The organism is Pseudomonas sp. BIGb0176 (assembly GCF_024810175.1).
In the GTDB taxonomy this organism is placed as follows: domain Bacteria; phylum Pseudomonadota; class Gammaproteobacteria; order Pseudomonadales; family Pseudomonadaceae; genus Aquipseudomonas; species Aquipseudomonas protegens.
In genome coordinates this window covers 2,395,614-2,449,144 of sequence record NZ_JANUEC010000001.1, presented here as the reverse complement: position 1 = coordinate 2,449,144, position 53,531 = coordinate 2,395,614, and the positions used below count along the sequence as shown (strand labels likewise).

62 protein-coding genes and 5 tRNA genes (2 of these 67 cut by a window edge) are annotated in these 53,531 nt (G+C 58.9%); 44 read left to right on the top strand and 23 right to left on the bottom strand.

Annotated elements, in window-relative coordinates; all coding sequences use genetic code 11:
• From accD to M2395_RS10620, 10 genes are all read left to right on the top strand, one after another.
• Positions 1 to 300, top strand: the final stretch of a protein-coding gene (gene accD, locus M2395_RS10665; RefSeq protein WP_019094939.1) for an acetyl-CoA carboxylase, carboxyltransferase subunit beta. Its footprint begins 621 nt before the window's first position; only the last 300 of its 921 coding nucleotides appear in the window; its start codon lies off the left edge, out of view; its stop codon occupies positions 298 to 300.
• Positions 297 to 1,604 (top strand): bifunctional tetrahydrofolate synthase/dihydrofolate synthase, encoded by a 1,308-nt coding sequence (gene folC / locus M2395_RS10660; protein ID WP_053150239.1) that lies wholly within the window; start codon positions 297 to 299, stop codon positions 1,602 to 1,604. The genes accD and folC overlap by 4 nt, the downstream gene beginning before the upstream one ends.
• Positions 1,588 to 2,247, top strand: a complete 660-nt coding sequence (locus tag M2395_RS10655) for an SPOR domain-containing protein (RefSeq protein ID WP_015634906.1) — start codon at positions 1,588 to 1,590, stop codon at positions 2,245 to 2,247. Before folC ends, M2395_RS10655 begins: the two co-directional genes overlap by 17 nt.
• Positions 2,248 to 2,345: 98 nt before the next feature.
• Positions 2,346 to 2,903: a CvpA family protein gene (locus M2395_RS10650; protein WP_011060387.1), complete on the top strand. Its 558-nt coding sequence runs from the start codon at positions 2,346 to 2,348 to the stop codon at positions 2,901 to 2,903.
• Between the two features lie 41 nt (positions 2,904 to 2,944).
• On the top strand, positions 2,945 to 4,450 hold the full coding sequence (purF, locus tag M2395_RS10645; protein WP_011060388.1) for an amidophosphoribosyltransferase: 1,506 nt from the start codon (positions 2,945 to 2,947) through the stop codon (positions 4,448 to 4,450).
• Positions 4,451 to 4,486: 36 nt separating this feature from the next.
• Positions 4,487 to 5,698, top strand: a complete 1,212-nt coding sequence (locus M2395_RS10640; RefSeq protein ID WP_123430340.1) for an O-succinylhomoserine sulfhydrylase — start codon at positions 4,487 to 4,489, stop codon at positions 5,696 to 5,698.
• Positions 5,695 to 6,471 (top strand): SDR family oxidoreductase, encoded by a 777-nt coding sequence (locus M2395_RS10635; RefSeq protein ID WP_041117029.1) that lies wholly within the window; start codon positions 5,695 to 5,697, stop codon positions 6,469 to 6,471. The genes M2395_RS10640 and M2395_RS10635 overlap by 4 nt, the downstream gene beginning before the upstream one ends.
• Positions 6,472 to 6,625: 154 nt before the next feature.
• Positions 6,626 to 6,701 (top strand) — tRNA-Val (locus tag M2395_RS10630).
• Between the two features lie 59 nt (positions 6,702 to 6,760).
• A tRNA-Asp gene (locus tag M2395_RS10625) sits at positions 6,761 to 6,837 on the top strand.
• 102 nt (positions 6,838 to 6,939) lie between these two features.
• Positions 6,940 to 7,016 (top strand) — tRNA-Asp (locus M2395_RS10620).
• 207 nt (positions 7,017 to 7,223) lie between these two features.
• Here M2395_RS10620 and M2395_RS10615 read toward each other — a convergent pair.
• Complete coding sequence (locus M2395_RS10615) at positions 7,224 to 8,507, bottom strand: FAD-binding oxidoreductase (protein WP_011060391.1); 1,284 nt, start codon at positions 8,505 to 8,507, stop codon at positions 7,224 to 7,226.
• Positions 8,508 to 8,694: 187 nt separating this feature from the next.
• Between M2395_RS10615 and M2395_RS10610 the strand changes: the two genes are divergently transcribed.
• A tRNA-Val gene (locus M2395_RS10610) sits at positions 8,695 to 8,771 on the top strand.
• Positions 8,772 to 10,213: 1,442 nt separating this feature from the next.
• Here the strand turns inward: M2395_RS10610 and M2395_RS10605 are convergent.
• The 9 genes from M2395_RS10605 to M2395_RS10565 all read right to left on the bottom strand — a co-directional run bounded on the left by M2395_RS10605 (position 10,214) and on the right by M2395_RS10565 (position 17,746).
• On the bottom strand, positions 10,214 to 10,570 hold the full coding sequence (locus M2395_RS10605) for a hypothetical protein (RefSeq protein WP_123430341.1): 357 nt from the start codon (positions 10,568 to 10,570) through the stop codon (positions 10,214 to 10,216).
• A 615-nt stretch (positions 10,571 to 11,185) separates the two neighbouring features.
• Entirely contained in the window at positions 11,186 to 12,649 is a 1,464-nt protein-coding gene (locus tag M2395_RS10600; protein WP_123430342.1) for a DEAD/DEAH box helicase family protein, read from the bottom strand.
• Complete coding sequence (locus tag M2395_RS10595; RefSeq protein WP_123430343.1) at positions 12,636 to 12,926, bottom strand: hypothetical protein; 291 nt, start codon at positions 12,924 to 12,926, stop codon at positions 12,636 to 12,638. Before M2395_RS10595 ends, M2395_RS10600 begins: the two co-directional genes overlap by 14 nt.
• 2 nt (positions 12,927 to 12,928) lie before the next feature.
• Entirely contained in the window at positions 12,929 to 13,336 is a 408-nt protein-coding gene (locus M2395_RS10590) for a hypothetical protein (RefSeq protein ID WP_148071255.1), read from the bottom strand.
• Positions 13,333 to 13,614, bottom strand: coding sequence for a hypothetical protein (locus M2395_RS10585; RefSeq protein ID WP_148071256.1), 282 nt, complete (start codon positions 13,612 to 13,614; stop codon positions 13,333 to 13,335). Before M2395_RS10585 ends, M2395_RS10590 begins: the two co-directional genes overlap by 4 nt.
• Positions 13,615 to 13,991: 377 nt before the next feature.
• Positions 13,992 to 14,948 (bottom strand): site-specific integrase, encoded by a 957-nt coding sequence (locus tag M2395_RS10580; RefSeq protein ID WP_123430345.1) that lies wholly within the window; start codon positions 14,946 to 14,948, stop codon positions 13,992 to 13,994.
• A gap of 266 nt (positions 14,949 to 15,214) precedes the next feature.
• Positions 15,215 to 15,850, bottom strand: coding sequence for a type B chloramphenicol O-acetyltransferase (catB, locus tag M2395_RS10575; protein WP_123430346.1), 636 nt, complete (start codon positions 15,848 to 15,850; stop codon positions 15,215 to 15,217).
• Positions 15,851 to 15,992: 142 nt separating this feature from the next.
• On the bottom strand, positions 15,993 to 16,613 hold the full coding sequence (prfH, locus tag M2395_RS10570) for a peptide chain release factor H (protein WP_015634910.1): 621 nt from the start codon (positions 16,611 to 16,613) through the stop codon (positions 15,993 to 15,995).
• Positions 16,613 to 17,746: an RNA ligase RtcB family protein gene (locus M2395_RS10565; RefSeq protein WP_015634911.1), complete on the bottom strand. Its 1,134-nt coding sequence runs from the start codon at positions 17,744 to 17,746 to the stop codon at positions 16,613 to 16,615. Before M2395_RS10565 ends, prfH begins: the two co-directional genes overlap by 1 nt.
• Positions 17,747 to 18,020: 274 nt before the next feature.
• Here M2395_RS10565 and M2395_RS10560 point away from each other — a divergent pair, with 274 nt between their 5' ends.
• The 6 genes from M2395_RS10560 to M2395_RS10535 all read left to right on the top strand — a co-directional run bounded on the left by M2395_RS10560 (position 18,021) and on the right by M2395_RS10535 (position 22,412).
• A complete protein-coding gene (locus tag M2395_RS10560; protein WP_011060395.1) occupies positions 18,021 to 18,341 on the top strand; it encodes a helix-turn-helix domain-containing protein in 321 nt (106 codons plus the stop codon).
• Positions 18,342 to 18,432: 91 nt separating this feature from the next.
• Positions 18,433 to 18,783, top strand: coding sequence for a hypothetical protein (locus M2395_RS10555; protein ID WP_015634912.1), 351 nt, complete (start codon positions 18,433 to 18,435; stop codon positions 18,781 to 18,783).
• 343 nt (positions 18,784 to 19,126) lie between these two features.
• Positions 19,127 to 19,756: a lytic polysaccharide monooxygenase auxiliary activity family 9 protein gene (locus M2395_RS10550; RefSeq protein ID WP_011060397.1), complete on the top strand. Its 630-nt coding sequence runs from the start codon at positions 19,127 to 19,129 to the stop codon at positions 19,754 to 19,756.
• A gap of 45 nt (positions 19,757 to 19,801) precedes the next feature.
• Positions 19,802 to 21,268: a glycosyl hydrolase family 18 protein gene (locus M2395_RS10545; RefSeq protein WP_015634913.1), complete on the top strand. Its 1,467-nt coding sequence runs from the start codon at positions 19,802 to 19,804 to the stop codon at positions 21,266 to 21,268.
• A 162-nt stretch (positions 21,269 to 21,430) separates the two neighbouring features.
• Positions 21,431 to 21,892 carry a DUF2214 family protein gene (locus tag M2395_RS10540; protein WP_123430425.1) on the top strand — a complete coding sequence of 154 codons (462 nt, stop codon included), beginning with the start codon at positions 21,431 to 21,433 and terminating at the stop codon, positions 21,890 to 21,892.
• A 79-nt stretch (positions 21,893 to 21,971) separates the two neighbouring features.
• Positions 21,972 to 22,412, top strand: coding sequence for a VOC family protein (locus tag M2395_RS10535; RefSeq protein ID WP_053157365.1), 441 nt, complete (start codon positions 21,972 to 21,974; stop codon positions 22,410 to 22,412).
• A gap of 238 nt (positions 22,413 to 22,650) precedes the next feature.
• Here M2395_RS10535 and csrA read toward each other — a convergent pair whose 3' ends face one another.
• Positions 22,651 to 22,845 carry a carbon storage regulator CsrA gene (csrA, locus tag M2395_RS10530; RefSeq protein ID WP_007920550.1) on the bottom strand — a complete coding sequence of 65 codons (195 nt, stop codon included), beginning with the start codon at positions 22,843 to 22,845 and terminating at the stop codon, positions 22,651 to 22,653.
• A gap of 265 nt (positions 22,846 to 23,110) precedes the next feature.
• Here csrA and M2395_RS10525 point away from each other — a divergent pair, with 265 nt between their 5' ends.
• The gene (locus tag M2395_RS10525; RefSeq protein ID WP_011060401.1) at positions 23,111 to 23,461 is read left to right on the top strand and encodes a hypothetical protein; all 351 of its coding nucleotides are present in this window, start codon (positions 23,111 to 23,113) and stop codon (positions 23,459 to 23,461) included.
• Positions 23,462 to 23,512: 51 nt separating this feature from the next.
• Here the strand turns inward: M2395_RS10525 and M2395_RS10520 are convergent, their stop codons facing one another.
• From M2395_RS10520 to M2395_RS10510, 3 genes are all read right to left on the bottom strand, one after another.
• Positions 23,513 to 24,202 carry an endonuclease gene (locus tag M2395_RS10520; RefSeq protein WP_053157368.1) on the bottom strand — a complete coding sequence of 230 codons (690 nt, stop codon included), beginning with the start codon at positions 24,200 to 24,202 and terminating at the stop codon, positions 23,513 to 23,515.
• 4 nt (positions 24,203 to 24,206) lie between these two features.
• Positions 24,207 to 24,476, bottom strand: coding sequence for a DUF1654 domain-containing protein (locus tag M2395_RS10515; RefSeq protein ID WP_015634917.1), 270 nt, complete (start codon positions 24,474 to 24,476; stop codon positions 24,207 to 24,209).
• A 188-nt stretch (positions 24,477 to 24,664) separates the two neighbouring features.
• On the bottom strand, positions 24,665 to 25,753 hold the full coding sequence (locus M2395_RS10510) for an asparaginase (RefSeq protein WP_053157371.1): 1,089 nt from the start codon (positions 25,751 to 25,753) through the stop codon (positions 24,665 to 24,667).
• A 338-nt stretch (positions 25,754 to 26,091) separates the two neighbouring features.
• On the opposite strand from M2395_RS10510, the gene M2395_RS10505 reads away from it, so the two are divergent.
• From M2395_RS10505 to M2395_RS10470, 8 genes are all read left to right on the top strand, one after another.
• The gene (locus M2395_RS10505) at positions 26,092 to 26,541 is read left to right on the top strand and encodes a hypothetical protein (protein ID WP_011060405.1); all 450 of its coding nucleotides are present in this window, start codon (positions 26,092 to 26,094) and stop codon (positions 26,539 to 26,541) included.
• 272 nt (positions 26,542 to 26,813) lie between these two features.
• Positions 26,814 to 27,770 carry a sugar ABC transporter substrate-binding protein gene (locus tag M2395_RS10500; RefSeq protein ID WP_123430347.1) on the top strand — a complete coding sequence of 319 codons (957 nt, stop codon included), beginning with the start codon at positions 26,814 to 26,816 and terminating at the stop codon, positions 27,768 to 27,770.
• A 57-nt stretch (positions 27,771 to 27,827) separates the two neighbouring features.
• On the top strand, positions 27,828 to 29,381 hold the full coding sequence (locus M2395_RS10495; protein WP_053157377.1) for a sugar ABC transporter ATP-binding protein: 1,554 nt from the start codon (positions 27,828 to 27,830) through the stop codon (positions 29,379 to 29,381).
• Positions 29,378 to 30,352 carry an ABC transporter permease gene (locus M2395_RS10490; protein ID WP_011060408.1) on the top strand — a complete coding sequence of 325 codons (975 nt, stop codon included), beginning with the start codon at positions 29,378 to 29,380 and terminating at the stop codon, positions 30,350 to 30,352. Before M2395_RS10495 ends, M2395_RS10490 begins: the two co-directional genes overlap by 4 nt.
• A gap of 3 nt (positions 30,353 to 30,355) precedes the next feature.
• Positions 30,356 to 31,378, top strand: a complete 1,023-nt coding sequence (locus M2395_RS10485) for a LacI family DNA-binding transcriptional regulator (RefSeq protein WP_123430348.1) — start codon at positions 30,356 to 30,358, stop codon at positions 31,376 to 31,378.
• 24 nt (positions 31,379 to 31,402) lie between these two features.
• A complete protein-coding gene (rbsK, locus tag M2395_RS10480; protein ID WP_053157380.1) occupies positions 31,403 to 32,320 on the top strand; it encodes a ribokinase in 918 nt (305 codons plus the stop codon).
• A complete protein-coding gene (gene rbsD / locus M2395_RS10475) occupies positions 32,317 to 32,721 on the top strand; it encodes a D-ribose pyranase (RefSeq protein WP_011060411.1) in 405 nt (134 codons plus the stop codon). The genes rbsK and rbsD overlap by 4 nt, the downstream gene beginning before the upstream one ends.
• A 41-nt stretch (positions 32,722 to 32,762) precedes the next feature.
• Positions 32,763 to 33,791: a nucleoside hydrolase gene (locus tag M2395_RS10470; protein ID WP_011060412.1), complete on the top strand. Its 1,029-nt coding sequence runs from the start codon at positions 32,763 to 32,765 to the stop codon at positions 33,789 to 33,791.
• Positions 33,792 to 33,824: 33 nt separating this feature from the next.
• Here the strand turns inward: M2395_RS10470 and M2395_RS10465 are convergent, their stop codons facing one another.
• Positions 33,825 to 34,037 carry a hypothetical protein gene (locus tag M2395_RS10465; protein WP_011060413.1) on the bottom strand — a complete coding sequence of 71 codons (213 nt, stop codon included), beginning with the start codon at positions 34,035 to 34,037 and terminating at the stop codon, positions 33,825 to 33,827.
• A 165-nt stretch (positions 34,038 to 34,202) separates the two neighbouring features.
• Between M2395_RS10465 and M2395_RS10460 the strand changes: the two genes are divergently transcribed.
• Together M2395_RS10460 and M2395_RS10455 are read left to right on the top strand one after the other, a co-directional pair.
• The gene (locus M2395_RS10460; protein WP_011060414.1) at positions 34,203 to 34,508 is read left to right on the top strand and encodes a hypothetical protein; all 306 of its coding nucleotides are present in this window, start codon (positions 34,203 to 34,205) and stop codon (positions 34,506 to 34,508) included.
• 161 nt (positions 34,509 to 34,669) lie between these two features.
• Positions 34,670 to 34,981 carry an I78 family peptidase inhibitor gene (locus tag M2395_RS10455; RefSeq protein ID WP_015634923.1) on the top strand — a complete coding sequence of 104 codons (312 nt, stop codon included), beginning with the start codon at positions 34,670 to 34,672 and terminating at the stop codon, positions 34,979 to 34,981.
• Positions 34,982 to 35,052: 71 nt separating this feature from the next.
• Here the strand turns inward: M2395_RS10455 and M2395_RS10450 are convergent, their stop codons facing one another.
• Together M2395_RS10450 and M2395_RS10445 are read right to left on the bottom strand one after the other, a co-directional pair.
• Complete coding sequence (locus tag M2395_RS10450) at positions 35,053 to 35,265, bottom strand: cold-shock protein (protein ID WP_003179963.1); 213 nt, start codon at positions 35,263 to 35,265, stop codon at positions 35,053 to 35,055.
• A gap of 292 nt (positions 35,266 to 35,557) precedes the next feature.
• Positions 35,558 to 35,857, bottom strand: coding sequence for a hypothetical protein (locus tag M2395_RS10445; protein WP_011060416.1), 300 nt, complete (start codon positions 35,855 to 35,857; stop codon positions 35,558 to 35,560).
• Between the two features lie 384 nt (positions 35,858 to 36,241).
• On the opposite strand from M2395_RS10445, the gene thrS reads away from it, so the two are divergent.
• The 9 genes from thrS to M2395_RS10400 all read left to right on the top strand — a co-directional run bounded on the left by thrS (position 36,242) and on the right by M2395_RS10400 (position 43,706).
• Entirely contained in the window at positions 36,242 to 38,164 is a 1,923-nt protein-coding gene (thrS, locus tag M2395_RS10440) for a threonine--tRNA ligase (protein WP_011060417.1), read from the top strand.
• Positions 38,164 to 38,715 (top strand): translation initiation factor IF-3, encoded by a 552-nt coding sequence (gene infC, locus M2395_RS10435; RefSeq protein ID WP_169893379.1) that lies wholly within the window; start codon positions 38,164 to 38,166, stop codon positions 38,713 to 38,715. Before thrS ends, infC begins: the two co-directional genes overlap by 1 nt.
• A gap of 60 nt (positions 38,716 to 38,775) precedes the next feature.
• The gene (gene rpmI / locus M2395_RS10430; protein WP_002553160.1) at positions 38,776 to 38,970 is read left to right on the top strand and encodes a 50S ribosomal protein L35; all 195 of its coding nucleotides are present in this window, start codon (positions 38,776 to 38,778) and stop codon (positions 38,968 to 38,970) included.
• Between the two features lie 30 nt (positions 38,971 to 39,000).
• Positions 39,001 to 39,357 (top strand): 50S ribosomal protein L20, encoded by a 357-nt coding sequence (gene rplT, locus M2395_RS10425; RefSeq protein WP_011060418.1) that lies wholly within the window; start codon positions 39,001 to 39,003, stop codon positions 39,355 to 39,357.
• 110 nt (positions 39,358 to 39,467) lie between these two features.
• On the top strand, positions 39,468 to 40,484 hold the full coding sequence (gene pheS / locus M2395_RS10420) for a phenylalanine--tRNA ligase subunit alpha (RefSeq protein ID WP_011060419.1): 1,017 nt from the start codon (positions 39,468 to 39,470) through the stop codon (positions 40,482 to 40,484).
• A 35-nt stretch (positions 40,485 to 40,519) separates the two neighbouring features.
• Positions 40,520 to 42,898 (top strand): phenylalanine--tRNA ligase subunit beta, encoded by a 2,379-nt coding sequence (gene pheT, locus M2395_RS10415; RefSeq protein WP_015634924.1) that lies wholly within the window; start codon positions 40,520 to 40,522, stop codon positions 42,896 to 42,898.
• A 3-nt stretch (positions 42,899 to 42,901) separates the two neighbouring features.
• The gene (ihfA, locus tag M2395_RS10410; RefSeq protein WP_002553164.1) at positions 42,902 to 43,204 is read left to right on the top strand and encodes an integration host factor subunit alpha; all 303 of its coding nucleotides are present in this window, start codon (positions 42,902 to 42,904) and stop codon (positions 43,202 to 43,204) included.
• A complete protein-coding gene (locus M2395_RS10405; RefSeq protein ID WP_007920509.1) occupies positions 43,185 to 43,541 on the top strand; it encodes a MerR family transcriptional regulator in 357 nt (118 codons plus the stop codon). The genes ihfA and M2395_RS10405 overlap by 20 nt, the downstream gene beginning before the upstream one ends.
• 88 nt (positions 43,542 to 43,629) lie before the next feature.
• Positions 43,630 to 43,706, top strand: a tRNA-Pro gene (locus M2395_RS10400).
• 246 nt (positions 43,707 to 43,952) lie between these two features.
• On the opposite strand, the gene M2395_RS10395 is transcribed toward M2395_RS10400, so the two are convergent.
• The 4 genes from M2395_RS10395 to M2395_RS10380 all read right to left on the bottom strand — a co-directional run bounded on the left by M2395_RS10395 (position 43,953) and on the right by M2395_RS10380 (position 45,735).
• Entirely contained in the window at positions 43,953 to 44,087 is a 135-nt protein-coding gene (locus M2395_RS10395) for a hypothetical protein (RefSeq protein ID WP_259233886.1), read from the bottom strand.
• A 258-nt stretch (positions 44,088 to 44,345) separates the two neighbouring features.
• A complete protein-coding gene (locus tag M2395_RS10390) occupies positions 44,346 to 44,555 on the bottom strand; it encodes a hypothetical protein (protein ID WP_011060426.1) in 210 nt (69 codons plus the stop codon).
• 107 nt (positions 44,556 to 44,662) lie between these two features.
• Positions 44,663 to 44,947 (bottom strand): hypothetical protein, encoded by a 285-nt coding sequence (locus M2395_RS10385; RefSeq protein ID WP_019094684.1) that lies wholly within the window; start codon positions 44,945 to 44,947, stop codon positions 44,663 to 44,665.
• A 59-nt stretch (positions 44,948 to 45,006) separates the two neighbouring features.
• Entirely contained in the window at positions 45,007 to 45,735 is a 729-nt protein-coding gene (locus M2395_RS10380) for a helix-turn-helix transcriptional regulator (RefSeq protein ID WP_011060427.1), read from the bottom strand.
• A 109-nt stretch (positions 45,736 to 45,844) separates the two neighbouring features.
• Between M2395_RS10380 and M2395_RS10375 the strand changes: the two genes are divergently transcribed.
• Together M2395_RS10375 and M2395_RS10370 are read left to right on the top strand one after the other, a co-directional pair.
• Entirely contained in the window at positions 45,845 to 46,015 is a 171-nt protein-coding gene (locus M2395_RS10375; protein ID WP_072444854.1) for a Com family DNA-binding transcriptional regulator, read from the top strand.
• Positions 46,016 to 46,259: 244 nt separating this feature from the next.
• Complete coding sequence (locus M2395_RS10370; RefSeq protein WP_011060428.1) at positions 46,260 to 47,102, top strand: putidacin L1 family lectin-like bacteriocin; 843 nt, start codon at positions 46,260 to 46,262, stop codon at positions 47,100 to 47,102.
• Between the two features lie 110 nt (positions 47,103 to 47,212).
• Here the strand turns inward: M2395_RS10370 and M2395_RS10365 are convergent, their stop codons facing one another.
• Positions 47,213 to 47,764, bottom strand: coding sequence for a GNAT family N-acetyltransferase (locus tag M2395_RS10365; RefSeq protein ID WP_015634926.1), 552 nt, complete (start codon positions 47,762 to 47,764; stop codon positions 47,213 to 47,215).
• 254 nt (positions 47,765 to 48,018) lie between these two features.
• Between M2395_RS10365 and M2395_RS10360 the strand changes: the two genes are divergently transcribed.
• On the top strand, positions 48,019 to 48,939 hold the full coding sequence (locus M2395_RS10360) for a hypothetical protein (protein WP_233447056.1): 921 nt from the start codon (positions 48,019 to 48,021) through the stop codon (positions 48,937 to 48,939).
• A gap of 109 nt (positions 48,940 to 49,048) precedes the next feature.
• Entirely contained in the window at positions 49,049 to 49,732 is a 684-nt protein-coding gene (locus M2395_RS10355; RefSeq protein ID WP_233447057.1) for a pentapeptide repeat-containing protein, read from the top strand.
• Here the strand turns inward: M2395_RS10355 and M2395_RS10350 are convergent, their stop codons facing one another.
• Positions 49,733 to 50,650, bottom strand: coding sequence for a LysR family transcriptional regulator (locus M2395_RS10350; RefSeq protein ID WP_011060434.1), 918 nt, complete (start codon positions 50,648 to 50,650; stop codon positions 49,733 to 49,735).
• 95 nt (positions 50,651 to 50,745) lie between these two features.
• Here M2395_RS10350 and M2395_RS10345 point away from each other — a divergent pair, with 95 nt between their 5' ends.
• The 3 genes from M2395_RS10345 to M2395_RS10335 form a co-directional block, all read left to right on the top strand.
• Entirely contained in the window at positions 50,746 to 51,972 is a 1,227-nt protein-coding gene (locus M2395_RS10345; RefSeq protein WP_011060435.1) for an MFS transporter, read from the top strand.
• Positions 51,973 to 51,974: 2 nt separating this feature from the next.
• Positions 51,975 to 52,799: a hypothetical protein gene (locus M2395_RS10340; protein ID WP_011060436.1), complete on the top strand. Its 825-nt coding sequence runs from the start codon at positions 51,975 to 51,977 to the stop codon at positions 52,797 to 52,799.
• Between the two features lie 102 nt (positions 52,800 to 52,901).
• A protein-coding gene (locus tag M2395_RS10335) for an MFS transporter (protein WP_123430350.1) crosses the window boundary here: on the top strand, positions 52,902 to 53,531 show its 5' portion. The gene runs 606 nt beyond the window's last position; 630 of the gene's 1,236 nt are visible here — the first part of the coding sequence; its start codon is at positions 52,902 to 52,904; the stop codon falls past the right edge of the window.

The following is a 53,531-nucleotide window of genomic DNA, read 5'->3' as shown; positions in this document are numbered from 1 at the left end:
GGCGGCGTTTCCGCCAGCCTGGCGATGCTGGGCGACGTGATCGTCGCCGAGCCAAAAGCCCTGGTGGGCTTCGCCGGTCCTCGAGTGATCGAGCAGACCGTGCGGGAAAAACTGCCTGAAGGTTTCCAGCGCAGTGAGTTCCTGCTGGAGCATGGTGCGATCGACATGATCATCTCCCGCCAGGAGCTGCGTCCGCGCCTGGGCAACCTGCTGGCCCAGCTGATGGGCCTGCCGACGCCGGAATTCGTCGCGGCGCCGGTCGAGCCGATCGTGGTGCCGCCGGCTCCAGCAAACCTATGACCCAACGTACCCTGGGCGAATGGCTCGCCTACCTCGAGCAGTTGCACCCCTCGGCCATCGACATGGGGCTGGCGCGCTCGCAGCAGGTAGCGTCCCAGATGGGGCTGGGCAAGCCGGCGCCCCGGGTGGTCACGGTCACCGGTACCAATGGCAAGGGCTCTACCTGCGCTTTTGTCGCTTCCCTGCTGCGGGCCCAGGGCCTGCAGGTGGGGGTCTACAGTTCGCCGCACCTGTTGCGTTATAACGAGCGGGTGCAGATCAATGGCGTCGAGGCCACTGACGAGCAGTTGTGCGAAGCCTTTGCTGCGGTAGAGGCGGGGCGCGGCGAAGTCACCCTGACTTACTTCGAGATGGGCACTCTGGCAGCGTTCTGGCTGTTTCAGCAGGCGGCGCTGGATGCCGTGGTCCTGGAGGTGGGGTTGGGTGGCCGCCTGGATACGGTCAATCTGGTGGATGCCGACCTGGCGCTGGTGACCAGTATTGGTGTCGATCACATCGAATACCTGGGCGATTCCCGCGAATCCGTGGCCTTCGAGAAGGCCGGGATCTTTCGTCCTGGCGCTCCGGCGCTATGTGGCGACCTGGATCCGCCGCAACCCTTGCTGGACAAGGCGCGGGAGCTGGGCTGCCCGTTTTTCCTGCGGGGGCGGGACTTTGATCTTGGGGTCACTGACCAGCATTGGCAGTGGCGTGGCCTGGATGCCCAGGGCAAGCCGGTCGAGCTGCAAGACCTGCCATTGCTGGATCTGCCTATGGAAAATGCCGCTCTGGCGTTGCAGGCCTATCTGCTCACCGGTTTGCCATGGCAGCCGGAGCGGATCAGCGCGGCCTTGCGCCAGACCCGGGTTACCGGGCGTCTGGATCGCCGGCAGGTCGACTGGCAGGGCAAGCGCCTGAACCTGCTGCTGGACGTCGGTCACAACCCCCATGCCGCCCAGTACCTGGCTGAGCGCCTGGCGCGCCGGCCTGTGCCGGGCAAGCGTCTGGCGGTGTTCGGGCTGCTGGCGGACAAGGATCTGGAGGGCGTGATTGGCTGCCTGAAAGGGGCGGTCCGGCACTGGGCGGTAGCGCCTCTGGACACGCCGCGGGCGCGCCCGGTGGAGGATTTGCAGCAGGCTCTGGAGAACCTTGGTGCTCCGGTAGCGTCCTATTCCAGTGTGGCCGCCGCGCTGGAAGCGCAATGCGCGCAAGCCACTGCAGATGACGAAATTCTGCTGTTCGGTTCTTTTTATTGTGTTGCCGAGGCGCTTGAGTGGCTCGCCCGGCGCTCCACGGAGGAAGCTGCACATGGCAATGCTGGATAACGTCTACAAGCAGCGAATGGTCGGAGCACTGGTGTTGGTGGCCTTGGCGGTGATCTTTCTGCCAATGCTGTTCTCGCGCGAGGATGAGCAGCGTCATGTGACGGTGGATGTGCCGTCGGCGCCGCAAGCCGCGGCCATGCCGCAGGTCCAGGTCGAGCCGGTAGTTGTGCCAGAGCCTCAGGTACTGCCCGAGGGCTCTGTGCCAGCCGACGAGCACGAGCCTGTGGTGCAGCAAGCGCCATCGACCCCGATCGCACCGGCCCCGGTGGTGGCTCCTGCTCCGACCGTGGCCAGCAAGCCTGCGCCTGTGGCCAAGCCTGCGCCGACACCGGCTCCGGTTCCGCCGCAGCCCGTGGCCAGTGCCAAGCCCGATACCAGCCAGAGCCGGGTCGATGCCAATGGCCTGTCCGTCAGTTGGTCGGTGCAACTGGCCAGTCTGTCGAGCCGTGAAAGCGCGGAAAACCTGCAGAAAACCCTGCGCAGCCAGGGTTATAACGCCTATATCCGTTCCGCCGAAGGCAAGAACCGGGTATTTGTCGGGCCGCTGATCGAGCGCGCCGAAGCTGATCGCCTGCGTGACCTGCTGGGGCGTCAGCATAATCTCAAGGGTTTCGTGGTGCGCTTCCAGCCAGAGCGTGGCTAAGGCTATCCGCTTGATTTTAAAAGCACAGTGAATCGCAGCTTACCGACAGCCAAGCGCTCTGTTAAAATGCGCCGCCTTATCCGTCTGTAGGCTGCACTGTGCCATTTACCTGGGTTGACTGGGCGATCGTTGCAATAATCGCCATCTCCGCTTTGATCAGCTTGAGCCGCGGTTTCGTCAAAGAAGCCTTGTCGTTGCTTACCTGGATCATCGCAGGAGTCGTTGCCTGGATGTTTGGTGGCTCACTGTCCGAGTACCTCGGCGGTTATATCGAAACTCCCTCGGCTCGCGTGATCGCGGGCTGCGCAATCATGTTTGTCGCCACCTTGCTGGTGGGGGCAATGGTCAACTATCTCATCGGCGAGTTGATTCGCGTCACCGGCCTCTCCGGGACCGATCGATTCCTCGGCATGGCCTTCGGCGCTGCGCGTGGCGCGCTGCTGGTGGTCGTGGCAATCGGGCTCCTGAGCCTGGGGCCGGTACAGCAGGATTCCTGGTGGCAACAGTCGCGACTGGTGCCACAATTTCTATTGGTTGCAGACTGGTCCAAGAACCTCATATTGGGGTGGAGCAGTCAGTGGCTGGCCAGCGGTATCAGCGTACCCGCTGATATACCGTTCAAGGAGCACCTCTTACCGGCCAAAACGCCTCAGTAAGATGGGTTCAGTTCAGTTTCATTAAGTAGGGGTTGCGTCGCATGTGTGGCATCGTCGGTATCGTCGGTAAGTCGAACGTCAATCAGGCGCTGTATGACGCGCTAACCGTCCTCCAGCACCGCGGCCAGGACGCTGCCGGTATCGTGACCAGCCATGATGGCCGGTTATTCCTGCGCAAGGACAACGGCCTGGTGCGTGATGTGTTCCAGCAGCGGCACATGCAGCGCCTGGTAGGCCATATGGGCATCGGCCATGTCCGCTATCCAACCGCGGGCAGCTCGACCTCGGCCGAGGCTCAGCCGTTCTACGTCAACTCGCCTTACGGCATCACCCTGGCGCACAACGGCAACCTGACCAATGTGGAGCAGTTGGCCAAGGAGATCTACGAGTCCGACCTGCGCCACGTCAACACCAACTCCGACTCTGAAGTGCTGCTCAACGTGTTTGCCCACGAGCTGGCCCAGCGCGGCAAGTTGCAGCCTACCGAGGAAGACGTGTTTGCCGCCGTCACCGACGTGCACAACCGTTGCGTGGGTGGCTACGCGGTGGTGGCCATGATCACCGGCTACGGCATTGTCGGTTTCCGTGACCCCCACGGTATCCGTCCGATCGTCTTCGGCCAGCGTCATACCGACGAAGGCGTGGAATACATGATCGCCTCGGAAAGCGTTTCCCTGGATGTGCTGGGTTTCACCCTGATTCGCGACCTGGCTCCGGGCGAAGCGGTCTACATCACTGAAGAGGGCAAGCTCTACACCCGCCAGTGCGCCACCAACCCGCAACTCACGCCGTGCATCTTCGAACACGTATATCTGGCCCGTCCGGATTCGATCATTGATGGCGTCTCGGTGTACAAGGCGCGCCTGCGCATGGGTGAGAAACTGGCAGAGAAGATCCTGCGCGAGCGTCCTGAGCACGATATCGACGTGGTGATCCCGATTCCGGATACCAGCCGCACTGCGGCGCTGGAGCTGGCGAACCATCTGGGGGTCAAGTTCCGCGAAGGTTTCGTCAAGAACCGTTACATCGGCCGTACCTTCATCATGCCGGGCCAGGCGGCGCGGAAGAAATCCGTACGCCAGAAGCTCAATGCGATCGAACTGGAATTTCGCGGCAAGAACGTGATGCTGGTGGACGACTCCATCGTCCGTGGCACCACCTGCAAGCAGATTATCCAGATGGCCCGTGAAGCGGGCGCGAAGAACGTCTACTTCTGCTCGGCTGCACCGGCCGTGCGTTACCCGAACGTGTATGGCATCGACATGCCGAGCGCCCACGAGTTGATCGCCCACAATCGTTCGACCCAGGACGTGGCAGACCTGATCGGCGCCGACTGGCTGATCTACCAGGACTTGCCGGACCTGATCGAGGCGGTCGGTGGTGGCAAGATCAAGATCGAGAACTTCGACTGCGCGGTGTTCGACGGCAAGTACGTTACCGGCGACGTCGACGAGGCCTACCTGAACAAGATCGAGAACGCTCGTAACGATGCGTCCAAGGCCAAGACCCAGGCGGTCAGCGCCATCATCGATCTGTACAACAACTGATCCGAGCATTTTAAGAAGACATTAGGAGTAGGCGGCATGAGTCAGGATTGGGATGCCGGTCGGCTGGACAGCGACCTTGAAGGCGTAGCGTTCGATACCCTGGCGGTGCGCGCCGGCCAACACCGCTCGCCGGAAGGCGAGCACGGTGACCCGATGTTCTTCACCTCCAGCTATGTGTTCCGTACGGCCGCCGATGCGGCGGCGCGGTTTGCTGGCGAAGTGCCGGGCAACGTCTATTCGCGCTACACCAACCCCACCGTGCGTTCCTTCGAAGAGCGCATCGCGGCGCTGGAAGGGGCTGAGCAGGCTGTGGCGACCGCCACTGGCATGGCGGCCATTCTCTCGGTGGTCATGAGCCTGTGCAGCGCCGGCGATCATGTGCTGGTGTCGCGCAGCGTGTTCGGCTCCACCATCAGCCTGTTCGAGAAGTACTTCAAGCGCTTTGGTGTTGAAGTCGATTACGTGCCCCTGGCGGACCTGTGCGGCTGGGATGCGGCGATCAAGAGCAATACCAGGCTGCTGTTCGTCGAGTCGCCCTCCAATCCGCTGGCCGAGCTGGTGGATATCGCCGCGTTGGCGGAGGTGGCCCATGCCAAGGGCGCAATGCTGGTGGTGGATAACTGTTTCTGCACTCCGGCCTTGCAGCAGCCGTTGAAGCTGGGGGCGGACGTGGTGGTGCATTCGGCGACCAAGTTCATCGACGGCCAGGGTCGTTGCATGGGCGGCGTGGTGGCCGGGCGCAGCGAGCAGATGAAAGAAGTGGTGGGTTTCCTGCGTACCGCCGGGCCGACCCTGAGCCCGTTCAACGCCTGGATCTTCCTCAAGGGCCTGGAAACCCTCAACCTGCGGATGCGTGCTCATTGTGCCAATGCCCTGGCCCTGGCTGAGTGGCTGGAGCAGCAGGAGGGCGTCGAGAAGGTGCACTACGCAGGCCTTGCCAGCCATCCGCAGCACGAGCTGGCCAAGCGTCAGCAGCGTGGTTTTGGCGCGGTGGTGAGTTTTGAGGTCAAGGGCGGCAAAGAGGGCGCCTGGCGCTTTATCGATGCCACGCGACTGATCTCCATTACCGCCAACCTCGGCGACAGCAAAACCACCATCACCCATCCGAGCACCACGTCCCACGGGCGCCTGGCGCCCCAGGAGCGTGAAGCGGCAGGCATTCGCGACAGCCTGATCCGCATCGCGGTGGGGCTGGAGGACGTGGTCGACCTGCAAGCCGACCTGGCTCGCGGCCTGGCAGCCTTGTGATCGAGTTGTCCACGCCCCAGGGCGGCGGCAATGGGCGTGTCGCGCTGGTGACCGGCGCGGCCCGAGGTATCGGCCTGGGTATCGCTGCCTGGCTGATCAGCGAAGGCTGGCAGGTGGTGTTGACCGACCTCGATCGTGAGCGCGGCTCCAAGGTGGCCAAGGTGCTGGGTGAAAGTGCCTGGTTCATCACCATGGACGTGGCCGATGAAGTGCAAGTGGCCCAGGGGGTGGCTGAGGTGCTGGGGCAGTTCGGGCGCCTCGACGCCCTGGTCTGCAATGCCGCTGTAGCCGACCCGCACAACATCACCCTGGAAAGCCTGGATCTGGCCTACTGGAATCGGGTCATGGCGGTGAACCTGGGCGGGCCGATGCTGCTGGCCAAGCACTGTGCGCCGTATTTGCGCGCCCATGGCGGCGCCATCGTCAATCTGGCTTCTACCCGCGCCAGGCAATCGGAGCCTGACAGCGAAGCCTACGCGGCGAGCAAGGGGGGGCTGCTGGCCTTGACTCATGCCCTGGCGATCAGCCTGGGGCCGGAGATTCGGGTCAATGCGGTAAGCCCCGGCTGGATCGATGCCCGGGATCCTGCGGTGCGTCGCGCAGAGCCGTTATCCGATGCCGATCATGCCCAGCATCCGGCAGGCAGGGTAGGGACGGTGGAAGATGTGGCCTCCATGGTGGCCTGGCTGCTGTCCCGCAATTCGGGCTTTGTCACCGGCCAGGAATTCGTGGTGGACGGTGGCATGACCAAGAAAATGATTTATCAGGAATAAGGGTGGTAGCGAGTTTGTGGCCGCAAGCCCAAGAGGAGCGCCTCTGGCTCTTGGTGCGAAGTTTCTGCTTGCTGCTGTTTTTGAAAAAAACTTCAAGCCTGCTATTGACTTAGCTTCGTTACCTGCGTAAATTTCGCGGCCTCAGCGAAGCAAAGGGTGATTAGCTCAGCCGGGAGAGCGTCTGCCTTACAAGCAGAATGTCGGCGGTTCGATCCCGTCATCACCCACCATTCCCTGAGTCTCTTTCGCAAGAAAGAGGGAAGCTTCCAAGGAAGCCTCCAACCGACGCGCAGCGGTAGTTCAGTCGGTTAGAATACCGGCCTGTCACGCCGGGGGTCGCGGGTTCGAGTCCCGTCCGCTGCGCCATATTTTCCAAGTCAGGTTCGCCTGGCTTGAGATTGAGGAAGCCTCGAAGCTCTTCAATCAGATGATTTAAACGGTTCACATGGACGCAAGTCCAAGCGATACGCAGCGGTAGTTCAGTCGGTTAGAATACCGGCCTGTCACGCCGGGGGTCGCGGGTTCGAGTCCCGTCCGCTGCGCCATATCAGCCTCAAGGATCACTGAACGCCTTGAAGCAACGAAATAAGCCAACAGCTTGTTTCGCATCGATAGCAAAGACCCTGGTCGCAAGACCGGGGTTTTTTGTTTTCGGGATTCGCTCTTTGGTAGCGTCTTTTGCTTGCTGTTGATCGAACACAAAAAAACCGCCTGCTCGGCGGTTTTTTTGTGCTTGTAAGGAGGTTTGGCTTTCAGAAGCCGAGCTTGTCCCGAAGGCTGTAGTACCAAGCGCCCAGGGCGGTGAATGGCGTGCGCAGCAACTGGCCGCCGGGGAAGGGGTAGTGAGGCAGGTCGGCAAAGGCGTCAAAGCGCTCAGCCTGGCCGCGCAGGGCCTCCGCCAGGACTTTCCCGGCCAGGTGGGTGTAGGTCACGCCGTGGCCGCTGCAGCCCTGGGAGTAGTAGATATTGTCCCCCAGGCGCCCAACCTGGGGCAGGCGCGACAGCGTCAGCAGGAAGTTGCCGGTCCAGGCGTAATCGATCTTCACGTTCTGCAGTTGCGGGAAGGCCTTGAGCATCTTCGGTCGGATGATGGCCTCGATGTTCGCCGGGTCGCGGGCGCCATACACCACGCCGCCACCGAAAATCAGGCGCTTGTCGCCGGAGAGGCGGTAGTAGTCCAGCAGGTAGTTGCAGTCTTCGACGCAGTAATCCTGGGGCAACAGGCTGGCTGCCAGCTCATCGCTCAGGGGCTCGGTGGTGATGACCTGGGTTCCGCAAGGCATGGACTTGGCTGCCAGCTCCGGAACCAGATTGCCCAGGTAGGCATTGCCGGCAACGATGATGAATTTGGCGCGGACCTTTCCTTGGGGCGTGTGGACCACCGGATTGGCGCCGCGCTCGATGCGGATTGCCGGGGACTGTTCATAGAGGGTGCCGCCCAGCGACTCCACGGCAGCCGCTTCACCCAGTGCCAGGTTCAGTGGATGGATGTGGCCGCCGCTCATGTCGAGCATGCCGCCCTTGTATTGATCGCAGGCCACGATTTCGCGGATACGCCGCTCATCCAGCAATTCCAGCTGGGTGTGGCCGTAGCGCTCCCACAGGCGCTTCTGCGACTCCAGATGACCCATCTGCTTGCTGGTCAGCGCTGCGAATACACCGCCGTCCTTCAGATCGCACTGAATCTGGTATTTGGCCACCCGTTCACGAATGATCCGGCCACCCTCAAAGGCCATCTGCCCCAGCAGTTGTGCCTGCTTGGGGCCGACGCTGCGTTCGATCACGTCGATATCGCGGCTGTAGCTGTTGACGATCTGCCCGCCATTGCGCCCTGAAGCGCCAAAGCCGACCTTGGCGGCCTCCAGTACGGTCACACGAAAGCCGTTTTCCAGGAGGAACAGGGCGCTGGACAGGCCGGTATAACCCGCACCGATCACGCAGACATCGGTTTCAATCTCGCCTTGGAGCATCGGACGTTCCGGAGCCGCATTGGCCGATGCCGCGTAATAGGACTGTGGGTAGGGAATGTTCGCCATCCTGCGACCTCATGTGTTTAATATATTTTACGAGTGCGCCGATGCTACCTGAGTTGCAAATGAGCTGCCAGACAGAAGAAAAAACTTCTTCATCCCGCGAAAATTAAAAAATTCGCATATTCATAGGCTTAGCTGCAAAAAAGGTGTTGACACCCCTTTGGAATTCCGTAGAATGCCGCCTCACAGCAGGCACGTAGCTCAGTTGGTTAGAGCACCACCTTGACATGGTGGGGGTCGTTGGTTCGAGTCCAATCGCGCCTACCAAACAAAATCCGCTCTGCTGGGCGGTGTGAAGGGGAATCCGAAAGGGTTCCCCTTTTTCTTTGCCTAAGAAAACGTTCACAAATTATAGGCTTCGTTCACACAAGGCAATGTGAACGTGGATTCATGCCTGCCTCTGTTCACACTCAGATTTGTGAACGACTCCACCTAACCCATTGATATACATGGCTCGTTCACTATCTTGTCTAGGTGGTGGTACGTTCGCAGGCTCACTCCCTTGCCCGTTGCTCGTGCCTCGCAAGGGCAGGCTTCTAACCAACTGAGCTACGTGCCTGCTGTGAGGCGGGTACGCCTGTCGGCCACGCTCAACACCCTACGCTCTGTGGTGAATCCTGAACGCTCTGTGTGCTGCTGTAGGGCTGGCGGGGGGCGTCTCTCTAGGGGTGGGGCAGGGGGTGTGGGGTGGGGTGCTTATATATGCAATGGTGCTAGTTAATTTCTAATCAAAACTCCAGAGGCTGGCATCTGCTAAAGGGCGCAGTGAGAGCAGAGTTGCCTCTGCCCTCGATCAGTCTTAAGCGTATTGCGTCAGCTTCCAGGTCACCGATTTGCCGTCATAAGGTGGGAACCGGTTACCTTTGGCAATTGGCGCTGTCGTGCTTGGAGTGCCGACTACTGTCCAAATACCGCTTTCTGGGCAGCTCTGCCCTGTTGTCCCCGTAGTGCCAATTGGTGCCTTTGTCATCTTCGTTTCGCTCCTGTAGGTCAGTCGCAACTTCAAGGTTGCTCACGAAGCGTAGGCTATGATTTCAGTTTGGCATCACCGTGGTGGTATTATTTCCACTATATTTGTAAGGGAATAATTCAGATGAAGTGGTTAGCTGCGTCAATCGTGTTTGCTGCGCTGGTCCTCTCGTACGCTATCAGTATGCCGTTTCGTGATTGCGTGGCTGGCTATGTGGTCCAAGCAAAATCCGGTGATGCTTCTACGCGTGCATTGGCTGCTATGACCTGCCAAATTCGGCGGGGCTAGGGCTTGACGCTACTTACTGCACGGCGTATATCAGTAGCAGTGCAAACGGGCCTTGCGTAAGCTGAACTGTATGTCTCAGAGAGTGAGGCGCTTTGAAGTCAGTAGCGTCATAGCGAACCTTCAGTGGTGTAGTGGTGATGTGAGCGCTGATAGGTCCGCGCCGATGGATTGTAGACCGGCCCGCTATACACCAGCGTAAAGTGTGTAGGCTTATTCCTTCTGGCTTGGTTAGAAGGACAGGTGACTGGTAGCTGAACTATCAGGCATAGAGGGCGCTAGCCTCTGTGAAGAACGGCCAGTGTGGTAACGCATTGAGCACCCCTGAGGGGCATCTAGGTAAGCCTAGAATCTGAGCATCATGCCTTACCTGCCCTAGCTTTGCCCAATACCCACTGTTTAAATTGAACGCTGGCCTTTAGGGTCAATGCACCCCTCTTGTCTTAATAAATAATTATCTTGGTTTGCTGTCTACGAGCTTCATTCGTCGAATATCTACGTCATATTCTTCCTGAATGCGTTTGGCAATGGCGGTTTCACGCTCAACCTCTAATTTACGTGGGCGACCTACAGGTCTTACGCCACCAGTTACCTTTAACATCTCTTTAACGGCGCTGATGTTTCCATTGACTAACTCTTGTTTCAATATCTCAATTGATTTGTCATGCCAATAGATACGGTGTTCCTCTTTCCATCCTTGTTCTTCTGCGTGGGTGTCGAGTGTAATCATGCTAACGCCCAAGCGCTTGGCTAGGACGCAGTGTGAATTTGTCTCAATGTATTCTGTCTTGTCTTTATCTGTAAGGTTCATGGTTTTTCTCTGTGTTCGATTGTTATTATAAGGGTCAGTGAGTAGCAGATGATGTTAATCGTTATAGCTATGAAGCTAACTCATGTATGACCTGAAGTATTACTAGCTGGGTGTATTGTATTAAGAGTAGGGCGCTTAGGAGGTAGGTCACGTTTCGATAGCTGACGCTCTCTCTATTTCTTCTAGTGTACACCTTGATAGATAGCCTACCGCTTGAAGGGAAATGCCTTGATTGTATGAGATGTCATACAGTGCTTGGTGGTTCTCACGCTTAGCAATAATCTCTTTGGCTAAACCCCTTCGTATGGTGATGCTACTAATTACGAAAGAGGTTAAATCAGGTATTCGAATGTTATCATTGTCTGACATTGTATTTGTCCTAGGTAAGTTATCTTAACGTCACTGCGTGACAGAAGCAAAAGCAAGAGCACGCCACGGAGTGGCATACGCATAAAGAAAGATCAAGAGCCATACACTGGTATATGCTCTGCTTTTGATTCTTCTTTAATGCGTGCTCTTTGTCGGCTGTGCCGACGTTGCTCTTGATCTTAAGTGAGTGGAGGAGGTGTCCACTTTTCCTTAGAGAGTTCTAAGAGAAAGTGGACAGGGCTAGCTTCATTCATCAGACTTCAACCACTTAGATACTATGCTTTTGCTAACGCCCATGGTCGCTGCGATGCTTCGCAATGAGAACCCATCAGATGACAATCCCTTTGCTGTGACAATGTTGTTCTTTGTCGTGTTTTTTGCATTGCTAATTGGAGCGTGCCTAGTCAAGTCTTTGAGAATGTAGTGACACCCCGTTAAGTCGAACGCTAGGTGTCGCCCTGACTCTTCTGTAGGTACAAAGTGCATAGTAGGTCTGTCGTTATTGAATGTCCTAATGCTGCTTCGTGTAGCTGCTTGAAATATCAATTCTCTATAACGCTCATTGCGTAGAGCTTGCTTGCCAACTGCGGTGGAGATAGCCATCTTGCAAAGCATCTCAGAGTTATTCTGATCTTCTACAGTGTTTGGATTGCCATGAATCAGGGAGAGCGTATGGTGTACGTTTGAATATCCATTCAATCCCCTAGCGTCAAAAGGTATACGTATTGCGTTAGGGTAATCCTCGAATGGAAACTTGCACCACTCATGAACTTGAACAAGGATGGGTTCACCTTGTACGAATTCAATGGCGTCACGTAAAAGCGTGTGCCCGTATACCCTATCATTCCACTCATCGGCCATGCTGCCGTCAGGGAGAGTAAGTAGCATGGTCTTGCTAACCTTGCTCCCGCCAATCAATGGAAAAATATAGCTTGGAAACTTGTAGCCCCTGTATTCTGGTGTGAACTTGGAGACTTCAAGAGTGCATCCCTTGGTCAGGGCGTGCTGGTAAGCTAACGTACCTGTGACGTTGGCACCTAGGATGTGTGTTTCCTGAGCCGCTTCATAGATCCCGCTTAAATCAAAGTAATCAACTACCCTGACTTGCCACTTCCATCTACTGTCTTTCTTATCTACGTATTCTTTGATGAATACATCAGCCTTGCCCCTTAGAAGGGCGCCTAGGCAGGTGCAGATGGTTGACATGCCCTTGTCGTTTACCACGTCAGAGTAGGTGGCTCTGGCTTCCTTCGTCATTCCTTGTTTGATAGACGCTCTGGTGGATACGCTATCAATCTCAATGAATTTCTCTAGGAAGTTAGTGTAAGCGTGGTCGCCAATATCTTTGGTAAGATTATTAGCGACTGAGGGCACTTCATCAATGACTACAATCCAGTCTTGTAGGTAGCAAGGATCAAGGTCTAGCAGGGTCTTATGCGTAATGATAAGAACCTTGGGGTCATCTTCTAGCAGCGTACATTCTACTGTATCAGTTACGTTCTTGTGGGTGTCACTATTGATTACGTAGGCATGGGTTATTCCGATTGCATGAATACGCTTTACTACGTCTTTGGTAAGTACCTTGGTGGGGACAGCGTATACGTATCGCTTGTAGGGTGCTGCATCCAGTTCTTTAATGAACTGTTCTGTCTTGCCTGTGCCTGGGGTAGCTTCTGCTACGTAAATAACCTTTGGATTACTTGGGCTCAATCAGTTTTCCTTCTGTGATTAAGTTATCTATCGTTCGGATGATATGTCTGGGGTCTGTGAAAGTACCCTCAAGCTCTGCGGGGAGCGAGTTGCTACCATTAACAGACAACACCTGATATGAACCATATTGAGTCATGCCATACTCACTCCCTTTGTAGTCCTTAATGCCTGTGATGAGCTTGTTCTTTTGTTCAATGCTACAGTCGATAGCTCCTAACGCTGAGCGACGTTGCTCTAGTACTTTAATTTCTGCTGGTGTCAGGTCTACTGCTTTCATAGTTATTCTCCTTGGTTGTACATTGCGCGAATGGCTGCCATCAATTCCGCTTGCTCTTTCTGGGTTGCACCAGTGAGGACGGATTTAGTGGTGCCTGTAATATTTCCAAACGCATCACGTTGGACAATGCTTTGTTTGGCCTGTTGAGCAGATGAGTTATATGCTGTGTCCAAGTCAGTAAGCTGTCGAACAAGAGGGTCTGCTTTATAAAGCTCGTCTCGTACCTTCTGCTTAGACGCCTTCCATTGTGCTAGCGCATCCTTAGATGAAGTCAACGGATTGCCTCTAGGTGCAGGAGGTTCTTCGACTAGTTGATAGCCACGCTCGATAAGGTCTGTTAGGACTGCCATGGGGGTGTTACCTGTCTGACGTGCGAGTTCGTTGATTTCTGTCATAGTTATTGTGTTCATTGGTCATACTCCAGAGGAATTGTTTTAAATTGATTGCGATATGAAGACCCAAGTCTTACCTTTCGGATGGCTACGAGTTCATGCTTTACTAGATATTGAATGACTCGGCTGCATGCACTTGGTGATTTTCCAGATGCAGAAGAAAACTCATTAACGGAGATTTCACACCAGCGTGAGCCATCGTTGCTATTGTTTCTAATCATCAAGTACAGGAGCTTTCGGTCGGTTGTGTTAAGTTTCATTGCTTTGCTTTCTATAATTTTTTCGATTTCCATCATTGCTCTCTCTTTAGAAAACCTCTTCAATATTACAATGGGTGTGGAACTCGCCGCTCAGGCAAACAAAAAGACTGCTATCCATTTGGCCCTTTGAAAGCAGCTAGGAGGAAGCAATCTTTATACAGGTATATGCTATATTGGTTTTTCGGGGTAAAGGTCTACAAGGCGAGGCTTAAATATTTTTAGTTCCTATATCTAATACTCTTTTTTGAGAGAAAACCCTACACGGATTCTGAAAAATAATGTCTATCCGTAACTCCCATGCACACCCATTCCTTTACTCATTGCCACTGTAGCCCCTGTAAGGGGCTACAGGCTTGCATTGCTTATGGTGGCAGTTGATTGGCTATCGTCGTTCCTGTGCGCTTACAGGTGGCTTAGTCAATGAGGTGAAGTACATCCTTCGCATTCAAATGTGAGTATCTAGCCACTGATCTCGTATCTCTGTGCCCCGACACAATCATTATCTGAGCGTTGTTGAATCCCTTCTTGGCTACATTGGTTATACGTGTGTGTCTTAACTGGTGAAGCCTGACGCTACAGTCAAGCCCTGCCTTGTTCCTTGCCAACCTAACCGCCTGTGACACAGCATGAGGCGTCACAATAAACAGTCTTCCTCTGTGTGCCTTGTTTGCTACAGCCAGCCGTTGTGCCTCTTTCAGTAGCTCTATGGCACGCATGGTTAAGGGCACAGACCTAGTGCCGTTCTTACCATCAACTACATCCGCAATACGTTCATCCAGGTGAAGGCATTGAGTTGTGAGCTTGAGTATTTCTGAGCGCCTCATAGCTGTTTCATAAGCTAGCTCCACGATGAGGGCCATGGTGGGGGAGAGCTTGTTGAGCAACTGTCTAAGCTCGCCAGCACTGATTACCTTGTCGCTCGACTTGTCGGGCTTGGGTAGGGCTATGTCACTTACAGGATTATGTATGTCTATGAGCAGGCCACGCTTAGCGAACCTGAAGAAACGTGACATGAACGCTAACTGTATGCGACAGGTAGCAGGCTTGACCGTTTGTAGGCGCTTAAGCTTGAAGTCATTGACTAGCTGAGGGGTGATGTCATGGATTGACTGAGGGAAGACAGCAAAGAGTTGGTCAACAATCTTGATTGCATGGTCATAGCTACCCTTGCCCTTGAGCATGGTTTCGCAATAGGTCATGCCAAGGGTGTACAGGGTGTGCGTCTGATGCGTCTTGGTGACAGCCTCTAACTGATCTGCCCATGCCTGGGCCAATGCCTGAGTGGGGAACGTTTTGGATTGCGGGGGGCTTCCTCTCAACCGAACCTGAGCGTTCCAATTGCCAGAGGGAAGGGAGCGAATGTTAGCCATGATTGACGCCTCATAATGTGAATGGGCGTTTCCTTAGGGCTATAGGCTGCGTGGCCTAGCGCCTAGCATGGTGGCTCTTGACATGGTGGGGGTCGTTGGTTCGAGTCCAATCGCGCCTACCAAACAAAATCCGCTCTGCTGGGCGGTCTAGAAGGGGTTCACCGAAAGGTGAGCCCCTTTTTTGTTTCTGGCCATTTTGATGGCTTTGCACGATCCGCCAAGAAGCCCACTGGCATTGCAGCGCTCGCTGCGATCTTGGCCAGTGATCAGTCGGGGCGGATGTGCTCCAGCCAATGTTCAAACAGCGCCTCGACATTGGCACTGGTCATCAGTGGCATCACTGCTTTCAACTGCTCGCTGCTCCAGTTCCACCACTGCATTTTCACAAGCATCTCGATACGCCGATCATCGAAGCGCTTGCGAATCGTCTTGGCGGGGTTGCCGCCGATGATTGCGTAGGGTTCCACGTCCCGTGTCACCAGGGCTCGAGTGCCTATCACGGCGCCATCGCCGATCCTGATGCCCGGCATGACAATGGCTTCGGAACCGATCCAGACGTCATTGCCGATCACCGTGTTGCCTGCGGCTTGATATCCATTCTGCGCGCCCGCGAAGGCCGGTTCCTCGGGCATCCAGTAGAGCGGAAAGGTGCTGATCCACTCGCTTCTATGCCCCTGGTTGCCGGCCATGATGAATGCGGCTCCCGAGCCGATTGAGCAGAAAGAGCCGATTATCAGCTTGTCCGCACCTTCCTCGTGGGGCAGGTAGCGCGCGCACTCATCGAAACTATGACCGTGGTAGTAGCCTGAGTAGTAGCTGAAACGACCTACTCGAATATTCGGGTGGGTGACTTGCCGATCAAGCGTGATGCCCTTGAAGGGGCTTTCGAAGTAGTTGTTCATCGGGACTCTGCTCCATGTCTTCAGTGTCCTCTGCATTTGCCGCATCGGTCACCGGTTCAAGATCTTTTACGTATTGCCCTCTGTAGCCACCAACCTGGTTCGGGGAGCCGTCGTGACGATCGGCTTCCCGTACCAGGGCGGGTCAGTCCAGAGGGGTGAAGGCGCTGCCGCTGAAGGTGCGCACGGCATTGCCCCGTTCAACCCGGTGATGGGCGTCACGACGCTGCAAGCGCAGTTCCTGTACGGATTGCTCTTGCCGATCGGCAAGCCGTTGCTGGATCAATAGACGAGCCAGGCGCTTGTTATCGTGCTGGCTGCGTTCGGACTGCACCTTGACGCTGATGCCGGTCGCTACATGGGTGGCACGTACCGCGGAGTCGGTCTTGTTCACATGCTGCCCGCCGGGGCCCGAAGCGCGCATGGCCTCGAAGCGGATCTCGCCGCCCTCGGCTTCTTCAGGGGCGCTGAATGGCTGGCCGGCGAAATACCAGTTCTTGCGTCGATGTGCGGGCCGCAGAGGGCTTTTGCAGATCCACAGCAGGGTGCCTGTCCAGCGTCGAGCCAGGTTTGCGGCGTGCTCGCCATCCAGGCTGACCAGCACCGAGCGATGGGCGTCGCGAGCCTGGCTGGCAACCTGCTCGATGATGCCGAGGCGCACGTTCTGAGCTTCGGCTTCGTGATGCAGGCGGCGTAATGCGTGGGTTACTGCCAATTCGCATTCGGCAGGCCCTTGGGCGGAGGACAGCTGTAGCAACATCATCATCAGCAGCACCCCCGGCGTTTGTAGGTCAGTACCGGTTTGAGTCGGGCGATGATCTTCACCAGGCCGGCGTCGCGCAGGCTGCCCACCACGCTGTCGATGCTCTTGTAGGCTTCGGGAGCCTCTTCGTACATCAGGCCGCGGTCCTCGCAGATCACTCGGCTGCCCAGCTGGGTGCGCTTGAGTTGATCGAAGCTGAAGCGCGTTGCCAGCCGGCCCTTGCAGTCGCTGCGCAGCCACTTGCGCCCGGCGCCGTGCGCCAGGGAGTAGAGGCTGAACGATTGGGGGAGCGGTTGCACCAGGTAGCTGTAGTCGCCACGGGAGCCGGGAATCACCACCGGACCCTGGTCCGATGGCGTGGCGCCCTTGCGATGCAGCCAGCCCGATACGCCGTCGACCTGCGCCGCAGACACCAGGTTGTGATTGATATCCAGCAGCGGCTGGCCCTTGGCCCGCAGATTGTGCAGCAGGCGCTCGGCGATCAACCGTCGATTGGCCTCGGCAAAGCGCAAGGCCTGGTCGTGCTGCTCCAGGTACTGGGCGCCGGCGGTGCTGGTCATCAACAGGCCGTTGTGGCCGTGTTGGTCGACGTGGCTGCGCAAAATAGCTTCTCCCAGGCCTCGGGAGCCGCTGTGCACCAGCAGCAGCAAGGCTTTCGGGTCCAGTGCCAGCGCTTGCAGGGCGTCGGCGTCATGGACCTGATCGAGTTGTTGCAGTTCGGCGAAGTGGTTGCCGCCGCCGATGGTACCCAGGGAGTGCTCATGACCGCTGACGGGCAATGCCAGTTGCGCGCGTTGTTCATCCCACTGTTCATCCAGGGGCAGGTCGATATTGCCGATTTTCTTTTCCAGCTTGTCGAGGTTGAGGCGAGTGCTGGAGAGGTCGGTTTGCCACAGCGCCATGCCGCAGCCGATGTCGTTGCCCACCAGCGCCGGGTAGGCCACTTCGGTGGAAAAAAATGCCGCGCCCACCGGATAGCCCCGGCCTGGATGCAGGTCGGGCATGCCGACGACCTGGCGCATGCCGGGCAGTTGTGCGGTGGTGTGCAGTTGCTGGAGCGCTTTGTCTTCGATCCAGGTGGTGTCGGAGGCGATCAGAGAGACGCCGTTCGACAAATGACGGATGCAAGTGTCCATGTCCAATTCCTGATTGGAAAAAAATATTCAGGTAGTGGCAGGACGAAGCGGGGGTTAAGCGAAGGCGCTAGCGGGTAGCGGTTGCAGCGTTTAAACCAGGCACGTCCTGCAAGGGGTGATCAGCTGTTGCATGGTGGATCTCCTTGGCAAAAGTGTGGAAAGGGCGCGCAGGTTAATCTTTTGCCCGGGGGCTGGCAATGGTGTGGGCAAACAAAGTGCACCTTCTGCGGCCGCTACGGTCGTAAAACCATCACCTTGTTGAATGAGGATGGTTATGCAGACCTTTGGTGAGCGCTTGAAAGAACAGCGCAAGGCGTTGGGGCTCTCCCAGCAGGAATTCGGTGCCATTGGCGGTGTTGAAGCCAACGCCCAGGGCCGTTACGAGAGCGGTGAGCGGGTGCCCAAATCGGATTACCTGATGGCCATCGGGCGCCACGGCGTTGACCTGCTTTATGTGTTGACCGGCGAGCGCTCGCGCTTGTCCGAGGGCAGCCTGAGCCTGGATGAAAGCACCATTATTCAGAACTACCGCCACCTCGGAGATGAGGACCAGGAGGCGATCGCCCAGCTGGCGTCCTCCTTGGCGGAGTGCTGAGTGGGCGCGGGGGAGTTTTTCTGCTGTTCGCGCGCCTTTTTAACGCGGCCTGAGCGATACTCTCGCGTTTTCAGGAGGAGGAGGAGGCAGCATGCGGGTTTTGATGGCGGTAATGGTGGCGGCGCTATTGGCTGGCTGTGCGAGCTCTACCATGGATGAAGCTCGGGCCCGAACGCCCAACAAAACCCTGGCCTCGGCCAAGGCCGATCAACTGGTAGCGCAATGTGTGCAGTTCGCCTGGCAGGACGAGTCGGTCTTTGGTGTCGATGCCGCTGCCTATCTGCAACCGGGCAGGGCAGGGGGGTACACCGTGTATACCCGTTCCGCCGAGACTTTTGTCGATATCAAGGCCGAGGCCGCGACGACCACCGTCCACTTTTATGCGGTTGCAGACAGCTATGTCTCGAAGCGCCGCCTGGCGGCGCTAGCGACCTGTCTGTAACGCAGAGGATAGTCACTGGCGTTGGCATTTGACGCTATCAGGTACAAACCCGGCATCGGCCGGGTTTTGTCATTTCTGGGGAATGGTTTCCAGCTGGTCAGGCCAGCTGTTATTGGCGATCTGTGGAAACACCCAATAAGCCTGTAGCAAAGCGTGTAATACATTGCCTCTTCAAACTGTCAGTTGAAATAAGGAAGTCCAGGGATTAAGGGGGCTGGGGCGGACTTTTGTAAATTGTCCTGAATGGTTAGTTTTTGTGGTGATGAAAAAAGCAGGGAAAAGTGCGCTAAGTTGAGGGTGCTCAATAAGGAGCAGTAGTTAATTAATCAATGGAGTGAAAGATATGAATAAGCCACAGGCTCAACTAAAACATGGTCGCGTTGTTTCTCCGTCCAGCCGCGGTGCGGTAGCGGTAGAACTGGGGCTGCTGGGAACCTGGCAGGTCAATGAGATGGAAGGCGGGAAAAACTTTCCGGCCCTCGCCGCCGGTCCTTTCCCAAAGCCTTACGACAGCGATGTGGCCAGTGTCGCGCCACCCGCCGATGGTCATATTCTCAGTGGCGGCAAGGTTGATGATCGCGATTGCATCAACTTCACCAACGAGGAAATGTCGAAAAAGATCAACCGGCCCTTCACTTGGCCGCTGGTGAACGTGAACCCGGGCCAGGTGTTCCAGGTGCAGTGGGAATACACCGCACCTCACGTTACCCGGGGCTATAACTGGTTCATCACCAAGGACGGCTGGGACCCGAAACAGCGCATCAGTCGCGCCCAGCTGGAACCCCAGGCTTTTTATCAGGACTTCTACACCGAAGTGCCATTCGACAAGTTCGGTTCGGTATTGAAAGCCAAGACTCATCATGAAGTTGTGCTGCCCAAAAATAAAAAGGGCCACCATGTTGTAGTACTGGTGTGGATTGTTGCCAATACCGGCAATGGCTTTTATCAGGCTTTCGATCTGGACTTTAAATAAGTTTCAGGTAGTTAACATTTTCTGACAGTTCTGAAGGATTAGAACGTGGATAAGATCGATTTTGCATTAATCAAGAGTCAGGCCGCAGATGCTGCTTCCCTGATGCCGAGCATTGCCGGCAAGAAGGTGCTCATGGGCTTCTGGCACAACTGGGCTGCCGGTCACAGCGACGGCTACCAGCAGGGGCAATTCGCCAACCTGGATCTGGTGGACGTGCCCAAGGAATACAACGTGGTTGCAGTGGCCTTCATGAAGGGCAACGGTATTCCCACCTTCAAGCCCTACAACCTTTCGGACGCCGAGTTCCGGCGCCAGGTGGGCGTGCTCAACAGCCAGGGCCGGGCGGTATTGATCTCCCTGGGCGGCGCCGATGCCCATATCGAATTGCACAAGGGCAACGAACAGCCCCTGGCCAACGAAATCATCCGTCTGGTGGAAACCTACGGCTTCGATGGCCTGGATATCGACCTGGAGCAGAGCGCCATCGACTTTGCCGACAACAAGAGTGTGCTGCCTGCCGCCTTGAAGCTGGTGAAGGATCATTACGCCGGCCAGGGCAAGCACTTCATCATCAGCATGGCGCCTGAGTTTCCCTACCTGACCAGCAATGGCAAGTACGTGGCCTACCTGCAGGCCCTGGAAGGCTATTACGACTTTGTCGCGCCGCAGTTCTATAACCAGGGAGGCGACGGGCTCTGGGTGCAGGAGGCCAATGGCGGGCAGGGCGCCTGGATCGCCCAGAACAATGACGCGATGAAAGAGGATTTCCTCTACTACCTGAGCGAAAGCCTGGCCTCCGGTACCCGTGGTTTCACTCGCATTGCCGCGGACAAGCTGGTGATAGGCCTGCCAAGCAACGTCGATGCCGCGGCCACCGGCTATGTGATCGACCCGTCGGCGGTGAGCAATGCGTTCAAGCGCTTGCAGGGCGCCGGTCACGCCATCAAGGGGTTGATGACCTGGTCGGTGAACTGGGATGCCGGCATCAGTCGGCAGGGTGTGCCCTACAACTGGGAGTTTCGTCATCGCTATGCGCCGCTGATCCATGGCGATGGCGGTGAGCCGGAGCGCCCAGGTGCTCCTGGAAACCTGATGGTACTGGGCACCAGTCGCAGCAGCGTCAACCTGAGTTGGGGCGTTTCCGGTAGTGTGCGGCCGGTGGAGTTCTACACCTTGTACCGCGACGGCAATGCGGTCGCTCGCACCCCCTCTCCGGGCTTCGAGGATCAGGGGCTGAGTGCGGACACCCAATACAGCTATTTTGTGACCGCTACCGACACTCAGGGCCAGGAGTCGCTCCCCAGTCGCAGTGTGAGTGCCAGGACCGCAGGCGGTGCGGTCGATCCGAGCTTTCCCGAGTGGCGCACCAGCCAGCACTACCTCAGGGAGGATGGAGTGACTTACGAAGGCAATCGTTACCTGTGCCTTCAGGAGCACACCTCCAACCCGGGCTGGACGCCATCCGTAGCGTTCACCCTGTGGAGCAAGGTGCTGCAGGAGCGTCATGGCTGAGTTGTGAAGGCCATTGATGAAGTGAGTGGCCAGGCGGTTCTTGCGGAAGTTGTCGATCCGTGCGAGCCGCCTTTTTCGTTTCCGCTGGCCGGCAACAGCCTGGGTTATGAGCTATTACTGAGCTGCCCGGATGTGTCGATCAATCAAGCGGAGATGAGCTCGATGTTGCAGCAATGGTTGTGGGCGGCTGTGCATTTGCTGGCGTTTGCCAGTGCCTTTGCCGGGGTGCTGGCGCGCGCTTCGGCATTGCGTCGCCTGAGCGGCGGCGCTGCGGCGCCCGGGCAGGTGTTGCGGGCCGACAATGTCTGGGGGCTGATGGCCGCGGTGTTGTTGATCACCGGGTTGTTGCGGGCTTTTGGCGGTTATGGCAAGGGTGCGGAGTATTACCTGCATCAGCCGCTGTTCCACCTGAAGATGACGCTGTTCGTGATCATCCTGTTGCTGGAGGTCCTGCCGATGCTGACCTTGATCCGCTGGCGCATGGCCCGGGGGCGAGGGGTGGCGCCACAGATCGGGCGGGCGCTGCTGTTCGCCCGTATCAGCGATGTGCAGGCCCTGCTCATGGTGTTGATGGTCATCGCCGCCAGCGGCATGGCGCGTGGGGTGACCTGGGCTCAGTTGTAATCATTGGTAAGCGGGGCTGCACTGCGTGGCTGCTTGAGAGTAGGCTCGCGGGTCTATCAATGAGCAATGGAAGCCTTCGATGTTTCAAATGAATGACCTGGTGCCGGAGATGCTGGTCACCGACCTGCAGCGCAGTCTGGCCTTCTACTGCGATCTTCTGGGCTTCAAGGTGGAGTATCAGCGGCCGGAACACTTCTTTGCCTTCCTCTCCCTCAATGGTGCACAACTGATGCTGGAGCAGGATGACCAGCAGGAATCGGAGTGGCGCGTGGGGCCCTTGCAGGCTCCATTTGGCCGCGGCATGAACCTGTCCATCGAGTGCCCGGATATTCGCCAGTTGGCAGCCGCCCTGGCTCGGGCGGGCATTGCCTTGCGTCGAGAGATTCAGGAGTGCTGGTACCGTCACGACGAATTGCTGCACGGCGAGTTGAACCTGCTGGTACTCGACCCGGATGGTTACCTGCTGCGCTTTACCCAGGACCTGGGCTTCAAGCCTGTGGAGCCTGCAGCGGGCGCCTGACCGCCGCACCGGTGCGCCGCCTGCAATGCAGCGGCGGCGTGTGTCGGGAATCAACGGTCGGGCTCGCTATCGCGAAAGGGCGATAATCAGTGGTTGACGACAGTCTGATGGGCGGGAATCTGCTGTGGCTGCAACCGGGCGAGGGTGTGCGGGCCGTCTGCGGGGAAAAGCTCAAGGCAAACAAGACAGGCGCTGCGCCAGCCGTTGTGCGCGGGCAAAAGGCTGGTGCTCATGCTGTTCAGGGGGTTTCGCGTTTGTCCGGAGCGGTCAGGCCTGCCTGAATGCGTTGATAGATTTCTTCACGGTGTACCGCGACGTCTTTTGGCGCGTTGATACCAATGCGCACTTGCTGGCCGCTGACGCCGAGAATGGTGATCGTAATGTCGTCACCGATGTTTATGCTTTCACCGACTTTGCGGGTGAGTATCAGCATGATCTTCTCCTTGATAGCTTTGTAGGGCACCAGATTCAAACAGTGCAGAGGTCGGTCTTAGGTATAGATTAGTGCGAAGTTCCACTGAGTGGGTGCCTCTTTCTGACGCGCAGAAGATCTATTAATTCCCAAGGCGCAACTATACATAGGCAATAAATATCATTCTTCCTGTTTCGGTCCGATTTTGTGACGAGGTCTCTCGGGTCATGAGTGCTAAAATCGCCACCTCAGACTTTCTAGGGGTTAGGTTGTGCGCACAGTAGCGATGATGATGGCGGTATTGGCGTTGGCCGGTTGTGGGGAAGGCAAGCGGGTCGAAGCGAACAAGAGCACGGCGGTGGCAGTACAGACCCAGCCGGCCTCGACCGAGCCGCAATGGGATGTGCTGGTGGGCAGCCCGCTCCCCCTGGCGGTGAGTGACCTGACCGGCTGGCTGATCGAGCACGGGGTGATTTCCAATGTGGTGACCGTGGACGGCAAGCGTCTGGTCGTGGTCGGTCCGTTTGCTTCCCAGGCCGAGGCCGAGGCGAAGAAGAATGAAGTGACCGAAAAGCTGGTCAAGGCCAAGAAGCGTGACATCGAAGTCACGGTCATCGAGCATCAAGCCGCGCAGTAAGCCCGTTTCCATAGGCTCAATGATCGCCCGCCACCCGCGGGCGATCTGCGTTCAGCCACAAGCCTTGAGGTTGACTGCGCCGACGAATTCATTGCCGCGCCCCATCACGCAAGCCACGCTCTGATTGCGCTGGCGCTCCCAGGCCTGTACTGGATAGGTCCTGTTCCAGGCTTCGAAGAGCTGCCGATCCTGTTTGGAGAGGCGCAGGCCGTACTGCTTGCTCATGTAGAAGTAGGTGCGGGCGATCATTCCGCGAATCGAAGGGCGAGGCATGACCTTCTTGGCCTTGAAGTCGACCTGGGTCAGGCACGAACCGTACTGGCCCGATTGTTCCGGCAGCCAGCCGAAGCTGAAATTGCTGCGATCACCATTCACTTCGCCAATGCTCGGTACCAGATTGTGCAGGTCGGCCTCGGCGCGCTGATAGACCGAATCGGTGCGTGTACAGTTCTTGCGACCGCCTTGTTGCCAGCACTGGCGCTGATGGCCGATCTGCCAGGCCGGCACTATATGCTCCCATTCAATGCGTTCGGCGCGCTTGGCGTTCTTGCGCGGAACATAGCCGCAGGCCGCCAGGTTCACCCGGTTGCCGTTGTATTTGCAGCCGCAATAGAACTCGGTGGATTGGGGGGCGTAGAGCTTCCAGGCGACTTTCTTGGCTTCGCTGAAGGTGCGGGGCGCATCGGCTTGGGCGGAACAGGCGAGAAACAGCAACAGCAAGGCAAAACAACGGACACTCATCGACTCAATCTTCCTTCGGCACGACCCAGAAAATCTGCACACCGCCATCGTCGCGGTAGGCGAGGGTGACGTTGTCGTTTTCGGCGATCTCCTCCAGCAGGCGTTCCCACTCATCCTGTGGCTCATCGGCGAGGCGGAAGATCAGCGCTGCCTTGGCCTTTTGTGCGGTGGGAGAGTTGATGATTTTCTGGATGCGCACACCCAGGCGTTCGTAGGAGCTGAGGGGCGTTTGGGTCGTGGCCACGGAACATTCCTTATTAAGCTGTACGTGCATACAGTATTTAACTGTAGGGCATTTCGCAACTGCTTAAAATTCAAGAAGTTCCTCTGACAACGCTTTATGCATTTGTCTCACGAGGAGAGCAGATTTTTTTGCATGGGGGAAAGGGGGGGAACCACCCGCCCGGGCGGGCGAGTGGTTGCAAGCATGCTCGACCGGGGCCGGTCGAGCAGAGGGGGCTGTCAGTATTCCCAGAACATGCGTTGCAGTTCCTTGCTGTCCTGGGTCTTGGTCAGGGCGACCATGGCCAGGATGCGGGCTTTCTGCGGGTTCAGGTCATGAGCCACGACCCAGTCGTACTTGTCGTCAGGCTGTTCGGCGTTGCGCAGTACGAAGCCGCCGGCATTGACGTGGGAAGAACGAATGATCTGTACGCCATTCTTGCGCAGTTCCTGCAGGGCAGGGACCACACGGGAAGACACCGAGCCGTTGCCGGTACCGGCGTGGATGATGGCTTTGGCGCCACCTTGGGCCAGGGCCTTGTAGGCGGTGTCGCTGACGTTGCCGTAGCCGTAGGCGATTTCTACGTCAGGCAGGCTCTTGATGTTCTTGATGTCGAATTCCGAATCCATGGTGTGGCGCTTGGCTGGCAGGCGGAACCAGTAGGATTTGCCTTCCACCACCATGCCCAGCGGGCCCCATGGGCTCTTGAAGGCTTCGGTCTTGATGTTGATCATCTTGCTGACATCGCGGCCGGACTGGATTTCATCGTTCATGGTCACCAGTACGCCTTTGCCGCGGGCGTTCTTGCTGCCGGCCACAGCCACAGCGTTGTACAGGTTGAGCATGCCGTCAGCCGACATTGCGGTACCCGGGCGCATGGAGCCGACTACAACGATTGGCTTTTCGGTCTTTTCCACCAGGTTGAGGAAGTAGGCGGTTTCTTCCAGGGTATCGGTACCGTGGGTGATGACGATGCCATCGACGTCCTTGCTGTCGGCCAGTTCGGCAACGCGGCGGCCCAGTTGCAGCAGGTTTTCGTTGGTGATGCTTTCCGAGGCGATCTGCATGACTTGCTCGCCACGCACGTTGGCCAGTTGGCTCAACTCGGGAATGCCGGCGATCAGTTGTTCGATGCCGACCTTGGCCGCCTGGTAGGTGGCGCTGTTGGCCGCGCTGGCGCCGGCGCCGGCGATGGTGCCGCCAGTGGCGAGAACCACGACGTTGGACAGTTTCTGTTGGGTTTCAGCTTCTTTGGCTTGCAGGGCTGCAGGTAGAAGCAGGAGGAGGGCCAAAGCGCCCGGGGCGAAGGATTTGAAGGCAGATTTCATTATTTTCTCTCTAGTAGTGAGACGGTGCTGATGCAGGTTCATCTAGAAACACCCCGGCGGCAGATCTGTATGCGCCGGGGCAGCGAGGGTGGAGCAGGATCTGTACCAGCGCTACCTTGGCTGGATGACTATTTTAAGTTACTGATTTATATCAATTTTATTTCTGTTTTTATGCGTAAGAAATCATGTGGCGTCCGGGTTTCCGAACGTTTTCAAGGTGGCGCGTTCGGCAATCCGAAAATGCTCGTCACAAGTCCTGGGATGACTTCTCGCTCATCCATTAAAGATTGTTCTGCAGCGGTCGATGATCCTTCTAGGATTTTTCACCAGGAGTTCCCATGTCACTGTCAGTAGGATTTCCAGGGGCAGGAGCCATTCTGATCAATGGCAAGTCGCCCGCGACCATCGATGCATTGAGTAATGCCGCCGCCGAACAGGCGTCTACGGCGTTGGGTACCGACGAGTCGGGCACTTTGCGGGTCGGCTCCAGCAAGCAGGCCGAACAGTCTGAAAGCGAAAGCCCAAGCGAAGACAAGCACGGCATCGTGGTAAAGATGCTGCTCAAGCGCATGCAGGAGCTGCAGCAGCAACTTCGCGAGCTGCAACAGCAACTGGCTGCCGCCCAGGCCGCCAACTACCCAACCCCTGAGGCCAAGCAGACGGCAGTGATGGCCATTCAAGGGCAAGTCGCCGATACCAACGGCGCGCTGGCGGAAGTCTCTGGCAACCTGGTCCGGGAGTTGGCCAAGGAGTCGTCTTCCGGTGGCCTGGTGAACACCACTGCCTGAATCATCAGCCTGTCCGGGAGCATTTTTCGGGCAGGTTTTTCTCCTCGTGGCCGGCTGCGGATGGCTACCCACTCTCTCTGATCGCACTTTGAACAGCGTTGACAAACGCTGGCGAGGTTCGCATAGTTCGTTTTACGCAAACGTTTGCGCGGCCTTCGGACAAGGATAATCGTCTATCTTTGCAAGGTTCGCCGTCGGCCAGTGGTGCTGCCTACCTGGCGGTTCCGTTTGACGAACGCTGCTCACAATAATCATAAGATCGGAGTGAACCCATGAAGCTGCCCTTTGCTGGACGTCTCCTCGCTGTCGCCGTTCTCGCCGCTGCATCCGCGGCCCTTCCTTTCTCCTCGGCTCAAGCCGATACCCCGCAGAAACCCAAGGTCGCCCTGGTCATGAAATCCTTGGCCAACGAGTTCTTCCTGACGATGGAAGATGGTGCCAAGGCCTATCAGAAAGAGCATTCCGCCGATTTCGACCTGGTGTCCAACGGCATCAAGGATGAAACCGATACCGCCAACCAGATCCGCATCGTCGAGCAGATGATCGTCTCCAAGGTCAACGCACTGGTGATCGCCCCGGCTGACTCCAAGGCCATGGTTCCGGTGATCAAGAAGGCCGTGGACGCCGGGATCACGGTGATCAACATCGACAACCAGCTCGACCCCGGCGTGCTGAAGAGCAAGAACATCAGCGTGCCTTTCGTTGGCCCGGACAACCGCAAGGGCGCGCGTCTGGTGGGTGAGTACCTGGCCAAGCAACTCAAGGCCGGTGACGAAGTGGGAATCATCGAAGGGGTTTCCACCACCACCAACGCACAGCAGCGCACCGCCGGCTTCAAGGATGCAATGGAAGCCGCGCAGATCAAGGTGGTGTCGCTGCAGTCGGGCGACTGGGAAATCGACGCCGGCAATCGTGTGGCCTCGGCCATGCTCAGCGAATACCCGAACATCAAGGCATTGCTGGCCGGTAACGACAGCATGGCGGTGGGCGCGGTTTCGGCAGTCCGGGCTGCCGGCAAGGCAGGCAAGGTGCAGGTCTTGGGCTACGACAACATCAACGCCATCAAGCCGATGCTCAAGGATGGCCGGGTCCTGGCCACTGCCGATCAGTTCGCTGCCAAGCAGGCGGTGTTCGGTATCGAGACCGCGCTGAAGATCCTCAAGGGCGAGAAAGTCGACAGCGGCACCAATGGCGTGATCGAAACTCCGGTTGAGCTGGTCACTCAGTAGTCATTGCGGCGGTACAACGGCGCTCGCCCGGTTGGGCGGGCGCATGGAGAGTTTCCTATGTCAGTTTCTGCTGCCAACGCTGTCCTATCGGTCAGCGGTATCGGCAAGACTTATGCGCAACCGGTGTTGACCGGCATCGACCTGACGCTGTTGCGCGGTGAAGTGCTGGCGCTCACCGGCGAGAACGGTGCCGGCAAGAGCACCCTGTCGAAGATCATCGGTGGCCTGGTCAGCCCCACCACAGGGCACATGCAGTTCAATGGCCAGGATTATCGTCCGGGCAGTCGCGCCCAGGCCGAGGATCTGGGCATTCGCATGGTGATGCAGGAGCTCAACCTGCTGCCGACCCTGTCGGTGGCCGAGAACCTGTTCCTCGACAACCTGCCCAGCAGTGGTGGCTGGATCAGCCGCCGGCAATTGCGCAAGGCGGCGATCGAGGCCATGACCCAGGTCGGTCTGGATGCCATCGACCCCGACACCCTGGTGGGCGAGCTGGGCATCGGCCACCAGCAGATGGTGGAGATCGCCCGTAACCTGATCGGCGACTGCCATGTGCTGATTCTCGATGAGCCCACCGCCATGCTCACGTCCCGCGAGGTAGAAATGCTCTTCGAGCAGATCACCCGCCTGCAGGCCCGCGGCGTGTCGATCATCTATATCTCCCATCGCCTGGAAGAGCTGGCCCGGGTTGCCCAGCGCATCGCGGTATTGCGTGACGGCTGCCTGGTCTGTGTCGAGCCGATGGCCAACTACAACAGCGAGCAACTGGTGAACCTGATGGTGGGTCGCGAGCTGGGCGAGCACATCGACCTGGGCGAGCGCCGGATCGGCGCGCCGGCCTTGACGGTGAGCAACCTCAGCCGCTCGGACAAAGTCCGCGATGTGTCCTTCGAGGTCCGCAGTGGCGAGATCTTCGGAATTTCCGGGTTGATCGGGGCAGGGCGCACCGAGCTGCTGCGCCTGATCTTCGGTGCCGATGTCGCCGACAGCGGCACCATCGCCCTGGGCACCCCGGCGCGCCCGGTGAGCATCCGCTCGCCAGTGGATGCGGTGGCCAACGGCATCGCCCTGATTACCGAGGACCGCAAGGGTGAGGGGCTGCTGTTGACCCAGTCCATCAGCGCCAATATCGCCCTGGGCAACATGCCGGCGATTTCCAGCAGCGGCCTGGTCAATGGCCAGGACGAGGAGCATCTGGCGCAGCGCCAGATCGACGCCATGCGTATCCGCAGCTCCAGCCCGGCGCAACTGGTCAGCGAGCTGTCCGGTGGCAACCAGCAGAAGGTGGTGATCGGCCGCTGGCTGGAGCGCGACTGTTCGGTGCTGCTGTTCGATGAGCCGACCCGTGGCATCGATGTCGGTGCCAAGTTCGATATCTACGGCCTGTTGGGGGAGTTGACCCGGCAGGGCAAGGCCCTTGTGGTGGTGTCCAGCGACCTGCGCGAGCTGATGCTGATCTGCGATCGCATCGGCGTGCTCTCGGCCGGGCGGCTGATCGATACCTTCGAGCGCGACAGCTGGACCCAGGATGAACTGCTTGCCGCGGCATTTGCCGGCTATCAAAAACGAGATGCGCTGATCGATGAAGCGGCGCCTAGGAATGCATCATGAAAACTGCAGCAAGCGGCAAGCGAGGCGGCCACTACTACGGCCTCGGCACTTACCTGGGGTTGGCGGGGGCGCTGCTGGGGATGATCGTGCTGTTCTCCCTACTCAGCAGTCATTTTCTGTCCTATGACACCTTCAGTACCCTGGCCAACCAGATTCCCGACCTGATGGTGCTGGCGGTGGGCATGACCTTCGTCCTGATCATCGGTGGCATCGACCTGTCCGTGGGCTCGGTACTGGCCCTGGCGGCGTCGACCGTCAGCGTGGCGATTCTCGGCTGGGGCTGGAGCGTGGTGCCCGCGGCGTTGCTGGGCATGGCTTGCGCGGCGCTGGCTGGAACGGTGACCGGTTCCATCACCGTGGCCTGGCGCATTCCTTCGTTCATCGTGTCTCTGGGTGTACTGGAAATGGCCCGCGGCGTGGCCTACCAGATGACGGGCTCACGCACCGCCTACATCGGTGACGCCTTCGCCTGGTTGTCGAATCCGATTGCCTTCGGCATTTCGCCGTCGTTTATCATTGCCCTGCTGATTATTTTCCTGGCCCAGGCGGTGCTGACTCGCACCGTGTTCGGTCGCTACCTGATCGGCATCGGTACCAACGAAGAGGCAGTGCGTCTGGCGGGGATCAACCCCAAACCCTACAAGATCCTGGTCTTCAGCCTGATGGGGTTGCTGGCAGGTATCGCTGCACTGTTTCAGATTTCTCGCCTGGAAGCGGCAGACCCGAACGCGGGCTCCGGTCTGGAGTTGCAAGTCATCGCTGCGGTGGTGATCGGCGGCACCAGCCTGATGGGCGGGCGCGGTTCGGTGATCAGTACCTTCTTTGGCGTCTTGATTATTTCCGTGCTGGCTGCGGGCCTGGCGCAAATCGGCGCATCCGAACCGACCAAGCGCATCATCACTGGTGCGGTCATCGTGATTGCCGTGGTGCTGGACACTTATCGCAGCCAGCGCGCCAATCGGCGGGTTTGATTCATGGCAACAATCAAGGATGTGGCGGCGCTGGCGGGGATTTCCTACACCACGGTGTCCCATGTGCTGAACAAGACGCGGCCAGTCAGTGAGGAAGTTCGGGTCAAGGTCGAGGCCGCTATCGCGCGCCTGGACTATGTGCCCAGCGCGGTGGCGCGTTCGCTGAAGGCCAAGACCACGGCTACCATCGGCTTGCTGGTACCCAACAGCCTCAACCCGTACTTCGCCGAGTTGGCTCGGGGGATCGAGGATTATTGCGAACGCAACGGCTACTGCGTGATCCTCTGCAACTCCGACGACAACCCGCAGAAGCAGCGCAACTACCTGCGGGTATTACTGGAAAAACGTATCGACGGGTTGATTGTCACCTCGGCCGGTGGCGACAGCGGCCTGGCCCAGGGGCTGGCCGGCGTGCGCACGCCGATGGTGATTGTCGACCGTGGGCTGGAAGGGGTGAACGCCGACCTGGTGCGTATCGACCACCAGCACGGTGCCTACCTGGCCACCCGACACCTGCTGGAGCTGGGGCATCGGGACATTGCCAGCATCGGCGGCCCGGGCAATACCAGTGTGGCGCAGATGCGCCTGGCGGGATTCCAGCAGGCGCTGCGTGAGGCCGGTGTCGAGGCGCCTGCCGAGCGCATCCTGGAAAGTGATTTCAGTAGCACTGGTGGTTATCGCGCAGCCGCGCAGTTGCTCGATGGCGGACAGCCGCCGAGCGCGATTTTCGCTGGCAACGACATGATGGGCATCGGGGTGCTACGCGCGGCAGCGGAGCGCAATATCCGCGTGCCCAGCGAGCTTTCGGTGATCGGCTTCGACGACATCCTCATGAGCCGCTACGTCTACCCGGCGCTGACCACGGTCGGCCAGTCGATCCTGCAACTGGGGGAAACCGCGGCAGAGTTGCTGCTGCGGCGGATCGCCTGCCGGGAGCTGCCGGTCGACCAGCGCATCGTTACGCCGAATATCGTCTTGCGGGAGTCGACGGCGCCGCTGGGTGGCGCTTTCGCCGAATACCGCTGAACCCAACTGATTGAGTACCGATGTATGTCAGCAAAAGTAGTGGTAGTGGGTAGCCTCAACATGGACCTGGTGACTCGGGCCGAGCGCCTGCCCCGAGGGGGCGAGACGCTGATTGGCAAATCCTTCGCCACGGTATCCGGTGGCAAGGGCGCCAATCAGGCGGTGGCTGCGGCCAGGCTGGGAGCGCAGGTGTCGATGGTCGGCTGTGTCGGCGACGATGCCTATGGCGAGCAACTGCGAGGTGCCTTGCTGGCCGAGCAGATCGATTGCCAGGCGGTGAGTGTGGTCGAAGGCTCCAGTGGGGTGGCGCTGATCGTGGTGGATGACAGTAGCCAGAATGCGATTGTCATAGTCGCCGGCGGCAATGGCCAGCTCACTCCCGAGAAGGTCGCCGGGTTCGATGGGGTGCTGCAGGATGGGCAAGTCATCATCTGCCAGCTTGAAGTGCCGCTGGCGACTGTGGGCTACACCCTCAAGCGCGGGCGCGAACTGGGCAAGACGGTGATCCTCAATCCGGCGCCGGCCAGTGGCCCGCTGCCAGCGCAGTGGTATGGCGCGATCGACTACCTGATTCCCAACGAGAGCGAGGCTTCGGCCTTGAGCGGGGTAGCGGTGGACTCCCTGGAGAGCGCTGAAGTGGCTGCCGGTCGCTTGATCGCTGCGGGTGCTGGCAAGGTGATCATCACCCTCGGTGCACAGGGCTCGCTGTTTGCCGATGGCCAGCGTTTCGAGCATTTCCCGGCGCCCAGGGTCAAGGCAATCGATACCACGGCGGCCGGGGACACCTTTGTCGGCGGATTTGCCGCGGCCCTGGCTGCCGGCAAGAGCGAAGCCGAGGCCATCCGCTTTGGCCAGGTGGCTGCGGCGCTGTCGGTGACGCGCGCCGGTGCGCAACCTTCCATTCCCACGCTGTCCGACGTTCAGGCGTTTATCCCTTCATGAAAAAGACACCTTTGCTCAACATTGCCCTGTCACGCTTGATCGCGTCCCTGGGCCACGGCGATATCGTGGTGATCGGCGATGCCGGCCTGCCGGTGCCCCCGGGCGTGGAGTTGATCGACCTGGCGCTGACCCACGGCGTTCCCGACTTTCTCACTACCTTGAAGGTGTTGCTCAGCGAGATGCAGGTGGAGCGTCATGTGCTGGCCGAAGAAATTCTGCTCAAGCAGCCTACGCCGCTGGCGGCGCTTGAAGGCATGACCGCCGGTGGTGAGCTGGGGCAGCGGCAGCTCATGAACCACGAGGATTTCAAGGTGCTCAGCCGCCAGGCCCGTGCGGTGATCCGCACCGGGGAGTGCCAGCCGTATTGCAATATCGCCCTGATTGCCGGGGTGACCTTCTAGGCCGCTGTCGGGCCTTTTCCATCTTGCACAAGGAGTGCGCCATGCGCCGCTATGCTCAGTTGTTTCACCACTGGTTCCGGAGTCTGCTGCTTTTGTCTCTGCTCACTGCTACCGGCGCTCAGGCGGCGGAAAAAATCGATCTGATCATCGACACCGATCCGGGGGCCGACGATGTGGTAGCCCTGCTGTTCGCCCTGGCTTCCCCCGAGGAGCTGCAGATCCGCGCCCTGACCACGGTGGCGGGCAACGTGCGGTTGGACAAGACCTCGCGCAATGCGCGTCTGGCCCGTGAGTGGGCGGGGCGCGAGGAGGTGCCGGTATACGCCGGAGCGCCCAAGCCGCTGCTGCGTACCCCCATCTATGCCGAGAATATCCATGGCAAGGAAGGCATTTCCGGGGTGACGGTGCACGAGCCCAAGGCGCCTCTGGCCAAGGGCAATGCGATCAACTACCTGATCGATACGCTGCGGGCGGCCAAGCCCCACAGCATCACCATCGCCATGCTCGGCCCGCAGACCAACCTGGCGCTGGCGCTGATCCAGGCACCGGACATCACCCAGGGCATCAAGGAAGTGGTGGTCATGGGCGGTGCGCACTTCAACGGTGGCAACATCACGCCGGTGGCCGAGTTCAACCTGTTCGCCGACCCCCAGGCGGCCGAAGTGGTGCTCAAGAGCGGCGTCAAACTGACCTATCTGCCGCTGGACGTGACCCACAAGGTGCTGACCAGCGATGCGCGGCTGCAGAAGATCGCGGCGTTGAACAACAACGCCAGCAAGGTGGTGGGGGACATCCTCAACGAGTACGTCAAGGGTGACATGGAGCACTACGGTATTCCCGGCGGCCCGGTGCATGACGCTACAGTGATTGCCTACCTGCTCAAGCCCGAGCTGTTCACCGGCCGTCAAGCCAATATGGTCATCGACAGCCGCGAGGGGCCGACCTTCGGCCAGACCATCGTCGATTGGTACGACGGCCTGAAGCAGGAAAAGAACGTGTTCTGGGTTGAGAACGGCGATGCCCAGGGCTTCTTCGACTTGCTCACCGAGCGCCTGGCGCGTCTCAAGTAAACCTTGCCCCCGCAGGTACCTGCCTGCGGGGTTCTATTCCCGTTCCGGGTCCTGTACGCCCAGGTGGTCGGCCGGGTATTTCTCGAAGACTTGTTCAATGAAGGCTCGGGCGGACTGGGTGCCCAGTTCCTTGACCAGCAGGTCTATGCCAATGATCGCCAGCTCCTCCGGGCTCCCCGGGCTGTAGGAGCATTGGCCCTGGGGCCATTTGGCTTTGATGTCGGCGTCGATACTCACGGTGGCCATGAAAGTCTCACGAATTCGGATAAGGCGGGCGCCAGGGCAGGGCTCTGGGCGGGTAGTTGCTGCGTCGCAGAGTTAACCATGTTGCCGGGCGTTTGGCACTCCGACTTAGGCATCAGGCGAGTGCTGTGCGACACTGCGGCTTTTCCTGTGCTCAAGGAAGCCTCCGTGCAAATCGATTTGAACCAGCCTGATGCCCTGACCCTGGAGGCGGTGCGTCAGCTGCTGGCGTCTGCCAGCGACAACGTGCATACCCAGTTGCGCGTGAGCAAAACCGGAATTGCCTATATCTCTTCGGGGGTAGTGGGCGGTGCCGAGATAGAAGGTTTGCTGTTTCGCCTGGAAACCTGGGCGGCCGGCTCCGGGTATGTCGGCAAGGTGGCTGCCGCCGACGAGGTCTGGGTGATGCAGATCTTCAATGCGCTCAAGCAGAACTGGCCCAAGCCGGCGTTCGACTACATCGACATCTATTGAGCGTCGTTCATATCCGGTGACGATTGTCCCGTGAAAGAGTGGCACCGGCTGAGGCAGACTTGCCCGCTGTTCACCTGATACGGCAAATGGCCATTTGTTTTGAAACCAAAAGCCAAATCGGCTGTCGCACGATCTCTGCTTAATTTTGAAAAGGAGGCTTCATGCCTTGGAAGCTCGCTTCATTCGGAACCTTGTTGGCCGCTGTCGTCCTTGGTGGGTGCAGCACTGGCGGGGCGACAAAGGAGCCTGTGGCCGCTGAGTCCGGGCACACTCGTTGTGAGGCATCGGCCGCCGAATTCGCTGTCGGCAAGAAGGCTTCTCCCGAGTTGCTCGAGCAGGCCCGTACACGCGCAGGAGCGCAGTACGCACGGTTCCTCAAGCCCAACGACATGATCACCCTGGAGTACCGCTCGGATCGCCTGAACCTGAACACTGATGCCGGCCTGGTGGTGACCCGGGTCAACTGTGGTTGAGGGCTGAGGCCTTTGGATCACGCATAAAAAACCCCGTCACATGGACGGGGTTTTTTTAGCTCGCTGAGAAATTACTCAGGGCGAACTTGTGCAGCTTGCATACCCTTTTGGCCTTTCTCAGCCACGAAGGAAACGGTCTGGCCTTCTTTCAGGCTTTTGAAACCGTCGCTTTCAATAGCTTTGAAGTGTACGAACAGGTCGTCACCGCCACCTTGAGGAGTGATGAAGCCGAAGCCTTTTTCATCGTTGAACCATTTTACGGTGCCGGTTTGGCGATTAGACATGGTGTATCTCCAAGAAACATATATTTTCAGTAGTGCTGTGCTGCTCAGGCCAACTGGGCACACCGAGCTATCATAGTCGAAATGTTCGGCTTGGGAGCCCCCCAGAGGCGCTCTTTGCCCGATGTACCTGTGTATTTTGCCATCTGAGTTGGCTGCAGGCCCCGGTTTAAGGGGCTTTGGCGTAAAACAGAGGGTAATAAAAAAACCCGTAAAAGCTGCGTAAATTGTGAAAAAGACCGCGTTTCAGGCTCTGTGGCGAGCACTGGCGCAGCCTGTTCCGGGCATCAGCAGCTTATTTGACCACCCGGCAAGCAGCGATGGCGTCCAATGCTCGGGTTCGCAGATCTGCGCTGGGTTGCTTGGTTTTGCTCATCAGCTCCTTGATCTCCTCGGTGGTGAATTTTTCATTTAGCTTGTCGGCGCCGCAGGCACAGTGCTTTTCGGCGCTCTTGGCGTCGATGTTCTGGCTGGCCGCCGCGGTGCAGTCCTTCATGTAGTCGGCGCGTGCTCCGGCAGGCCATGCCGCCTGTGCACTCAAAGGCAGTAGCAGGGTGAGCGGTGCGGCAAGGGCGAGCAGTTTGATAAGGCGCATGAGTCGGGTTCTCCTGAAGTCGGTAGCAAGGACGACGATTCTCCGGTTATTTGAGGCTCGACGTACATCTCAAGTTCACTTTCAACAATAAAAGACTGTAAACCAGGCTCGCGATAATTTGCTGCACGGCGATTGCGATGTATCTGTGCTAGCATGCCCGGCTTCGGTGTTTTCAAGCTTTGGGCCTTTTCTAGCCCTTGCCGTCTATGCCTCATTAATCTTGATGTGAACCCCAGTCACTCTGGTTCGGTTTTTCGGTTGGCCGCAAGGCTCTTGCCACTGTGAGGCAGGCGTTCGTAGCAGAACGGCCGGACTGAATCGCGTACTGGCTCATCCCAACCCACGTGACCTTTGGTAGGGGTCACCACTAGGAGAGGAGGCGCCATGCCCACTATTACTCTTCCCGACGGCAGTCAACGTTCATTCGATCATGCAGTATCCGTAGCCGAGGTCGCCGCTTCCATTGGCGCGGGCCTGGCCAAGGCCACATTGGCTGGCAAGGTCAATGGCAAGCTGGTCGACGCCTGCGACGTGATCGACGGCGATGCAACCCTGCAAATCATCACGCCAAAGGACGAAGAGGGGCTGGAGATCATTCGCCACTCTTGCGCTCACTTGGTGGGGCATGCGGTCAAGCAGTTGTATCCGACCGCGAAAATGGTCATCGGTCCGGTCATCGATGAAGGCTTCTATTACGACATCGCCTATGAGCGTCCTTTCACGCCTGAGGATATGGCCGCCATCGAGCAGCGCATGCAGCAGCTGATCGAGAAGGACTACGACGTGATCAAGAAGGTCACGCCGCGCGCCGAAGTGATCGAGGTGTTCAAGGCCCGTGGCGAGGACTACAAGCTGCGTTTGGTCGAAGACATGCCGAACGAGCAAGCGATGGGCCTGTACTACCACGAAGAATATGTCGACATGTGCCGCGGTCCGCACGTGCCGAACACGCGTTTCCTGAAGTCCTTCAAGCTGACCAAGTTGTCCGGTGCCTACTGGCGCGGTGATGCCAAGAACGAGCAGTTGCAGCGGATCTACGGTACTGCCTGGGCGGACAAGAAGCAGCTCGCTGCCTACATCCAGCGTATCGAAGAGGCCGAGAAGCGCGATCATCGCAAGATCGGCAAGCGCCTGGGCCTGTTCCATACCCAGGAAGAAGCGCCGGGCATGGTGTTCTGGCACCCTAATGGCTGGACCCTGTACCAGGTGCTCGAGCAGTACATGCGCAAGGTGCAGCGTGACAACGGTTACCTGGAGATCAAGACTCCGCAGGTGGTTGACCGCAGTCTCTGGGAAAAATCCGGGCACTGGGCCAACTACGCCGAGAACATGTTCACCACCGAGTCGGAAAGCCGCGACTACGCAATCAAGCCGATGAACTGCCCTTGCCACGTGCAGGTGTTCAATCAGGGCCTGAAGAGCTACCGCGAGCTGCCGATGCGCCTGGCCGAGTTCGGTGCCTGCCACCGTAATGAACCCTCGGGCGCTCTGCACGGCATCATGCGTGTGCGTGGCTTCACTCAGGATGATGCTCACATCTTCTGTACTGAAGACCAGATGCAGGCCGAGTCTGCGGCGTTCATCAAGCTGACCATGGATGTCTATGCCGACTTCGGCTTCAAGGACATCGAGATGAAGCTGTCCACTCGCCCTGAAAAGCGCGTGGGCTCCGATGATCTGTGGGATCGTGCGGAAAGCGCACTGGCAGCGGCTCTGGATAGCGCCGGCCTGCCATACGACCTGCAGCCGGGCGAGGGCGCATTCTACGGTCCGAAGATCGAGTTCTCGCTGAAGGACTGCCTGGGTCGTGTCTGGCAGTGCGGTACCTTGCAGTTGGACTTCAACCTGCCGATCCGTCTGGGTGCCGAGTACGTTTCCGAAGACAACAGCCGTAAGCATCCGGTGATGTTGCACCGGGCGATCCTCGGTTCCTTCGAGCGTTTTGTCGGGATTCTGATCGAGCATTACGAGGGTGCATTCCCTGCGTGGCTGGCTCCGACTCAGGCCGTGGTGATGAATATCACTGATAAACAGGCAGATTTTGCCCTCGAAGTGGAAAAAACACTCAATCAAAGCGGATTTCGTGCCAAGTCCGACTTGAGAAATGAAAAGATCGGCTTTAAAATCCGCGAGCATACTTTGCTCAAGGTTCCCTATCTCTTGGTTATTGGAGATCGGGAGGTCGAGATGCAGACTGTCGCTGTGCGTACCCGTGAAGGTGAAGACCTGGGCTCGATGCCTGTCGCCCAATTCTCGGCGTTCCTCGCACAAGCGGTTTCCCGGCGTGGTCGCCAAGATTCGGAGTAATTATTATTAAGCGTGATATGAGACAAGATAAACGAGCTGCACCGAAAGCCCCGATCAACGAGAATATCTCGGCACGCGAGGTTCGGTTAATTGGCGCTGACGGCGAGCAGATTGGCATCGTCTCGATTGATGAAGCGCTTCGTATAGCTGAAGAAGCCAAGCTGGATCTGGTGGAAATTTCCGCCGACGCAGTCCCACCTGTTTGCCGGGTGATGGATTACGGCAAGTCGATCTTCGAAAAGAAGAAGCAGATTGCTGCTGCGAAGAAGAACCAGAAGCAGATTCAGGTTAAAGAAATCAAGTTTCGTCCAGGGACGGAGGAAGGGGATTACCAGGTAAAACTGCGCAACCTGGTACGTTTCCTGAGTGACGGGGACAGGGCCAAGGTATCCTTGCGATTCCGCGGCCGTGAGATGGCCCACCAGGAGCTGGGGATGGAACTCCTCAAGCGGGTTGAAGCTGACCTGCAAGAGTACGGTTCGGTCGAACAGCATCCTAAGATGGAAGGACGCCAGCTGATCATGGTCATCGCCCCGAAAAAGAAGAAGTAATCAACAGGGCACGGCAGGCCTTCTGATTATGTTTATCAACTGAATGCGGAGTATCCGAACATGCCAAAGATGAAAACCAAAAGTGGTGCTGCTAAGCGGTTTCTGAAAACTGCTAACGGTATCAAGCACAAGCACGCTTTCAAGAGCCACATCCTGACCAAAATGTCGACCAAGCGTAAGCGTCAACTGCGCGGTAGCAGCTTGCTGCATCCGTCTGACGTGGCAAAAGTCGAGCGCATGCTGCGCCTTCGTTAATTTTTGGATCAAGAATAGAGGAAGTAACTCATGGCTCGTGTAAAGCGTGGCGTCATTGCCCGTAAACGTCACAAAAAAATTCTGAAACTTGCTAAAGGCTACTACGGCGCTCGCTCGCGCGTATTCCGTGTTGCCAAGCAAGCGGTAATCAAGGCAGGCCAATACGCCTACCGTGACCGTCGTCAGAAAAAACGTCAGTTCCGCGCTCTGTGGATTGCTCGTATCAACGCTGGTGCTCGTAATAACGGCCTGTCGTACAGCCGTCTGATCGCTGGCCTGAAAAAGGCGTCCATCGAGATCGACCGTAAGGTTCTGGCTGATCTGGCAGTGAACGAAAAAGCGGCGTTTGCTGCGATTGTCGAGAAAGCTAAAGCCACCTTGGCTTAAGTACCCCCGACAGTCATCCGGGCTCACCTTTCGTGAGCCCAGATGTTAAACGTCATAAATAGGGGAAGAGCCTTCAAGCTCTTCCCCTATTTTGTATCTGGAGTCTGTACATGGAAAACCTGGATGCGCTGGTTTCTCAAGCACTTGAGGCCGTGCAACACGCTGAAGACATCAATGCCCTGGAACAGATCCGGGTTCACTTCCTTGGCAAGAAGGGCGAGCTGACTCAGGTGATGAAGACCCTGGGCAACCTGCCTGCCGAAGAGCGTCCGCAAGTCGGTGCGCTGATCAACGTTGCCAAGGAGCGTGTAACAGAGGTTCTCAATGCTCGCAAAGCGGCTTTCGAGGAGGCGGAACTCAGCGCCAAGCTCGCCGCCGAGTGCATTGACGTCACTCTGCCGGGCCGTGGCCAGACCTCGGGCGGTCTGCACCCGATTACGCGGACCCTGGAGCGTATCGAACAGTTCTTCACTCATATTGGCTATGGCATCGCCGAAGGCCCTGAGGTTGAAGACGACTATCACAACTTTGAAGCGCTCAACATCCCAGGCCACCACCCGGCCCGGTCGATGCACGACACCTTCTATTTCAACGCGAACATGTTGTTGCGCACCCACACCTCGCCGGTACAGGTCCGCACCATGGAGTCGCAGCAGCCGCCGATTCGCATTGTCTGCCCAGGCCGTGTGTACCGTAGCGACTCCGATATCACTCACTCGCCGATGTTTCACCAGGTCGAAGGCCTGCTGGTCGATCGTGACATCAATTTTGCCGACCTGAAGGGCACGATCGAAGAGTTCCTGCGGGTGTTCTTCGAGAAGGAACTGGCGGTGCGTTTCCGTCCTTCGTACTTCCCGTTCACCGAGCCTTCCGCCGAAGTCGATATGGAATGCGTGATGTGCAGCGGTAAAGGCTGCCGGGTCTGCAAGCAGACTGGCTGGCTGGAAGTCATGGGATGCGGCATGGTTCATCCGAATGTGCTGCGTATGTCCGGGATCGATCCGGAAGAGTTCCAAGGCTTTGCCTTCGGCATGGGCGCCGAGCGTCTGGCCATGCTGCGTTACGGTGTCAATGACTTGCGCCTGTTCTTCGACAACGACTTGCGGTTCCTTGCGCAATTTCGCTAGTCGCGCGTCCGTAACGAATCTATTAGGAGAGCAGGATGAAATTCAGTGAACAATGGCTGCGCGGCTGGGTTAGCCCGCAGGTAAGTCGTGACGAGCTGGTAGCCCGTCTATCGATGGCCGGTCTTGAGGTCGACAGCGTAACGCCGGCCGCCGGTGATTTCAGTGGCGTGGTAGTGGGCGAGGTGTTGAGCACCGAGCAACACCCGGATGCCGACAAGCTGCGCGTTTGCCAGGTCAGCAATGGTTCGGAGACCTTCCAGGTTGTCTGCGGCGCGCCGAACGTGCGCCCGGGCCTGAAGGTCCCGTTCGCCATGATCGGTGCCCAGTTGCCGGGCGACTTCAAGATCAAGAAGGCCAAGCTGCGTGGCGTGGAATCCAACGGCATGCTGTGCTCCCAGGCTGAGCTGCAAATCGGTGAGGGCAATGACGGCCTCATGGAGTTGCCGGTCGATGCGCCGGTGGGTGAGGACGTTCGCACCTACCTGAGCCTGGACGATGCCAGCATCGAGGTCGACCTGACCCCTAACCGCGGGGACTGCCTGTCCCTGGCCGGCATGGCCCGTGAAGTGGGTGCCTTGTACGCGGCCAAGGTGCAGCGTCCGGAAGTGCCGGCGATTCCTGCGGCGCATGACGAAGTGCGTCCAGTGGAAGTGCTGGCTCCGGCTGCCTGCCCACGTTACCTGGGGCGTGTCGTCCGCAATGTCGACCTGTCCAAGCCTACTCCGCTGTGGATGGTCGAGCGCCTGCGTCGCGCCGATGTGCGCAGTATCGATGCTGCAGTGGACATCACCAACTACGTGATGCTCGAACTGGGCCAGCCGCTGCATGCCTTCGATCTCGCCGAGATCAATGGCGGCATCCGTGTACGAATGGCTGAAGAGGGCGAGAAGCTGGTATTGCTCGACGGTCAGGAAGTGACCCTGCGCAGCGATACCCTGGTGATTGCCGACCATACCCGAGCCCTGGCGATTGCCGGCGTGATGGGGGGGGAGCACAGTGGTGTCACCGCCAATACCCGTGACGTATTTCTGGAAAGTGCCTTCTTCGACCAGATCGCGGTTGCTGGCAAGGCGCGTTCCTATGGCCTGCATACCGATGCTTCCCATCGCTATGAGCGTGGTGTGGACTGGCAGCTTGCTCGCGAAGCCATGGAGCGGGCTACTGGCTTGCTGCTGGAAATCACGGGCGGCGACGCGGGGCCGATCATTGAAACGCTCAGCGAGCAGCATCTGCCATCCGTTGCGCCTGTCACCTTGCGCGCTGAACGCATCACTCAGATGCTGGGCATGGAAATCGACGGCCTCGAGGTAGAGCGTTTGCTCACCGCCCTGGGCCTGACTGTAACTGCCGATGGGGCAGGGCAGTGGCGTGTTGAGGTGCCGAGCCATCGCTTCGATATCAGTCTTGAGGTTGACCTGATCGAAGAGCTGGCACGTCTTTATGGTTACAACCGTCTTCCGGTTCGCTATCCGCAGGCTCGTCTGGCGCCTCAAGCCAAGGCCGAGGCCGAGGGTGACCTGCCTGCTTTGCGTCGTTTGCTGGTTGCTCGTGGTTATCAGGAAGCGATCACCTACAGCTTCATCGATCCGAAGCTGTTCGAACTGTTCAACCCAGGCGTCGAACCGCTGTTGCTGGCCAATCCGATTTCGGCCGACATGGCAGCCATGCGTTCCTCTCTGTGGCCGGGCCTGGTCAAGGCGCTTCAGCACAACCTGAACCGTCAGCAGGACCGTGTCCGCATGTTTGAAAGCGGCCTGCGTTTTGTTGGTCAGCTGGAAGGTTTGAAGCAGCAGCCGATGCTGGCAGGTGTTGTATGTGGCAGCCGCTTGCCTGAAGGCTGGGCGCAAGGTCGCGATGGCGTGGACTTCTTCGACGTCAAGGCGGATGTCGAAGCGGTACTGGGTTTTGCCGGTGCTCTTGATGCATTCACCTTTGTGCCGGGCAAGCATCCAGCGCTTCATCCTGGTCAGACGGCTCGCATCGAGCGTGACGGTCGTGAAGTCGGTTTCCTGGGGGCCATTCACCCAGAGCTGGCGAAGAATCTCGGTCTGGACCGCCCTGTCTATGTGTTTGAACTGGTCCTGAGTGAAGTGGCTCAAGGGCGTTTGCCGAAATTCCATGAGCTGTCGCGCTTCCCGGAAGTGCGTCGCGACCTGGCATTGCTGGCGGATCGTGACGTGGCGGCCAGCGCCGTTCTGGACGTAATCCGTGAAAATGCAGGTGAGTGGCTGACAGACCTCAGGCTGTTTGACGTCTATCAGGGTAAAGGCATTGATCCTCATAGAAAAAGCCTTGCCGTCGGCTTGACCTGGCAGCATCCATCGCGCACTCTTAACGACGATGAGGTGAACTCTACGACGCAAAATATCCTCACCTCGCTCGAACAAAGGTTGAACGCCACGTTAAGGAAGTGACGTATGGGGGCTCTGACGAAAGCTGAAATGGCCGAACGTCTCTACGAAGAGCTAGGCCTGAATAAACGCGAGGCCAAGGAATTGGTCGAGCTATTCTTTGAAGAAATCAGGCACGCTCTCGAAGATAACGAACAGGTCAAATTGTCCGGTTTCGGTAACTTCGACCTTCGGGATAAACGCCAGCGTCCTGGCCGCAACCCGAAAACGGGTGAAGAAATCCCGATCACGGCGCGCCGTGTGGTCACCTTTCGTCCAGGGCAGAAGTTGAAGGCCCGAGTTGAGGCTTATGCTGGAACCAAGTCATAACGACGAGCTCCCGGTCATTCCGGGCAAGCGCTACTTCACCATTGGTGAGGTCAGTGAGCTCTGTGCGGTCAAGCCGCATGTGCTGCGTTATTGGGAGCAGGAGTTTCCTCAACTCAACCCCGTCAAGCGCCGCGGAAATCGCCGGTATTATCAGCGCCAGGATGTGCTGATGATCCGGCAGATCCGCGCGTTGCTTTATGACCAGGGGTTCACCATCGGCGGGGCGCGTCTGCGTCTTTCCGGTGATGAGGCCAAAGACGATACGACCCAGTACAAGCAACTGATCCGTCAGATGATCTCTGAGCTGGAAGATGTGCTTGTGGTGCTAAAAAAGTAATTCTCTGTTTTAAATACTTCCACTTTTCAAAAGCTTGCGGTATATTCCTCAACGTTTCCTGAGAAGTGAAACAGATTTCACGCCTAGTCGGGGCGTAGCGCAGTCCGGTAGCGCACTAGCATGGGGTGCTAGGGGTCGAGTGTTCGAATCACTCCGTCCCGACCATATTCCTAAAAGAGATCAAGCACTTAGCGGCTTGATCTCTTTTTCCGTTTAGAGGCGGTGCAAACTGATTGCGCTGGCGGTAGTTGAATTTCGTGCCCCGGTGGTTTTCTCATCGTTCCGTTGGGCATTTAGATAGAGACGCAAACAGCTCTCTGTCACAGGTCGGTACCCCCTTTCTCCTCCCATTCCTATACCAGGCTGGCATTCATTGGATGTTCGGTGTGGTCATGGCTGTTGTAGTGGCCGTCATTCCACGCTGCACACCCAACGATGATTATTCCGGTATGGCGCACGAATGAAGGTCACATCCGTAAGCAGGATCATGCCTTTGTCCTGCAGGACTTCAGTCAATTCAACAAGTGTCTCTGCTTCGATAGTCATTGCTGTTACCTCGTCAGATTTACTGTGTTCATAGTTGTGGACTGAATCCGCGCTCGTGGAATTCAATTTTTCTGCGCGGTTGATTGGGTTCCCAAGGCGTAGCTATGACCGGGTTCCAATCTGGGGCTTGGTGCCCGGATTGATGAGCGGGTTCGGCCTGCCTTGCTAGGTTTCGGCTCGATGGGGGGAGGGCGCACGGGTGGCAACTACTCCTGCCACGTCCATGACTTGGCGCTTGTTACGGCTGGCTCACGCAGACTAGTGGAGGGTGGCAATGCGCCGGTTTTCGCCAATCCTGATTCGGTCCAGCGCTCGGTTGAGTGCGTCCAGGGCATTGAGCAGGGCTTGTGCCTCGGTTTCCCGACCCTGACCCCAGAGGCGCTCGGCCATCTTGTTCAAGGCCTGGATGGAGCGCTCGATATCGGCGGCAGTGACTGCCTTGGCATCCTCCGGCTCTTTTCTAGGCATGGGCTGAGGCCTCGATTCTGGTTTGTTGGCGAACTGGATGATGGGTTTGCCAGTGTTCGATGGAGGGCTGTTTCCGGTTCGGTCTGGCGAGATTCATGGAAGGCCTGTCACTGACGACATTTCAAGGCCGCGGCTTGTATGTCGGAGGCGCTACCGACGTTGACGACGCTCATGCTGTCGGCGCCAAGTTCGGCTGCTTTATTGAAGGCCATATTCAGCGCGTCCCCATTGGAGGAGCCCTTCACGGTAAATGCCGTCAGAACCTTGCAGGCCTGTGCCGAGGAGGCCGTCACCAGATCGACCTGCCTTCCTGCTTCCGTCAGTTGTGTGGTGCAAGCCGAGACCGAAGCCGCAGCGACGACAAGCAAGACAAGGCCACGCAGATTACGCATCACTGAACACTCCTGTCGACGAGGTTGTCGGCCTATCCCGGCCAGCCAGCCCCGGGCAATCATCGCGAGTACATCGCCCACCAGAACACATGGCCCAGGATCGAGATCTGCTGTTCCTGGATTTCGGCGAAGCTATAGTCTTCGTCTGGATGTTCATCCCGATTGAAGCTGCGCAGGCGCAGCCCGACCGGCAAACGGTAAACCTGCTTCACGCGCAACTGGCCATTGTGGTTGAGTGCATACATCTCCCCGTCGACTACATCCTTCAGGGCATTCCTGCCGACGTTCACGCCAACGGTTGCGCCGTCGCGCAGCACCGGGACCATGCTGTTGCCGCTGACCGACACGCACTTGGCGTTGTTGAACTGTACGCCGTTCTGACGCAGATCTTTCTTGAAGAAGCGCAGCCGGGCGGTATCGCTTTCTTCGATGACAAACCGGCCCGAGCCTGCAGCCAGCTCCACCTCGTGAAGAAAGGGGACGTAGACCTCGTTGTCATCGAGCGGGGTCGCATCGTCCCAGGTCTCGATATCGTCCAAATGCACGCTTGGCTGGGTGCGTGCCGATGCGGTATCCGCGGCCTTGAGCATTTCTCCAACGCCTTCAGCGAGCCACATGGAGGAAACGCCGCATACCGAGGCAATCTGGGCGACAAAGGCCGTGGCCTTCGATTTGCCACGTTCCAGGTCGGAGATTGAGGTTTGGGTCAGGCCGGCACGTTCAGCGAGCTCTGTTTGATTGAGCTGGGCGTGGCGACGAGCTGTTTTGAGTCGATCTTTAAATTCCATCCGCCCAGTATTACGGGGGTTCCCATAAGCTTGCAAATGGGTATTCCTATATTGTACTATATGGGTGTTCCCGTAAGGGCGTCAGGCAGATAATCAAATGGATTTGCAGATGTTAAAAGAATGCAGATGTGGAAGTTGCAATCGACTTCTCGCTCGAGTGGGCGAGTTTACTGAGCTCCAGATCAAATGTTCCCGCTGTGGAACCTTGAATCATGTAAAAGCCGCGAGTCTCGAGCTATCGCCAGGAGCGGCCAGGTGTGACAGCGGCGTCGGTCATTGAGCCTGTGATGCAACGGCTCGTCCGGGCCAGAGGCCCGAACTGCTGTTGCATGACGGTTCCAGGCCGCGCGTAGCGCTGTCGCAGTCATTATTGGAATGGGTGGAGCTCTCACGCCGTGGCGGTCATAACTGCGCGTTGAAGCTATCGCCCCCTTCGTGAAAGCCAAGAGCTTCGATTTCCTCGCCTTTGAGCGACATGCAGGCGGAATCCTCCGCATCCATCATTCGACTCAATAGGTAACAACATGGCTTGGATTCGATACGACTTTACCGATAACGGCTCTTCTGTACTGCCGGCTCGCTACTACATGGCGCCGAACCAGTATCTTCAATCCCCCAACAAGCGCTTCAAGCTGCTCTTCCAGCCCGATGGCAACCTGGCACTGTATGACGGCGCCCAGTTGGCATGGGTGGCTGACCAGAACACGCCGTTCACCAACGTGAGCAAGGGCAACAAGAAAGATCCGATGATGGTCTTCATGAACTACGGCTTTGTCCTGGATGACCCGCTGCGTGGCCGTATCTGGTCGACCACTCCGAGTGACCCCACCATGGGTTCGCGCGAAGATGCCTCGCTGCGTGCGTTCACCCAGCTTCAGGACGACGGGAACATCGTCACTGTCGACACCATCCCGCACTGGTATGCGCCCAATGGTCGTGTATTCACCCCGGCGGTGGGTACGGCAATGATCATCAGCGGTCCGGCCGAGCTGGTACCGGGCCAGCTCTACAGCGCTGGCGATCACGCTCTGGTCTTCCAGGGCGATGGCAACCTGGTGGTGTACGGGCCGAACTGGAGCGTGGTCTGGGCGACCTATACCCAGAACAAAGGTGGTGTGCGCTGCGTCATGCAGGCAGACGGCAACCTGGTGATCTACGCCGCGAACAATGCGGTCGTCTGGCAGAGCGGCACGGCTGGTCACCCCGGCGCAACCATCCGCCTGCAGGCCAACGGCAGTTTCACGATAGTGACCGAGCGGCCGATCTGGGCCCGCTTCGGCTATACCCCGACCATCAAGCCGCCGCGTGTGTTCTACCCCGATCACAAGTGGAAAACCGGTAGCTACACCTGGGACAACGTGTTCTAACGGCCTGCAAGAGGCCCCGCGACGATGCGGGGCTTCTACAGGCTTCACTCAAGGGCCCGGCAGGCTTGTTCTGCCGGGCTCTGCCCATTGGTGGCGCAGATTGAACGGGGTCACGAACGGGCAAGCGACAGCTGGCCTTCAAAGGCCGTGCGTTCAACCTTGAAAAACAGATTCTCCTGAGTACCGCCATTCACCTGCTTCAGGACGGTGTGCGACAACTGCCCGCCGATTTTCTCCATGGCTCGCTGTGAGCGGATATTCGAACCCGCAACATGGAACCAGACGGTGTCGACCCACTGAAAGGCGTGCCCGAGCATCAGGTACTTGAGTTCCTTGTTGGCACTGCCCCCCCATTTTTCGCGCGCCAGAAAGGTGTAGCCGATGGCAACTTCACGCTGGTCCTCGTTGAACTCGTAGTAGCGGGAGCTGCCTGCAACCTTGCCGCTGTCGCGGTCGATCACGATCAGGGTGCTCTTGGCCGCCAGTGCGTCGTCGTACCATTGGCGAAATACCGGCTCCTGATAGCGGGTCGAGCTTTGGTGCTGAGCCCAGATCAAGGGATCGCAGGCGACGCCATACAGCGCCGCGAAGTCCACGGCCTCAAGTGGGCGCAGTTCAAGTGATTCACCAACGAGCAGGGGCGAGAGGGGCAGCGATTGCATCAGTGATCTCCAAAGGACGAATGCATCTGTTTCGTTGCGCGAGGCTTGCTGGATGAGCAATATGCTCCGGTTGCATCACGGCTACGCGGGAGCCGGAACCTTAACAAGGCTCTGGCAGGCCTGAATAGCGCGGCACGGCTGCTGTTGGCCGCGAGTATCCCTGATCGGCCTGTGGCGCATCACCTGGTCAACCCCGCGCAATACTCAACAAGCGCGCAATCGCTCTGAGCACATCAATGGATGGCAACGCGACGATGAAATACCCCATTAGCCTGTTGGCATGCACGCTCTTACTGGCCTCGCCCGCGTGGGCGCAGGGCAAGCGGGTGATTCCCGGTAGCGAGCAGGTCGAGGCGGGTTATCTCTCGTCGCAATTGTTGCTGAAGCCCTGTACGGACGTGACGACGCTGGGCTTCAGCGCGGACGACAGCGCCCTGCACGATGCCGCCGCCGCGCGCCAGGCCTTGCCTGCGGGAACCTGCAACGACGCAGCGCTGGTGGAGAAACTGTTCAAGGCGCGCTTTGTGCAGTACGGCTCGATCACGCAGGTGTTCACCCCCTGGCAATTGGCACGGCAGGTCGATAGGCAGAACCGCGCCATCAGCCGTTGCCCGGATACCCGATGCCTGGGCCGCGAGCTGGATGCAGTGATTGCCGCGCTGGCGCCGGTGTATCTCGGCGCCCGCCGGGCCTGGCCCAGGGGCAAGGGGCTGTGCGCCAGCGAGCCGGTGGACAGCCCGGCGAACCAGGCCCTGGCGGTTCTGGGGGCCGACACCCGTCAGCAGATCAATGCGCAATGCGCACAGGAGGGGGTGATTGCCACAACCTGCCACGGCCCCCATGGCCAATTGCTGTTCTTGAGCTGTGGCATGAGCGGCAATCAGGTCAACTCAAGCCAATGGCTTTATCGTGCCGGCAAGGCACACGCCGAGCCGCTGTTCGCCGTCGAGGATGGTCCCCTGGGCGTACTGGCGACTTCCTGCAACGGCATGCCCGACCTGATGACCAGTGCACGGGTCAGTGCCGGGGAGCACAACGACACCTTCTACCGGTACGACGGCAAGGCCTATCAGCAGGTGTATTCCTACATCAGCACCTTTGTCGGTATCGATGCCAACGGCAATGACCTGGCCATCGCCCAGGCCGGAGCACTGGCCAAGGTCACGTGCCGCTAGGGGCGCGCATTGCTCACAGCGCGCGGCAAAGATCAAGATTGACCTCCCTGGCCGACGCCCAGAAGATGCGGCCCTTCGTATCCAGTCTCGGGAGAGGGCATGCAGGCTCATGACGCTTACTTCACTATCGACGCCGAGGCGCTGCAGGACCGCTCCCTGGCCGAGCTGGCCGCCGGGCAGCCGCTGCCGCTGCGCTGCGCTGGACCTGAGGGGCCAGGACCTGTCCCGCATCAGCCTGCCCGGGGCCTGGTTCGAACGCTGCCTGCTGACCGGCGCCGATCTCACCGCGGCCAACCTGATCAATACCCGCTGGACCAGCTGCCGCGGCGGCCAGGCCAACCTGCGTTCTGCAGTGCTTACCGATGCCCGTTTCGAACGCTGTGACCTGAACAACACGCAATGGCAGCGCAGCAAGGTGGCCCATGCAAGCTTCGATGGCTGCAAGCTCACCGGCGCCCACTTCGGCGACGTGTCGGCCCTGGGCCTGAGCTTTTCCGACTGCCTGCTCAACAGCGCCATGCTCTCGGGCATCTCGTTCTACAAGTCGCAGTTGCACAACATCGATTTCAGCGAAGCCGACCTGACCTACTGCGACTTTCGCAAGGCGGTGTTTGTCGACGGCGGCAGCCTGTCCATGGCCCGGGTCAACAATGCCCGCTTCGATGACGCCGACCTGCGCGAAGCCAGCCTGCATGGGTTGCGCCTGGTGGATGCCAAGCTGTTCAAGGGGGCGATCATTTCCCGCAGCCAGGCCGGCATGCTCCTGGCCGGGCTGGGCCTGACCGTGCTCTGACTAGAGCCCGGCCGCTGCGGGTTGGGCTTGCAGCAATTCGTCGAGCACCCCCATGAAGGCTTCCACCAACTGGCTGCGGCCCTGCTTGCGGGTCAGTACCAGCAACTGGGCGGTGGCGCTGGGGTCGGCGAGGGGGCGGTAAGTCACGCCTTTTTTCGCCAGGGTCTGGGTGCAGCGGGGCACCAGGGCAATGCCCTGGCCGGCGGCGACCAGGGCGATGATCGAGGTGATCTGCCGGCCGCTGGGGCCCGGGCGCAATGGCAGGCCGTTGCGTCGGTAGAGTTGTTCGATGGCTTCGTTGAGCCCCGAGCCGTAGTCGGCGGGAAACAGGATCAGCGGATGCTCGCTAAGCTCGGCCAGAGTCACTTGTGCCTGCGCGGCCAGGGGGCTGTCGCTGGAGATCGCCGCCACCAGCGGTTCGTCCCCCAGGGACAGGGACTGGATATCGCTCTGCTCGCTCGGCGGTTGCATGCGGCTCATGCCGATGTCGATGCGCCCGTCGACAATCTGCGACCACTGGCTGACCGAAGCACCTTCCACCAGGGTCAATTGCACGTCCGGGAAGCGCTGGGCGAAGGCCTGGATCGCCTGGCTGAACAGGTCCGAGAGGGCGATGGAACTGGCGTAGCCCAGGGCCAGTTGCCCGGCGCAACCTGCAGCCAGCTTGCCGGCCATGACCTGGGCCAGGTCCACCTGTTCCAGCACGGCCCGGGCGTACGGCAGGAAATGCCGGCCCTGGGCAGTGAGGGTCACGGTGCGGCTGGTGCGGTCGAACAGGCGAAACCCCAGTTCGGTTTCCAGGGCCGAAATCTGCCGGGTCAGCGGCGGTTGCGCCAGGTGCAGGCGCAGGGCGGCGCGACCAAAATGCAGCTCTTCGGCGACCGTCAGAAAATAACGCAACTTGCGTAGATCGAGCATCCTGTTCCCTGGGTATTGATCGGTCGGAATTCGGTATTGGTCTTGGCTTGGCGACGTATTTTATAAAGGCCTTTGGTCATAAAACGAGAGGTTTCATGAATTCGCGTCAGCATTGTGCGCGCATCGCCCTGTTTCTGTGTGGTTGTGCGGCATTTCTCAACCTGTATGCGACCCAGGGCATTCTCCAGGAATTTGCCCAGAGCTTTCAGGTGAGCATCCGGGAAGCCGGCTGGAGCATCACCGTCACCACCCTGGCGGTTGCCCTCACTGCGCCCTTTGTCAGCCGCTTTACCGGGCGTTTCGATCAGCGCCGGGTGATTGTGGTGGCCGCGCTGTTGCTGGCGGTGCCGGCGGGGCTGGCGGCCTATGCCGGCAGCTTTACCCAACTGCTGGTCTGGCGCCTGGTGGAGGGCATGCTGATCCCGGTGGTGTTCGCCACCAGCGTGGCCTATATCGGCGACCGCTGGAGCGGCGGCACCGTGACCGAAGTCACCAGTCTGTATGTCGCCGGCACCGTGCTGGGCGGCTTTGCCGGGCGTTTTGTCACCGGTTTCATGACCGAATACGTGGGCTGGCGCGAAGCCTTTGCCTTGCTCGCGGGCCTGAGCCTGCTGATCGGGGTGGCCATTCATTTGCTGCTGCCGGCCAACCCGCCCCTGACCGCGCCCCGGGCATCCGGCGGCCTCAGTGCCCTGCGCGAGCTGTGCCGGCGGCCCTTGCTGGCAGCCTACGGCGTGGGCTTCTGCGTGCTGTTCTCGCAAGTGGCCACCTTTACCTACGCCGGGCTCTATCTGAGCCAGGCGCCGTTCGACCTGGGGGCTGCTGCCCTGGGCGCGATCTACAGCGTGTTCCTGCTGGCCCTGGTGGTGATCCCCATCGCCGGGCGCCTGAGCAAGTCGCGGCCCCAGGCCGAGCTGCTGGTGGCCGCGGCGTTGCTCGGGGTCTGCGGTTCGGCCCTGACCCTGCTGCCGTCGCTGTGGCTGATCGTGCTGGGCCTGGCCCTGAGTTCCACCGGAGTGTTCCTGGCCCAGGCCGCCGCCAACTCCTTTACCACCGCCACCGCCCGCCACAACAAGGCCGGCGCCGTGGGCCTGTACCTGACCTGCTACTACCTGGGCGGCAGTTTTGGCGCCGTGGTCCCGGCCCTGCTCTGGAGCCACTGGGGCTGGCAGGGCTGCGTGGCGCTGATCGTGCTGTTCCAACTGCTGTCGCTGCTGATTGCCTGGGGCGGCTGGAAGCCCCTCGAACCCCAAACCCCGGTCGCGGCTCGCGAACCGTCCAACCCGATAGATTCATCATCCAACAAGGAATACGTGAGGTGACCATGAATAACGTACTGACCCGGCAGAGCCAGTTGCTGAAGATTGTCGAACCTGTGTTGAACGACATGCCGGCCAGTGTCTTGAAGCATGCGCTGTTCGAGGCGTTCTGGAGCGAAGAGGGCGCCCTGGTGGACATCGAGCATGCCTTCGAGAAGCTCACCTCCCGTCGCCACGAGCCGGCGGTGCTGCGCAAGTTCTTCGCCAGCTGGTCGAAGACCAACAACTCCGCCACCAGTGTGTCCGGGCTGGCCAACCGCATCACCTTGCTGGCCCGCTCCGGGCAGGGCTCGGAAGCCGCCGACGGCCTGTACCGGGCCTGCGGCAGCCTGCAGCGGATCACCGATGAAGACCTGGGCGCCCTGGGCAATACCCTGCATTCGGACCTGTTCTACAACATGGCCACGCCGATCTGCGGTGATGACCAGTGGCTGCTCAAGGAAAACTGCCTGCCCTCGGCCCAGGGCTTCAAGGACTGGACGGATTTTCGCCGCCTGCGTGACCGCGACCTGCTGCAGGGGCTGCTGACCACCCTGATCCACGAGGTCTACACCCACGGCGAAGTGGAGTTCATCCACCCGCTGTACAAGCAGTGGTTCGTCCGCGACATGGGGGTGCCGGCAGAGAAGGCGCGCACCACCGTGGCCTGGGTCACGGTGCACACCGGCGGCACCGAGAGCAATCACTTCGCCCATGCGGTGGCGGCGGTCAACGAGTTCGTCGATGCCATGCAGGTGCGGGTCGACCCGCAGGCCGCGCGGGAAATCTTCGCCGAATACCTGCAGCGCAAGGCTCGGGTAATGCGCGACTGTGCCCAGCTGTTGCGTTGATGGCTCCGGCCCGGCCCCGGCAACGGGGCTTGTGGCTGACCCAGGCTCGCCTATCCTGTTGCTGATTGACCCTTCCTTTTCATTTTGCAGCCTGCCTCGACAATGAATGACCTGAAACATCACGCCTCCCCGGAGGCATTGCCGGCGTCCGATATGTCGGTGCGCCGCCGTTCCCTGGTGGCCGGTTGCGGCGCCCACGCGGTGCATGACGGCCTGACTGACGTGATCTATGTACTGCTGCCGATCTGGCAGGCGCAGTTCGCCATGAGCTACGCCCAGATCGGCCTGCTGCGCGGCGCCTATTCCGGGATGATGGCCGGCTTCCAGTTGCTGGCCAGCCGTGGAGCCAAGCGCTGGGGGCGCGAGCGCCTGCTGGTGGGTGGCACTGCCCTGGCCGGGCTGGCCTACCTGCTGGCGGGGCAGGCCGGGGGGCTGGGGGTGCTGCTCCTGGCGCTGCTGCTGGGCGGCCTGGGGGCCAGTACCCAGCACCCGCTGGCGTCCTCGATCATCACCGACACCCACGAGGCTGGCGGCGGGGTCAAGGAAGCGCTGTCCCAGTACAACTTCGCCGGGGACATCGGCAAGACCCTGATTCCCGGGTTGGTGGGGCTGCTGCTGACCGTGATCAGCTGGCGTGCCAGCGTGACCCTGATCGGCCTCCTGGGGCTGGCCGCTGCGCTGGCGCTGTGGTGGCTGATCCCGTCCCGGGCGGCGACCCTGGCCATGCAGGAA

Excerpts from the sequence above, each read along its gene's own strand:
- folC (WP_053150239.1), top strand. The coding sequence starts at position 297 with ATGACCCAACGTACCCTGGGCGAATGGCTCGCCTACCTCGAGCAGTTG.
- M2395_RS10655 (WP_015634906.1), top strand. The coding sequence starts at position 1,588 with ATGGCAATGCTGGATAACGTCTACAAGCAGCGAATGGTCGGAGCACTG.
- purF (WP_011060388.1), top strand. The coding sequence starts at position 2,945 with ATGTGTGGCATCGTCGGTATCGTCGGTAAGTCGAACGTCAATCAGGCG.
- M2395_RS10640 (WP_123430340.1), top strand. The coding sequence starts at position 4,487 with ATGAGTCAGGATTGGGATGCCGGTCGGCTGGACAGCGACCTTGAAGGC.
- M2395_RS10615 (WP_011060391.1), bottom strand. The coding sequence starts at position 8,507 with ATGGCGAACATTCCCTACCCACAGTCCTATTACGCGGCATCGGCCAAT.
- M2395_RS10605 (WP_123430341.1), bottom strand. The coding sequence starts at position 10,570 with ATGAACCTTACAGATAAAGACAAGACAGAATACATTGAGACAAATTCA.
- M2395_RS10595 (WP_123430343.1), bottom strand. The coding sequence starts at position 12,926 with ATGAAAGCAGTAGACCTGACACCAGCAGAAATTAAAGTACTAGAGCAA.
- M2395_RS10590 (WP_148071255.1), bottom strand. The coding sequence starts at position 13,336 with ATGAACACAATAACTATGACAGAAATCAACGAACTCGCACGTCAGACA.
- M2395_RS10585 (WP_148071256.1), bottom strand. The coding sequence starts at position 13,614 with ATGATGGAAATCGAAAAAATTATAGAAAGCAAAGCAATGAAACTTAAC.
- M2395_RS10580 (WP_123430345.1), bottom strand. The coding sequence starts at position 14,948 with ATGGCTAACATTCGCTCCCTTCCCTCTGGCAATTGGAACGCTCAGGTT.
- catB (WP_123430346.1), bottom strand. The coding sequence starts at position 15,850 with ATGAACAACTACTTCGAAAGCCCCTTCAAGGGCATCACGCTTGATCGG.
- prfH (WP_015634910.1), bottom strand. The coding sequence starts at position 16,613 with ATGATGATGTTGCTACAGCTGTCCTCCGCCCAAGGGCCTGCCGAATGC.
- M2395_RS10565 (WP_015634911.1), bottom strand. The coding sequence starts at position 17,746 with ATGGACACTTGCATCCGTCATTTGTCGAACGGCGTCTCTCTGATCGCC.
- M2395_RS10560 (WP_011060395.1), top strand. The coding sequence starts at position 18,021 with ATGCAGACCTTTGGTGAGCGCTTGAAAGAACAGCGCAAGGCGTTGGGG.
- M2395_RS10555 (WP_015634912.1), top strand. The coding sequence starts at position 18,433 with ATGCGGGTTTTGATGGCGGTAATGGTGGCGGCGCTATTGGCTGGCTGT.
- M2395_RS10550 (WP_011060397.1), top strand. The coding sequence starts at position 19,127 with ATGAATAAGCCACAGGCTCAACTAAAACATGGTCGCGTTGTTTCTCCG.
- M2395_RS10540 (WP_123430425.1), top strand. The coding sequence starts at position 21,431 with ATGTTGCAGCAATGGTTGTGGGCGGCTGTGCATTTGCTGGCGTTTGCC.
- M2395_RS10535 (WP_053157365.1), top strand. The coding sequence starts at position 21,972 with ATGTTTCAAATGAATGACCTGGTGCCGGAGATGCTGGTCACCGACCTG.
- csrA (WP_007920550.1), bottom strand. The coding sequence starts at position 22,845 with ATGCTGATACTCACCCGCAAAGTCGGTGAAAGCATAAACATCGGTGAC.
- M2395_RS10525 (WP_011060401.1), top strand. The coding sequence starts at position 23,111 with ATGATGATGGCGGTATTGGCGTTGGCCGGTTGTGGGGAAGGCAAGCGG.
- M2395_RS10520 (WP_053157368.1), bottom strand. The coding sequence starts at position 24,202 with ATGAGTGTCCGTTGTTTTGCCTTGCTGTTGCTGTTTCTCGCCTGTTCC.
- M2395_RS10515 (WP_015634917.1), bottom strand. The coding sequence starts at position 24,476 with ATGCACGTACAGCTTAATAAGGAATGTTCCGTGGCCACGACCCAAACG.
- M2395_RS10510 (WP_053157371.1), bottom strand. The coding sequence starts at position 25,753 with ATGAAATCTGCCTTCAAATCCTTCGCCCCGGGCGCTTTGGCCCTCCTC.
- M2395_RS10505 (WP_011060405.1), top strand. The coding sequence starts at position 26,092 with ATGTCACTGTCAGTAGGATTTCCAGGGGCAGGAGCCATTCTGATCAAT.
- M2395_RS10500 (WP_123430347.1), top strand. The coding sequence starts at position 26,814 with ATGAAGCTGCCCTTTGCTGGACGTCTCCTCGCTGTCGCCGTTCTCGCC.
- M2395_RS10495 (WP_053157377.1), top strand. The coding sequence starts at position 27,828 with ATGTCAGTTTCTGCTGCCAACGCTGTCCTATCGGTCAGCGGTATCGGC.
- M2395_RS10490 (WP_011060408.1), top strand. The coding sequence starts at position 29,378 with ATGAAAACTGCAGCAAGCGGCAAGCGAGGCGGCCACTACTACGGCCTC.
- M2395_RS10485 (WP_123430348.1), top strand. The coding sequence starts at position 30,356 with ATGGCAACAATCAAGGATGTGGCGGCGCTGGCGGGGATTTCCTACACC.
- rbsK (WP_053157380.1), top strand. The coding sequence starts at position 31,403 with ATGTCAGCAAAAGTAGTGGTAGTGGGTAGCCTCAACATGGACCTGGTG.
- rbsD (WP_011060411.1), top strand. The coding sequence starts at position 32,317 with ATGAAAAAGACACCTTTGCTCAACATTGCCCTGTCACGCTTGATCGCG.
- M2395_RS10470 (WP_011060412.1), top strand. The coding sequence starts at position 32,763 with ATGCGCCGCTATGCTCAGTTGTTTCACCACTGGTTCCGGAGTCTGCTG.
- M2395_RS10465 (WP_011060413.1), bottom strand. The coding sequence starts at position 34,037 with ATGGCCACCGTGAGTATCGACGCCGACATCAAAGCCAAATGGCCCCAG.
- M2395_RS10455 (WP_015634923.1), top strand. The coding sequence starts at position 34,670 with ATGCCTTGGAAGCTCGCTTCATTCGGAACCTTGTTGGCCGCTGTCGTC.
- M2395_RS10450 (WP_003179963.1), bottom strand. The coding sequence starts at position 35,265 with ATGTCTAATCGCCAAACCGGCACCGTAAAATGGTTCAACGATGAAAAA.
- M2395_RS10445 (WP_011060416.1), bottom strand. The coding sequence starts at position 35,857 with ATGCGCCTTATCAAACTGCTCGCCCTTGCCGCACCGCTCACCCTGCTA.
- thrS (WP_011060417.1), top strand. The coding sequence starts at position 36,242 with ATGCCCACTATTACTCTTCCCGACGGCAGTCAACGTTCATTCGATCAT.
- rpmI (WP_002553160.1), top strand. The coding sequence starts at position 38,776 with ATGCCAAAGATGAAAACCAAAAGTGGTGCTGCTAAGCGGTTTCTGAAA.
- rplT (WP_011060418.1), top strand. The coding sequence starts at position 39,001 with ATGGCTCGTGTAAAGCGTGGCGTCATTGCCCGTAAACGTCACAAAAAA.
- pheS (WP_011060419.1), top strand. The coding sequence starts at position 39,468 with ATGGAAAACCTGGATGCGCTGGTTTCTCAAGCACTTGAGGCCGTGCAA.
- pheT (WP_015634924.1), top strand. The coding sequence starts at position 40,520 with ATGAAATTCAGTGAACAATGGCTGCGCGGCTGGGTTAGCCCGCAGGTA.
- ihfA (WP_002553164.1), top strand. The coding sequence starts at position 42,902 with ATGGGGGCTCTGACGAAAGCTGAAATGGCCGAACGTCTCTACGAAGAG.
- M2395_RS10405 (WP_007920509.1), top strand. The coding sequence starts at position 43,185 with ATGCTGGAACCAAGTCATAACGACGAGCTCCCGGTCATTCCGGGCAAG.
- M2395_RS10395 (WP_259233886.1), bottom strand. The coding sequence starts at position 44,087 with ATGACTATCGAAGCAGAGACACTTGTTGAATTGACTGAAGTCCTGCAG.
- M2395_RS10390 (WP_011060426.1), bottom strand. The coding sequence starts at position 44,555 with ATGCCTAGAAAAGAGCCGGAGGATGCCAAGGCAGTCACTGCCGCCGAT.
- M2395_RS10385 (WP_019094684.1), bottom strand. The coding sequence starts at position 44,947 with ATGCGTAATCTGCGTGGCCTTGTCTTGCTTGTCGTCGCTGCGGCTTCG.
- M2395_RS10380 (WP_011060427.1), bottom strand. The coding sequence starts at position 45,735 with ATGGAATTTAAAGATCGACTCAAAACAGCTCGTCGCCACGCCCAGCTC.
- M2395_RS10375 (WP_072444854.1), top strand. The coding sequence starts at position 45,845 with ATGTTAAAAGAATGCAGATGTGGAAGTTGCAATCGACTTCTCGCTCGA.
- M2395_RS10370 (WP_011060428.1), top strand. The coding sequence starts at position 46,260 with ATGGCTTGGATTCGATACGACTTTACCGATAACGGCTCTTCTGTACTG.
- M2395_RS10365 (WP_015634926.1), bottom strand. The coding sequence starts at position 47,764 with ATGCAATCGCTGCCCCTCTCGCCCCTGCTCGTTGGTGAATCACTTGAA.
- M2395_RS10360 (WP_233447056.1), top strand. The coding sequence starts at position 48,019 with ATGAAATACCCCATTAGCCTGTTGGCATGCACGCTCTTACTGGCCTCG.
- M2395_RS10355 (WP_233447057.1), top strand. The coding sequence starts at position 49,049 with ATGACGCTTACTTCACTATCGACGCCGAGGCGCTGCAGGACCGCTCCC.
- M2395_RS10350 (WP_011060434.1), bottom strand. The coding sequence starts at position 50,650 with ATGCTCGATCTACGCAAGTTGCGTTATTTTCTGACGGTCGCCGAAGAG.
- M2395_RS10345 (WP_011060435.1), top strand. The coding sequence starts at position 50,746 with ATGAATTCGCGTCAGCATTGTGCGCGCATCGCCCTGTTTCTGTGTGGT.
- M2395_RS10340 (WP_011060436.1), top strand. The coding sequence starts at position 51,975 with ATGAATAACGTACTGACCCGGCAGAGCCAGTTGCTGAAGATTGTCGAA.